53 protein-coding genes and 5 pseudogenes are annotated in these 52,580 nt (G+C 73.2%); 37 read left to right on the top strand and 21 right to left on the bottom strand.

Annotated elements, in window-relative coordinates; translation table 11 throughout:
* The first annotated feature begins 238 nt into the window (after positions 1-238).
* The 4 genes from BJF80_RS20215 to BJF80_RS10850 all read left to right on the top strand — a co-directional run bounded on the left by BJF80_RS20215 (position 239) and on the right by BJF80_RS10850 (position 3,038).
* A complete protein-coding gene (locus tag BJF80_RS20215; protein ID WP_075868076.1) occupies positions 239-448 on the top strand; it encodes a hypothetical protein in 210 nt (69 codons plus the stop codon).
* Positions 436-1,320 carry a sensor histidine kinase gene (locus tag BJF80_RS10865; protein WP_237767551.1) on the top strand — a complete coding sequence of 295 codons (885 nt, stop codon included), beginning with the start codon at positions 436-438 and terminating at the stop codon, positions 1,318-1,320. Before BJF80_RS20215 ends, BJF80_RS10865 begins: the two co-directional genes overlap by 13 nt.
* The gene (locus tag BJF80_RS10860) at positions 1,317-1,964 is read left to right on the top strand and encodes a response regulator (protein WP_075813526.1); all 648 of its coding nucleotides are present in this window, start codon (positions 1,317-1,319) and stop codon (positions 1,962-1,964) included. The genes BJF80_RS10865 and BJF80_RS10860 overlap by 4 nt, the downstream gene beginning before the upstream one ends.
* Positions 1,965-2,429: 465 nt before the next feature.
* Positions 2,430-3,038: a GNAT family protein gene (locus tag BJF80_RS10850; protein ID WP_075813524.1), complete on the top strand. Its 609-nt coding sequence runs from the start codon at positions 2,430-2,432 to the stop codon at positions 3,036-3,038.
* 37 nt (positions 3,039-3,075) lie between these two features.
* On the opposite strand, the gene relB is transcribed toward BJF80_RS10850, so the two are convergent.
* Positions 3,076-3,630 (bottom strand): type II toxin-antitoxin system RelB family anti-toxin, encoded by a 555-nt coding sequence (gene relB, locus BJF80_RS10845; RefSeq protein WP_075813522.1) that lies wholly within the window; start codon positions 3,628-3,630, stop codon positions 3,076-3,078.
* Positions 3,631-3,706: 76 nt separating this feature from the next.
* Here relB and BJF80_RS10840 point away from each other — a divergent pair, with 76 nt between their 5' ends.
* Positions 3,707-5,350 carry an FAD-dependent oxidoreductase gene (locus BJF80_RS10840; protein WP_075813520.1) on the top strand — a complete coding sequence of 548 codons (1,644 nt, stop codon included), beginning with the start codon at positions 3,707-3,709 and terminating at the stop codon, positions 5,348-5,350.
* Here BJF80_RS10840 and BJF80_RS10835 read toward each other — a convergent pair.
* Positions 5,328-6,344 carry a zinc-dependent alcohol dehydrogenase family protein gene (locus tag BJF80_RS10835; RefSeq protein ID WP_075813518.1) on the bottom strand — a complete coding sequence of 339 codons (1,017 nt, stop codon included), beginning with the start codon at positions 6,342-6,344 and terminating at the stop codon, positions 5,328-5,330. The genes BJF80_RS10840 and BJF80_RS10835 overlap by 23 nt on opposite strands.
* An 85-nt stretch (positions 6,345-6,429) precedes the next feature.
* Entirely contained in the window at positions 6,430-6,750 is a 321-nt protein-coding gene (locus BJF80_RS10830) for a sigma factor (RefSeq protein WP_075813516.1), read from the bottom strand.
* A 128-nt stretch (positions 6,751-6,878) separates the two neighbouring features.
* On the opposite strand from BJF80_RS10830, the gene BJF80_RS10825 reads away from it, so the two are divergent.
* Entirely contained in the window at positions 6,879-7,133 is a 255-nt protein-coding gene (locus BJF80_RS10825) for a type II toxin-antitoxin system VapB family antitoxin (protein WP_075813598.1), read from the top strand.
* Positions 7,130-7,522 (top strand): type II toxin-antitoxin system VapC family toxin, encoded by a 393-nt coding sequence (locus BJF80_RS10820; RefSeq protein ID WP_075813514.1) that lies wholly within the window; start codon positions 7,130-7,132, stop codon positions 7,520-7,522. The genes BJF80_RS10825 and BJF80_RS10820 overlap by 4 nt, the downstream gene beginning before the upstream one ends.
* 30 nt (positions 7,523-7,552) lie before the next feature.
* Here BJF80_RS10820 and BJF80_RS19355 read toward each other — a convergent pair whose 3' ends face one another.
* Entirely contained in the window at positions 7,553-7,753 is a 201-nt protein-coding gene (locus tag BJF80_RS19355) for a hypothetical protein (protein ID WP_075813512.1), read from the bottom strand.
* 230 nt (positions 7,754-7,983) lie between these two features.
* On the opposite strand from BJF80_RS19355, the gene BJF80_RS19350 reads away from it, so the two are divergent.
* From BJF80_RS19350 to BJF80_RS10800, 5 genes are all read left to right on the top strand, one after another.
* A complete protein-coding gene (locus tag BJF80_RS19350; RefSeq protein ID WP_202817195.1) occupies positions 7,984-8,343 on the top strand; it encodes a hypothetical protein in 360 nt (119 codons plus the stop codon).
* A complete protein-coding gene (locus BJF80_RS10810) occupies positions 8,286-9,179 on the top strand; it encodes an MFS transporter (protein WP_202817194.1) in 894 nt (297 codons plus the stop codon). The genes BJF80_RS19350 and BJF80_RS10810 overlap by 58 nt, the downstream gene beginning before the upstream one ends.
* 12 nt (positions 9,180-9,191) lie before the next feature.
* Positions 9,192-10,229, top strand: coding sequence for an alcohol dehydrogenase catalytic domain-containing protein (locus tag BJF80_RS10805; RefSeq protein ID WP_075813510.1), 1,038 nt, complete (start codon positions 9,192-9,194; stop codon positions 10,227-10,229).
* A gap of 131 nt (positions 10,230-10,360) precedes the next feature.
* Positions 10,361-10,504, top strand: a complete 144-nt coding sequence (locus tag BJF80_RS21195; protein WP_321166387.1) for a hypothetical protein — start codon at positions 10,361-10,363, stop codon at positions 10,502-10,504.
* Entirely contained in the window at positions 10,501-11,355 is an 855-nt protein-coding gene (locus tag BJF80_RS10800) for a GTP pyrophosphokinase (RefSeq protein WP_321166386.1), read from the top strand. Before BJF80_RS21195 ends, BJF80_RS10800 begins: the two co-directional genes overlap by 4 nt.
* 157 nt (positions 11,356-11,512) lie before the next feature.
* Here BJF80_RS10800 and BJF80_RS10795 read toward each other — a convergent pair whose 3' ends face one another.
* The 4 genes from BJF80_RS10795 to BJF80_RS10780 all read right to left on the bottom strand — a co-directional run bounded on the left by BJF80_RS10795 (position 11,513) and on the right by BJF80_RS10780 (position 15,582).
* Positions 11,513-12,034, bottom strand: a complete 522-nt coding sequence (locus tag BJF80_RS10795) for a hypothetical protein (protein ID WP_075813508.1) — start codon at positions 12,032-12,034, stop codon at positions 11,513-11,515.
* Between the two features lie 94 nt (positions 12,035-12,128).
* Complete coding sequence (locus BJF80_RS10790; RefSeq protein WP_075813506.1) at positions 12,129-12,989, bottom strand: SDR family oxidoreductase; 861 nt, start codon at positions 12,987-12,989, stop codon at positions 12,129-12,131.
* Positions 12,990-13,019: 30 nt separating this feature from the next.
* Positions 13,020-15,131: a catalase gene (locus tag BJF80_RS10785; protein WP_321166385.1), complete on the bottom strand. Its 2,112-nt coding sequence runs from the start codon at positions 15,129-15,131 to the stop codon at positions 13,020-13,022.
* Between the two features lie 205 nt (positions 15,132-15,336).
* Positions 15,337-15,582 (bottom strand): antitoxin, encoded by a 246-nt coding sequence (locus tag BJF80_RS10780; protein ID WP_075813502.1) that lies wholly within the window; start codon positions 15,580-15,582, stop codon positions 15,337-15,339.
* Between the two features lie 153 nt (positions 15,583-15,735).
* Between BJF80_RS10780 and BJF80_RS10775 the strand changes: the two genes are divergently transcribed.
* On the top strand, positions 15,736-16,707 hold the full coding sequence (locus BJF80_RS10775) for a TIGR03557 family F420-dependent LLM class oxidoreductase (RefSeq protein ID WP_075813500.1): 972 nt from the start codon (positions 15,736-15,738) through the stop codon (positions 16,705-16,707).
* 301 nt (positions 16,708-17,008) lie between these two features.
* On the opposite strand, the gene BJF80_RS10770 is transcribed toward BJF80_RS10775, so the two are convergent.
* The 3 genes from BJF80_RS10770 to BJF80_RS10760 are packed head-to-tail and all read right to left on the bottom strand — an operon-like array spanning position 17,009 to position 21,513.
* Positions 17,009-18,181, bottom strand: a complete 1,173-nt coding sequence (locus BJF80_RS10770; protein WP_075813498.1) for an FAD-binding oxidoreductase — start codon at positions 18,179-18,181, stop codon at positions 17,009-17,011.
* Positions 18,178-19,464: an aromatic ring-hydroxylating oxygenase subunit alpha gene (locus BJF80_RS10765; RefSeq protein WP_075813496.1), complete on the bottom strand. Its 1,287-nt coding sequence runs from the start codon at positions 19,462-19,464 to the stop codon at positions 18,178-18,180. Before BJF80_RS10765 ends, BJF80_RS10770 begins: the two co-directional genes overlap by 4 nt.
* A 24-nt stretch (positions 19,465-19,488) precedes the next feature.
* Positions 19,489-21,513 carry an oxidoreductase gene (locus BJF80_RS10760; protein WP_237767550.1) on the bottom strand — a complete coding sequence of 675 codons (2,025 nt, stop codon included), beginning with the start codon at positions 21,511-21,513 and terminating at the stop codon, positions 19,489-19,491.
* Positions 21,514-21,720: 207 nt separating this feature from the next.
* Between BJF80_RS10760 and BJF80_RS10755 the strand changes: the two genes are divergently transcribed.
* Entirely contained in the window at positions 21,721-22,620 is a 900-nt protein-coding gene (locus BJF80_RS10755; protein ID WP_075813494.1) for a LysR family transcriptional regulator, read from the top strand.
* 18 nt (positions 22,621-22,638) lie between these two features.
* Here the strand turns inward: BJF80_RS10755 and BJF80_RS10750 are convergent, their stop codons facing one another.
* The 3 genes from BJF80_RS10750 to BJF80_RS20210 all read right to left on the bottom strand — a co-directional run bounded on the left by BJF80_RS10750 (position 22,639) and on the right by BJF80_RS20210 (position 23,913).
* On the bottom strand, positions 22,639-22,932 hold the full coding sequence (locus tag BJF80_RS10750; RefSeq protein WP_158068522.1) for an antitoxin: 294 nt from the start codon (positions 22,930-22,932) through the stop codon (positions 22,639-22,641).
* Positions 22,933-23,044: 112 nt separating this feature from the next.
* Positions 23,045-23,767, bottom strand: a complete 723-nt coding sequence (locus BJF80_RS10745) for a LysR substrate-binding domain-containing protein (RefSeq protein WP_237767549.1) — start codon at positions 23,765-23,767, stop codon at positions 23,045-23,047.
* The gene (locus BJF80_RS20210; protein WP_237767548.1) at positions 23,734-23,913 is read right to left on the bottom strand and encodes a LysR family transcriptional regulator; all 180 of its coding nucleotides are present in this window, start codon (positions 23,911-23,913) and stop codon (positions 23,734-23,736) included. The genes BJF80_RS10745 and BJF80_RS20210 overlap by 34 nt, the downstream gene beginning before the upstream one ends.
* Positions 23,914-23,981: 68 nt before the next feature.
* Here BJF80_RS20210 and BJF80_RS10740 point away from each other — a divergent pair, with 68 nt between their 5' ends.
* The 5 genes and pseudogenes from BJF80_RS10740 to BJF80_RS10720 all read left to right on the top strand — a co-directional run bounded on the left by BJF80_RS10740 (position 23,982) and on the right by BJF80_RS10720 (position 29,972).
* A complete protein-coding gene (locus BJF80_RS10740) occupies positions 23,982-24,899 on the top strand; it encodes an EamA family transporter (RefSeq protein ID WP_083673609.1) in 918 nt (305 codons plus the stop codon).
* 122 nt (positions 24,900-25,021) lie between these two features.
* The gene (locus tag BJF80_RS10735) at positions 25,022-25,483 is read left to right on the top strand and encodes an SRPBCC family protein (RefSeq protein ID WP_075813490.1); all 462 of its coding nucleotides are present in this window, start codon (positions 25,022-25,024) and stop codon (positions 25,481-25,483) included.
* A gap of 264 nt (positions 25,484-25,747) precedes the next feature.
* Positions 25,748-26,215, top strand: a complete 468-nt coding sequence (locus BJF80_RS10730) for an SRPBCC family protein (protein WP_075813488.1) — start codon at positions 25,748-25,750, stop codon at positions 26,213-26,215.
* 175 nt (positions 26,216-26,390) lie between these two features.
* A pseudogene (locus tag BJF80_RS10725) lies at positions 26,391-27,898 on the top strand (SulP family inorganic anion transporter).
* A gap of 77 nt (positions 27,899-27,975) precedes the next feature.
* Positions 27,976-29,972: pseudogene (locus tag BJF80_RS10720) on the top strand (BCCT family transporter).
* On the opposite strand, the gene BJF80_RS10715 reads toward BJF80_RS10720, so the two are convergent.
* The gene (locus BJF80_RS10715) at positions 29,964-31,121 is read right to left on the bottom strand and encodes a hypothetical protein (RefSeq protein WP_075813486.1); all 1,158 of its coding nucleotides are present in this window, start codon (positions 31,119-31,121) and stop codon (positions 29,964-29,966) included. The pseudogene BJF80_RS10720 and the gene BJF80_RS10715 sit on opposite strands and share 9 nt — an antisense overlap.
* A 54-nt stretch (positions 31,122-31,175) precedes the next feature.
* Between BJF80_RS10715 and glsA the strand changes: the two genes are divergently transcribed.
* The 8 genes and pseudogenes from glsA to BJF80_RS10680 all read left to right on the top strand — a co-directional run bounded on the left by glsA (position 31,176) and on the right by BJF80_RS10680 (position 39,575).
* A complete protein-coding gene (glsA, locus tag BJF80_RS10710) occupies positions 31,176-32,972 on the top strand; it encodes a glutaminase A (RefSeq protein WP_075813484.1) in 1,797 nt (598 codons plus the stop codon).
* A 403-nt stretch (positions 32,973-33,375) separates the two neighbouring features.
* Positions 33,376-34,308, top strand: coding sequence for a DUF559 domain-containing protein (locus BJF80_RS10705; protein WP_143554079.1), 933 nt, complete (start codon positions 33,376-33,378; stop codon positions 34,306-34,308).
* Positions 34,309-34,539: 231 nt separating this feature from the next.
* Positions 34,540-35,211: a PAQR family membrane homeostasis protein TrhA gene (gene trhA / locus BJF80_RS10700; protein WP_075813479.1), complete on the top strand. Its 672-nt coding sequence runs from the start codon at positions 34,540-34,542 to the stop codon at positions 35,209-35,211.
* A gap of 94 nt (positions 35,212-35,305) precedes the next feature.
* Positions 35,306-35,851 carry a dienelactone hydrolase family protein gene (locus tag BJF80_RS10695; protein WP_075813596.1) on the top strand — a complete coding sequence of 182 codons (546 nt, stop codon included), beginning with the start codon at positions 35,306-35,308 and terminating at the stop codon, positions 35,849-35,851.
* A gap of 4 nt (positions 35,852-35,855) precedes the next feature.
* Positions 35,856-36,440, top strand: a complete 585-nt coding sequence (locus tag BJF80_RS10690) for a 2Fe-2S iron-sulfur cluster-binding protein (RefSeq protein WP_075813477.1) — start codon at positions 35,856-35,858, stop codon at positions 36,438-36,440.
* A complete protein-coding gene (locus BJF80_RS10685) occupies positions 36,437-37,438 on the top strand; it encodes an FAD binding domain-containing protein (RefSeq protein WP_075813475.1) in 1,002 nt (333 codons plus the stop codon). Before BJF80_RS10690 ends, BJF80_RS10685 begins: the two co-directional genes overlap by 4 nt.
* Positions 37,435-38,540 (top strand): annotated as a pseudogene (locus BJF80_RS20200) (xanthine dehydrogenase family protein molybdopterin-binding subunit); the annotation flags it as partial. The gene BJF80_RS10685 and the pseudogene BJF80_RS20200, both read left to right, overlap by 4 nt.
* Positions 38,523-39,575: a xanthine dehydrogenase family protein molybdopterin-binding subunit gene (locus BJF80_RS10680; protein ID WP_414899293.1), complete on the top strand. Its 1,053-nt coding sequence runs from the start codon at positions 38,523-38,525 to the stop codon at positions 39,573-39,575. The pseudogene BJF80_RS20200 and the gene BJF80_RS10680, both read left to right, overlap by 18 nt.
* A gap of 420 nt (positions 39,576-39,995) precedes the next feature.
* Here BJF80_RS10680 and BJF80_RS10670 read toward each other — a convergent pair whose 3' ends face one another.
* Positions 39,996-40,652, bottom strand: coding sequence for a DUF2461 domain-containing protein (locus tag BJF80_RS10670; protein ID WP_075813473.1), 657 nt, complete (start codon positions 40,650-40,652; stop codon positions 39,996-39,998).
* A gap of 74 nt (positions 40,653-40,726) precedes the next feature.
* Here BJF80_RS10670 and BJF80_RS10665 point away from each other — a divergent pair, with 74 nt between their 5' ends.
* The 4 genes from BJF80_RS10665 (at position 40,727) to BJF80_RS10650 (ending at position 43,380) form a co-directional block, all read left to right on the top strand.
* A complete protein-coding gene (locus tag BJF80_RS10665) occupies positions 40,727-41,419 on the top strand; it encodes a hypothetical protein (protein ID WP_075813471.1) in 693 nt (230 codons plus the stop codon).
* Positions 41,416-41,862: a helix-turn-helix domain-containing protein gene (locus BJF80_RS10660; protein ID WP_075813469.1), complete on the top strand. Its 447-nt coding sequence runs from the start codon at positions 41,416-41,418 to the stop codon at positions 41,860-41,862. Before BJF80_RS10665 ends, BJF80_RS10660 begins: the two co-directional genes overlap by 4 nt.
* A 62-nt stretch (positions 41,863-41,924) precedes the next feature.
* Entirely contained in the window at positions 41,925-42,650 is a 726-nt protein-coding gene (locus BJF80_RS10655; protein WP_075813467.1) for a class I SAM-dependent DNA methyltransferase, read from the top strand.
* A gap of 112 nt (positions 42,651-42,762) precedes the next feature.
* The gene (locus tag BJF80_RS10650; RefSeq protein ID WP_075813465.1) at positions 42,763-43,380 is read left to right on the top strand and encodes a nucleoside/nucleotide kinase family protein; all 618 of its coding nucleotides are present in this window, start codon (positions 42,763-42,765) and stop codon (positions 43,378-43,380) included.
* Positions 43,381-43,525: 145 nt separating this feature from the next.
* On the opposite strand, the gene BJF80_RS10645 is transcribed toward BJF80_RS10650, so the two are convergent.
* The 3 genes and pseudogenes from BJF80_RS10645 to BJF80_RS21610 all read right to left on the bottom strand — a co-directional run.
* Complete coding sequence (locus BJF80_RS10645) at positions 43,526-43,792, bottom strand: YdeI/OmpD-associated family protein (protein WP_075813463.1); 267 nt, start codon at positions 43,790-43,792, stop codon at positions 43,526-43,528.
* Positions 43,793-43,851: 59 nt separating this feature from the next.
* Complete coding sequence (locus tag BJF80_RS20195; RefSeq protein ID WP_237767544.1) at positions 43,852-44,580, bottom strand: aminotransferase-like domain-containing protein; 729 nt, start codon at positions 44,578-44,580, stop codon at positions 43,852-43,854.
* Between the two features lie 538 nt (positions 44,581-45,118).
* A pseudogene (locus tag BJF80_RS21610) lies at positions 45,119-45,385 on the bottom strand (GntR family transcriptional regulator); the annotation flags it as partial.
* A gap of 82 nt (positions 45,386-45,467) precedes the next feature.
* Here BJF80_RS21610 and BJF80_RS10635 point away from each other — a divergent pair.
* Positions 45,468-46,127 carry a pyridoxamine 5'-phosphate oxidase family protein gene (locus BJF80_RS10635; protein ID WP_075813461.1) on the top strand — a complete coding sequence of 220 codons (660 nt, stop codon included), beginning with the start codon at positions 45,468-45,470 and terminating at the stop codon, positions 46,125-46,127.
* Here BJF80_RS10635 and BJF80_RS10630 read toward each other — a convergent pair.
* Positions 46,108-46,686 (bottom strand): TetR/AcrR family transcriptional regulator, encoded by a 579-nt coding sequence (locus BJF80_RS10630; RefSeq protein ID WP_075813459.1) that lies wholly within the window; start codon positions 46,684-46,686, stop codon positions 46,108-46,110. The two genes, BJF80_RS10635 and BJF80_RS10630, sit on opposite strands and share 20 nt — an antisense overlap.
* 90 nt (positions 46,687-46,776) lie before the next feature.
* Between BJF80_RS10630 and BJF80_RS10625 the strand changes: the two genes are divergently transcribed.
* On the top strand, positions 46,777-47,253 hold the full coding sequence (locus tag BJF80_RS10625; RefSeq protein ID WP_075813594.1) for a hypothetical protein: 477 nt from the start codon (positions 46,777-46,779) through the stop codon (positions 47,251-47,253).
* A 158-nt stretch (positions 47,254-47,411) separates the two neighbouring features.
* Here BJF80_RS10625 and BJF80_RS10620 read toward each other — a convergent pair whose 3' ends face one another.
* Positions 47,412-49,454 (bottom strand): NADPH-dependent 2,4-dienoyl-CoA reductase, encoded by a 2,043-nt coding sequence (locus tag BJF80_RS10620; protein WP_075813457.1) that lies wholly within the window; start codon positions 49,452-49,454, stop codon positions 47,412-47,414.
* Positions 49,455-49,551: 97 nt separating this feature from the next.
* On the opposite strand from BJF80_RS10620, the pseudogene BJF80_RS10615 reads away from it, so the two are divergent.
* The 4 genes and pseudogenes from BJF80_RS10615 to BJF80_RS10605 all read left to right on the top strand — a co-directional run bounded on the left by BJF80_RS10615 (position 49,552) and on the right by BJF80_RS10605 (position 52,467).
* Positions 49,552-50,110: pseudogene (locus BJF80_RS10615) on the top strand (AMIN-like domain-containing (lipo)protein).
* 107 nt (positions 50,111-50,217) lie between these two features.
* Positions 50,218-51,102 (top strand): alpha-amylase family glycosyl hydrolase, encoded by an 885-nt coding sequence (locus BJF80_RS10610; protein WP_321166382.1) that lies wholly within the window; start codon positions 50,218-50,220, stop codon positions 51,100-51,102.
* A gap of 11 nt (positions 51,103-51,113) precedes the next feature.
* A complete protein-coding gene (locus BJF80_RS21190) occupies positions 51,114-51,461 on the top strand; it encodes a hypothetical protein (RefSeq protein WP_321166381.1) in 348 nt (115 codons plus the stop codon).
* A gap of 34 nt (positions 51,462-51,495) precedes the next feature.
* Positions 51,496-52,467, top strand: coding sequence for a lactonase family protein (locus tag BJF80_RS10605; RefSeq protein WP_237767543.1), 972 nt, complete (start codon positions 51,496-51,498; stop codon positions 52,465-52,467).
* Positions 52,468-52,580: the final 113 nt, after the last annotated feature.

Raw genomic sequence — 52,580 nt, 5'->3', positions numbered from 1 at the left:
CCGCTGCCGGGCAACCATCGTCCCCGACACCGAACCCGAGATCGGAGCTGATCACCTACCCGCCCTCACCACCTGAACCCAAACGAGGGATCACAGCGCTACACCACTCCACTGGGCTTGACCGGCGGCCGGGTCGTCGCGCGACAGGTGCACCGCGGCACGCCGGTCCCTACGCTGGGGCGATGAACGCGCTGTGGCGCTCCTTCTGGCGGGAGCCAGGCCACCTGACCCTCCACCCGTGGGGCGCCATGACGGGTGGCTGGTCGCCGGGTTCGGGGTCGCCGCGCTCGTCGAGGGGATCGCGCGTCCGGGCCTCGCGGGGCAGCCGCTTGTGACCGTGCTCGCCGTGGCGCTCATGCCCGTCCTCCTGTGGCGGCGCAGCCGTCCCCTCGTCGCCTGCGTCGTCGGCTTCGGCGCGGCCGGGTCGCTGTCCTCGTGCAGCTGCTGACCCGGAGCGACGACCTCGGCCTCGGATCCATGATGGTCATCCTCGTCCTGCTCTACTCCCTGGCGCGGTGGGGCTCGGGTCGGGAGATCGCCCTCGGGATCCTCGTCGTCGCGACGGTCGCGACACTGGGCATGTATGCCGCGGCGGCGAACGTGGCCGAGGTGGTCGGGGGCAGCGTGCTCCTGCTGCTCGTCGTCGCCCTCGCGGCGGTGTTCCGCTACCGCGCCGACGTGTGGCGCCGCCGTCAGCAGGAGATCCGCAACGACGAGCGCCTGACCCTGGCCCGGGAGCTGCACGACACGGTGGCGCACCACGTCTCGGCCATCGCGGTGCAGGCCCAGGCGGGAGGTGTCGTCGCCGGCACCCAGCCGGAGCGGGCGGCGGGGATCCTCGCCGCCATCGAGACCGAGGCGACGCGCACCCTGGCGGAGATGCGCTCCGTGGTGCGGGTGCTCCGTGAGGACGGCTGGGACACCCTCGCCGTGCAGCCAGGCATCACCGACCTCTCCGGCCTGGCCCGGCCGGACGGCATACCGGTCGTCGAGGTGGCGCTCACCGGCCCCCTGGTGCGGCTGCCGCGTCCGGTGGACGCCGCGACCTACCGCCTGGCGCAGGAGGCCCTGACCAACGCGCTGCGGCACGCGCGGGGCGCGACCCGGGTGGTGATCGACGTCCGCCGGGTCGACGACGCGGTCGTCCTGCGGGTCGTCGACGACGGGGTGGCCGGGGCGGTGCCGCGGCCGGCTGCGGGCTTCGGTCTCACCGGTATGCGGGAGCGCGCCGAGCTGCTCGGCGGCTCCCTCTCCGCAGGGCCGGGTCTGGCGGGCGGCTGGGTGGTCGAGGCCGTGCTGCCCACGGGAGGTCCGATGTGAGCATCCGTGTCGTCGTGGCCGACGACCAGGACCTGGTGCGGACCGGCCTGGTGTTGATCCTGGGGGCCCAGCCCGGTCTGGAGGTCGTGGGAGAGGCCGCGGACGGACCCGGCGCGCTCGAGCTGGCGGCCCGGCTGCGGCCCGACGTCCTGCTCGTGGACATCCGGATGCCCGGGCTCGACGGCGTCGAGGTGACCCGCCGCCTGGCCGGGCCGGGCGTGCCCGACCCCATGGCGGTCGTCGTCATCACGACCTTCGACCTCGACGAGTACGTCCTCGGGGCCCTCCGAGCCGGTGCCCGGGGGTTCCTGCTCAAGGACGCCGGGCCGGAACTGCTCGTCCAGGCCATCCACGCCGCGGCCCGCGGTGACGCTCTCATCGCCCCCAACGTCACCCGGCGGCTGCTGGCGACCTTCGCCGACCGGGCTCCCACGGCTCCGGCGCAACCGCTGGACCCGCTGACCGAGCGGGAGGAGCAGGTGCTGGTCCTGGTCGCCCGCGGGCGCACGAACGCCGAGATCGCGGCCGAGCTCTTCATCGGGCTCAGCACCGCCAAGACCCACGTCGCCTCCCTGCTGTCCAAGCTCGGGGTCCGCAACCGGGTCGAGATCGCCATGTGGGCCCACCACACCGGGCGCGTCTGACACGGCCGGCGCGGCTCACCCCTCGACGAGCCCAGCCAGACGGTCGAGTCCTCGGCCGCGGTCCGGCAGTCGCGCTCGAACTCCTCGTCGGTGAGCTCGACCTGGCGCATGGTGAAGACCACCTCGCTGCCGTGGGGGTGGGCGGGGACCCGCAGCGGGTTCGTGACGATGGTGCCGGAGGGGAGCAGGACGTCGTGGTCGGCGACCCCGAGGTGGTTGCGTAGGACGAGCGCACGCGGGCCTCGCCCATGGGTGACTCCACAACGAGGTCGTCGCTGTCCCGGCTGATCTGCGCGGTTGTCAGCCCCTGTGACCACAGGGGCAGGTTGTCCGGCTCGGCGACGACGTCGTAGACCCGGTCGCGGTCCGCGGCGATGACACGGCTTCTCATCCTCCGAGCCTTGTACGAGCCGGGACGCACCGCGTAGGACGCGAGGTGTCCGGCATACCCCCTAGGTTGTGGGCATGAGCACCGACACGGGCGACGTCGCCCAGCTCCAGGTCCGCGCGCTGACGCCCGAGACGTGGCCGGCCTTCGACGACCTCGTGCTGCGGCACAACGGCATCTTCGGGGGGTGCTGGTGCACCTACTTCCAACCCTCCTGCGAAGACCGGCTGCCGGGCGCCGAGGGCAGCAGGGCGATGAAGCGGGAGTATGTCGAGTCGGGCCTCGCGCACGCCGCTCTCGTGATGGACGAAGACGAGGCGGTGGCATGGGCAGAGTTCGGGACGCCGGAGGAGCTGCCCAACATTCACCACCGCAAGCAGTACGACAAGGAGAAGGACCGCGACCCGGACTACCGGATCACCTGCGTCTTCGTCGACCGGCGGTACCGGCGGCGAGGCCTGACGGAGGTGGCGATCCGCGGTGCGCTCGACCTCATCGCGCAGGCCGGCGGGGGCGTGGTCGAGGCCTACCCGCACGACCTGACGCACCAGACGAAGAAGATGTCCTCCTCGTTCCTCTACAACGGCACCCGCCGGCTCTACGAGCGACTGGGCTTCACCTACGTGCGCCCCAAGGGCCTGAAGAACTGCGTGATGTCGATCGAGGTGTCCGCGCCGACGACCTGACGGTCCGCAGTCCGTGCCCCGAGTGCGGTCTGCCGCGTCACTGGTGCACGTGCGCCCGCTGCCCCTCCCGGTCGAAGATCATGATGAGCTCGGCGGGCCCGCCCACGGCCCGGATGGCGTGCGGGGTCATGGTGGAGAACTCGGCGGCCTCCCCCGTGCCGACCTCGATCTCGCGCTCCCCGAGCAGCAGGTGGACCCGTCCCTCGATGACCGCGAACCAGTCGTGCCCGGGGTGGACCCTCTGCTCGGGAGCGCGTGGCGAGGGCTCGAGGCGCATCTTAATGGCCACGGTGCGACCGTCGGGCCGGCTGAGCGGCCACGTGGTGTGCCCGCCCGAGCTGTGCGGTGCCGGCCGGATGACCACGTCCTCGTCGCCCGGTCGCTCGAAGAGGGCGTCGAGGCTCACCCCGAGGGCCTGGGCCAGCGGCACGAGGACGTCCAACCCGAGCGTGCGCTTGCCGGTCTCGATGCGGCTGATGGTCGAGGGGCTGAGGTGGGTCCGCTCGGCGAGCTCCTCCAGCGAGTAGCCCAGGGTGCTGCGCAGGCTGCGCAACCGGGTGCGCGCCAACGTCTCGACATCGGTGGTGCTCATCCGGACAGTCTGCCGGCGTATTGCGAATCCTGCAAACTCTGTCCCGTATACCGCATGCGGTCGGTAGGGTAGAGCCATGAAGACGCCCCAGCATCCTCACCAGCACGAGTCCCGTGCGCACGGCCACGACCACTCCGGGCCCACGATGGAGCGCCGTTGCGACGTCGCTGTCATCGGCGGCTCGGCGGCCGGCCTCGCCGCCGCGCTGCAGCTCGCCCGGCAGCGGCGCACCGTGGTCGCCGTCGACGACGGGACCCCGCGCAACGCCCCGGCCGCCCACATGCACGGCTACCTCGGTCGGGAGGCCGCGGCGCCCTCCGAGCTGCTGGCGGTCGGTCGCGAGGAGGTCCGCGGCTACGGGGGCGAGATCCTCACCGGTCGCGTGCTCGCCGTCCGACCAGGGGAGGACGGTCGCTTCCGCGTCGAGCTCAGCGGCGGGCATACCCTCCTCGCGCGCCGCGTCCTCGCCGCCACCGGCATCGTTGACGAGCTCCCCGACATCGAGGGGCTCGCGCGGCGCTGGGGGCAGGACGTCATCCACTGCCCGTTCTGCCACGGCTACGAGGTCCGCGACCAGCGCCTGGTCCAGATCGTCACACACCCGATGGGGCTGCACCCGACCGCGCTGCTCCGCCACCTGACCGACCGGCTCACGGTCGTCCTGCACGACGTGGCGGGCGTCGACGAGGCTGCTCTCACCGCGCTCGAGGTCGCCGGTGTGCCCGTCGTGCGCACCGGCGTGCGGCGCGTGGTCACCGGGTCGGACGGCGCCGTGACCGGCGTGGAGCTGGTCGACGGGGCGCTGCTGGAGGCCGACGCGGTCCTCGTCGGCACCCGCTTCCACGCCCGCGTCGAGGCGCTGGCGCCGCTCGGGATCGAGGCGAGCGCGCACCCGAGCGGTCTGGGTGAGGTGCTGCAGGTGGACCCGATGACCGGGGAGACCACGGTGCCCGGGGTGTACGGCGCGGGCAATCTCACCGACCCGTCCTTGCAGGTGCTGCCGTCGGCCGCCCACGGGAGCCGGGTCGGCGCCATGATCGCCTTCAGCCTCGCCGACGAGGACCTGCGCTCGGGGCAGCGCACCGCGGGCGAGGAGGGTGACTGGGACGCGCGCTACGGCACCGGGGAGCGGATGTGGAGCGGCAACCCCAACGGCACCCTCGTCGCCGAGGTCGAGGGTATGCCGCCCGGCCGGGCTCTCGACGTCGGTGCCGGTGAGGGTGGCGACTCGTGGTGGCTGGCCGAGCAGGGGTGGGACGTCACGGCTGCCGACATCTCCGGTGCGGCGCTGGAGCACGTCGGGGCGGAGGCGGAGCGCCGTGGGCTCGCGGTGAGCCTGCTGCACCGGGACGTCAACGCTCCTGACGCCGTCGGTGGCGCCACCTACGACCTCGTCTCGCTCCAGTACGGCTCGTTCCTGCGGACCCCGGAGCAACGAGGCCTGCGCACCCTGCTGGGTGCCGTCGCCCCGGGCGGGACGCTCCTCGTGGTCGGCCACGACCTGTCCCCGATGCGCGAGCCCGTGGACCCCGCCGAGCAGACCCGCATGTTCGACCCCGAGGCGTATGTCGGTGTCGAGGAGGTCGCCGCAGCGCTCGCGACGCAGGACGGGTGGACCGTGCAGGTGCACGAGACCCGTCCCCGCCCGTCCGGCGCCGTGTCGACCCACCACGTCGACGACGTGGTCCTGCGGGCGGTCAGGGCCGCAGCAACGCCTTGATCGCCCTCCGCTCGTCCATCGCGGCATACCCCTCGGCGGCCTGCTCCAGGGGCAGCTCCAGGTCGAAGACCCGGCCCGGGTCGATCTCCCGGTCCAGCACCAGACGCAGCAGGTCGGGGAGGTAGGCGCGCACCGGTGCGATGCCGCCGCGCAGCCCCACGTTGCGGTAGAACATGTGCTCCTGCGGGATGTCGGTCACGTGCGGGACGCCGACCCAGCCGACCATCCCGCCCGGCCGCGCGGACTGCAGCGCCTGGACGACCGAGTCCTGGGTGCCGACGCACTCGAGCACGGCGTCAGCGCCGATCCCGTCGGTCAGCTCGCGGACGGCGGCCACCCCCTCGTCGCCGCGCTCGGCGACGACGTCGGTGGCCCCGAACTCCCTGGCCAGCCGCTGCCGGTCCTCGTACCTGCTCATGGCGATGATCCGCTCGGCGCCCATGACGCGCGCCGCGAGCACGCCGCACAGGCCCACCGCGCCGTCACCCACGACGACCACGCTCCCGCCCTCGCGCACCCCAGCGCAGACCGCGGCGTGCCAGCCGGTCCCCATGACGTCGGAGAGGGCCAGCAGGCTCGGGACCAGGTCGTCGTCGGGCCGACCGGGGGTGGCCAGGAGCGTCCCGTCGGCGTTCGGGATGCGGATGCGCTCGGCCTGGCACCCGGCATACCCGCCGCCGTTCTGACAGTTGGCGTGCTGGCCGACCCGGCAGACCGGGCAGGTGTTGTCGCTGTGCAGGAAGCCCCCCACCACGAAGTCCCCCGCCTGCACGGTCGACACCTGCGACCCGGTCTCCTCGACGACTCCGACGAACTCGTGGCCGATGGGCCGGGGCTCGGCCACCTGCGAGATCCCGCGATAGGGCCACAGGTCGGACCCGCAGACGCAGGCGGCGACCGTGCGGATGACGGCGTCGGTGGGCTCGGTCACGGTGGGGTCCTCCCGGTCCTCCACCCGGATGTCCCCCGGTCCGTGGATGACTGCTCCGCGCATGCTTCCTCCTGTGCTGCTGGTCCGTGCTGCTCGTCCCGGGCGGCCCGGCGGGTGCCGGCCGACGTGGTGGACCCTACCCCGGACGTCAGCGGTGGCGCCGTCCCACGGGCCACCTGACGGGCCCGCCGCAGCACTGACCCCTGGCCCAGCCGGGCTGCGGCGGCTCCGCGAGATCCGCGCGCTCACGCCGGTGCCGTGCCGTCTCGGAACGGACGTGGCCCAGCCACCGGCGCCAGGCGACGGTGACCAGCCACGCCTGCGGGTCGGACGGCATACCCTCCGGCCAGCGGTCGACCGCCTCGATGAGGGCCTTCTGCACGGCGTCCTCGGCCGATGCGAAGTCCGCCCCACGCCGGACGAGGACACCCAGGACCCGCGGCCCGAGCCGCCGCAACAGATCCTCCACGAGAGTCCGGCTAGGCGTCGGTCTCGGGGTGGCGGCTGAGGAAGGGACGCACCTGACATCGGCGACGACCCCATCACCGTTGTCTACCTTCTCGGCCAAGGGTGGACGACGGAGGTAGAATGGTAGACATGAGCCTGAACATCAAAAATCCGCGCGTCCACGATCTCGCGCGGCAGGCGGCGGCCCGCACCGGACGTTCCCAGACCAGTGTCATCGAGCTCGCCCTCCGACAGCTCCTCGACGGGCTGCCGACGGATGACGCCGCGAGCGGTAGGACCCGCGTCGACGCAATACTTGCCGACCTGGACGTCCACCTGGGTCGGCACGACCTGACGGTCCTCGACCACGACGACCTCTACGACGACGCCGGTCTGCCGACGTGATCGTCGACACGTCCGCGATCGTGGCGATCCTGCGGGACGAGCCCGAGCGGCCCGCGATCCTCGCAGCGCTCGCCGGGGCGACGGTGGTGCGCATGTCCGCCGGGATGCGGTTGGAGCTGGCCATCGTCATCCGACGTCTCGAGGACCCGGTCGTGGAGCGGCGGGTCGAGGATCTCCTGGAAGCGCTGCGCATGAGTGTCGAGCCCTTCACCGTGGCCCACGGCGCCATTGCGCAGCGGGCCTTCGCCGACTTCGGCCGGGGAAGTGGGCACCCGGCCCGACTCAACTTCGGTGACTGCTTCGCGTATGCCCTCGCCCGCGAAAGCGGCGAGCCGTTGCTCTTCAAGGGTGATGACTTCACGCATACCGACGTCGCGCCAGCGCTCTGACGTCCACCGGAAAGCCCCGGGGTGCGGCCCTCACAGCTCTGAGGCCAGGTGCACGACGCCCCTGCCGAAGCGGTGCACGTCGACCAGGCGCAGGTCGAGCCGCAGGTCCGCGGGCAGCCATGGGGTGCCAGACCCGATGACGACCTCGGGGCGGCTGCGCCACTGCTCGCCGTACTGCCGCTCCTCCGGGCTCGCCTCCGGTCCGGTGTCGTAGGTCTCCCAGACCTTCATCACCTCGTAGAGGCGGCGGCCGTAGAGCTCGGCGGTGACCTGCTCGTCCCGTTCGTTGAGGTAGGCGTGGAGCTCCGCGTCCGGCGCGCCTCAGTCGAGGTCGACCTGCGCGTCGGCGACGTAGCCGTCCAGCGACCCGATCCCGGCATACACGAGGCGTCGCATGGGCCCATCCTCGCCCCGGGACCACCCCGGCGCCAGCGAGCTCTCGGGAGCTCTATGGTCAACGCATGACGACCTCCCCCCGGCGGGCCGTCGCCACGATCGTGGTGGCGATGCTCCTCGGGAGCTCGGTGTGGTTCAGCGCCAACAGCGCCGCCGACGGGCTGCGCGTGGAGTGGGGCCTGGACGCCGGCGGGGTCGGGCGGCTGACGCTGGCCGTGCAGCTGGGGTTCGCGGTCGGCACGATCGCCATGGCCATGACCAGCCTGGCCGACCGCTTCCGGGCCAGCCGGGTCTTCGCGGTCTCGGCGGTCGTGGCTGCCGCGGCGAACGCCGCTTCGCGCTGCTCGCCTCCGGCCTCGCCGAGGGGATGCTCTGGCGTTTCCTCACCGGGGCCGCGCTGGCCGGGGTCTACCCGCTCGGGATGAAGATGGTCGTCTCCTGGGCGCCGGAGCGCGCCGGCGCCACGCTCGGGTGGCTCGTCGGGATGCTCACCCTCGGCACCGCCCTCCCGCACGGCATCCGCGCCGTCGGCGTCGGTCTCGACTGGTCCCAGGTCATGCTCACCTCCTCGGGGCTCGCCCTGGTCGCGGCGGCGGTCGTGCTCCGGCTCGGCGACGGCCCGCACCTGCCCACCGCCTCCCCGGACGGGCTGCGCTGGGGCGCGGTGCTGAGCGCGTTCACCGTGCCCGACTACCGCTTCGCGGCGCTGGGCTACTTCGGCCACATGTGGGAGCTGTATGCCCTCTGGACCGTGGTCCCGCTGCTGGTCGCGGACGCGCTGTCACCGGCCTCGTCGGGGGTGTCGGCATGGTCCTTCGCCGTCATCGGCGTGGGCGCGGTCGGCTGCGTCGTCGGCGGGCGGCTGTCGGCCGCCTGGGGCAGCGGGCGGGTCGCCACGGGGGCGCTCGCGGCCTCGGGCGCGGTGTGCGCGGCATACCCCGTGCTCGCGGGCGGCCCCACCTGGCTCGTCCTGGTCGCCCTCCTGCTGTGGGGCGTCGCGGTCATCACCGACTCGCCACAGTTCTCCGCGCTCAGCGCCCGCGCCTGCCCGCCGCACCTCGTGCGCAGCGCCCTCGCGATCCAGAACAGCGCGGGCTTCGCGATCAGCGCGGTCTCCATCGTGCTCGTCTCCGCCGCCTATGCCGCCCTCGGCCCGGCGGTCGCCTGGCTGCTGCTCCCCGGCCCGGTGCTCGGGCTGCTGGCGATGGCTCGCGAGCGCCGCCGCGGGCGGCCGATGCGGGCGCTGTCACCCGAGGTGTGACACGCTCGGGCCGTGAGAGCCGTGGTCGTCGACGCCGTGCAGAGCAGGCCCGAGGTCCGGGAGATCCCAGACCCGCGCCCGTCGCCGGGCGGCGTCGTCGTCGAGGTGCGGGCGACCGGGTTGTGCCGCAGCGACTGGCACGCCTGGGCGGGGCACGACGACCTGGCCTATCCGCACGTCCCTGGGCACGAGCTGGCCGGGGTGGTCGTGGAGGTCGGCCCGGACGTCCGTCGCTGGCGCTCCGGTGATCGCGTCACCGTCCCTTTCGTGTGCGGCTGCGGCGGGTGCGAGTGGTGCCGTCGCGGTGAGGCGCAGGTGTGTCCTCACCAGCAGCAGCCCGGCTTCACCCATCATGGGTCGTTCGCCGAGCAGGTCGCACTGCATGCGGCCGACACCAACCTGGTGGCGGTCCCGGAGACCATCGACCTCCGGACGGCGGCGAGCCTGGGGTGCCGCTTCGCGACGGCATACCGGGCCGTGGTCGACCGCGCGAAGGTGAGCGAGGGCGAATGGGTGACGGTGGTCGGCGCGGGAGGGGTCGGCCTGAGCGTGGTGATGATCGCCCGCGCCGTGGGGGCGCGGGTCGTCGCCGTGGACCGCCACCACGGGGCGCTCGACGTCGCCCGAGACCTCGGTGCCGAGCACACCGTGCTCGCGGACGGCACCGACGTGCCGGACCAGGTGCACGCCCTGACCGGGGGCGGTAGCCAGGTGTCGGTGGACGCTGTGGGCAGCGCGCAGACCTGCGGCGACGCGTTGCTGAGCCTGCGCCGCCGCGGGCGTCACGTGCAGGTCGGGCTCCTCCCTGCCGCGCAGGGCCATCCGCAGGTGCCGCTGGAGCGACTCATCGGGTGGGAGCTGGACCTGCTCGGCAGCCACGGCATGCCTGCGGTCGACTACCCAGGCATGCTCGGTCTCATCGAGAGCGGAGCGCTGGCCCCGCAGCGGCTGATCGAGCGCACCATCGGGCTGGCCGAGGCTGCACAGCTGCTCCCCGGCTTCGACCGGGCCAGCCTGGCCGGTATGACGATCATCGACCCCAGACGCTGAATCGTCCTGGGGTCCGAGCTCCCCGGCATGAGCAGATGCGAGCCCCTCGCGCATGGCTCGTGGCCCGTGCCTGAGACGGTTCGACTCATCGTGTGCCAGCCCGCCCGCCGACGATGCGGCAGGCTGGGGGCATGGCGAGCAACCAGTCGACGCGGATCCGGCGGGCGGTGGCGCGGTATGCCGCGGGCCACGACGCCCTCAGGGCCGCCACCGATGCCTACGTCGCGTCGTCACCCGGCTCCTGGACGACGCCGGCATCAACTACCTCGCGGTGACCGGGCGCACCAAGAGCGTGGAGTCCTTCGCCGGCAAGGCGGCCCGGCGCAGCCGCGGCGGTCGGCTGGCCCACCCCAAGCCGCTGACCGACATCACCGACCAGATCGGGGTGCGGGTGGTGACCTACGTCCAGGCCGACGTCGAGGCCGTCGCGCAGCTCCTCGCGGCGCAGCTGGACGTCCGCGACGACCGCGACATGGGCCAGGAGACCGCGGCCGAGGGGCGCTTCGGCTATTCCAGCCGGCACCTGCTCGTCGCGCTGGACGAGGAGCGGGCGCGGGAGGCAGGCACACCCCCGCAGCAGCCGGCGTCGGTCCAGATCCGCACCGTGCTGCAGCACGCCTGGGCCGAGTTCGAGCACGACATCCGCTACAAGGGGTCGGTGCCGGAGGAGCACGCGCACGACTTCGACCGCCGTTTCACCCTGGCCGCCGGGCTGCTGGAGCTGGCCGACCAGCAGTTCACCGCGATCCGCGACCGGCACCGGGAGGAGCTGACGTCACCGGCCGACGCCGCCGACGACGACCCGCGGATCAGCCCGACCGATCTCGCGGCCTTCCTCGCCGGGCAGTTCGCCGACGCCGGGTGGTCGCGCACCGACCACTACGCCTGGATCAGCGGGCTGCTGCTGGAGCTGGGGATCACCTCGCTGTCCGAGCTGCGCGAGGTCATCCGCGACGTGGACGTCGAGCAGATCGAGGCACGGATGGGCTACCGCTACCCGCCCGGCGCGGTCCGCCGGCTGGACGACTCGCTGCTGCAGGTCTACGGCGGGCGCTACGTCGGGCTGCACGGCAACGCGCACCGGCAGGATCTGCTCACCGCACGCCTCGACCGGCTCACCGGCTGAGCGCTGCCAGACTGGCAGCAGGCGCGCCATCGTCCGGTCCGCAGCCCGTGCGACGCCGGAGGCGTCGGGCTCAGCCGTCGTCGCCGGGATGACGCTGATCGACCCACGCCGCTGACCTCGTCGACCCCTGGCGGCCATGCTGGACGACGGGGCGTGGTCAGCCGTCCTGCGGCCGTTCGTCCAGCCGGGCGACCATGATGTCGAGCCCCTGCCGAGCCGACTGCTCGGCCTGCCGGACCCGCTCGTGCATCTGGCGAGCCGCCTCGAGCGCCAGGACGGCGCGCCGTTCCGCCTCCCGACAGGCCGCCACGCCCTGCTCCTGCTCCTGGCGGTCGGCGGACCGGTCGTCGTGGTAGCGCTGGACCTCCGCCGCCGCCAGGTCGACGGTCCGGTCGACGAGGAAGCGGTAGGACGCGCGCACCTTCTTCTCCGTGGTCTTGCGCGCGAGGCCGTCGACCTCCTCCTGCACCCCCTGCCGCATGAAGGGCAACGGGTCCGAGATGTAGGCCGCCTCCTGCACCGCCTGCTCGGCGGCGGCCAGCCGTTCCCGGGCGTCGGTCAGACCACGCTCGGCCTCGCGCACCGCGGCGGTGGCTGCCTCCAGGTGCGGTCCGAGGCGCGAGTCGAGGGTGTAGGTCAGCTGCTCGCGCTCTCCTGGGTCGAGCCCGTCCGCCGCCATCGCTGCGCCTCCTTCGTGTCCCGGTCGCCCCACCTTCTCATCCAGGGGCGGTCGGGATCGAGGCCCGTCGCGCCGGCGACCGCGGCCGCCGGGCTCAGAAGACCGGCTTGCCGCCCGTCACCCCGAGCACGGTGCCGGAGACGTAGCTCGCCTCGTCGGAGGCCAGGAAGACGTAGGCCGCCGCGACCTCGACCGGATGGCCGGCCCGACCGAGCGGGGTGTCCGACCCGAAGCCCTCGACCTTGTGCGCGGCCATCGTCGAGGGGATGAGCGGGGTCCAGATCGGGCCTGGTGCCACGGCGTTCACCCGTACGCCGCGCTGCCCCAGCTCGGCGGCCAGGTTGACCACGAGGTTGTTGAGCGCAGCCTTGGTGGCGGCGTAGTCGAGCAGGTGGTCGGACGGCGAGTAGGCCTGGATCGAGGTCGTGACGATGACCGACCCACCCGGGCTCAGCTCGTCGGCCAGCGCCCGCACCAGCCAGAACGGCGAGAAGACGTTGGTCGCGAAGGTCCGCTCGACCTGCTCGGGAGGGAACTCCTCGAGCAGGTCGTGGGTCATCTGGTAGGCCGCGTTGGCGACCAGCACGTCCAGCCCGCCGAGGGCCTCGACGGCGTCCCGGGCGACCTGCTCGTTGGTCTCCCGGTCCCGCAGGTCGACGGCGAACAGGTGGCAGGTGCCCCCGGTCTCCTCGACCAGCTGCCGGGTGCGCTCGGCGTCCGCCTGCTCCTGCGGCAGGTGCGCCACGGCGACGGCGGCGCCCTCCTTGGCGAAGGTGAGGGCGACGGCACGCCCGATCCCGGAGTCTCCGCCGGTGATGAGCGCACGTCGCCCCGGGAGGCGGTCCCGACCCGTCCAGGACTGCTCGCCGTGGTCGGGCTGCGGGTCGAGGTCGGCGACGGTGCCGGGCCAGTCCTGGTGCTGGCCGGGGAGCGAGGACAGGTCTGCTCGGGTCATGGTTCTCCTCCGTACGTGATGGTGGTCGGCTCAGACGTCGCGGGCCCAGTGGCGCAGCGCGCCGCAGGCCTCGAGGAAGTCCTGGGGGGTGGCGGTCCCCAGGTCGTGGCACGCCTCGTCGAGGCTGCCGTCGATGCCCCCGGCCCGCAGCAGCGCCTGCGAGCCGGGCAGGTGGCCGATGACCTTGTAGTGGCTGAAGGCGTCCGAGACGAAGTCACGGGTGGCGGGGTGCCCGGCGAGCTCCTCGGCGGCACCGTCCGCGCCGAGCAGCGCCACGGCATCGAAGAGGACGGAGGGCGCCCCGTCGATCTTGTGGTCCACCGGTCGGCGCTCGCCGTCGGCGAGGGTGACCCCGCCGACCTTGAGGCCGATCGTCTCGACGAGGGCACCGCCCTGCTCGAAGGTCTCGCGCAGGCCGTCCAGCACCTGGGCGTCCACGCCGTCGGTGACGAGGACCCCGAGCTTGCGCCCGGCGAAGCTCTGCGGTGCCCGCGACATCATGCTCAGCGCCGGCGAGTCGGGCAGGTCGTGGTTCGGCTGCACGTGCGGCGGCGTCGCCTCCGGCAGGTCCATCCCCAGGCCGTCGGCGACCGCGGCGGCGAGTCCCTCGTCGACGTTGCGCAGGTTGGCCACCACGCGGGTCCGGATCTGCGGGATCTCGCACTTGGAGAGCTCGAAGACGAAGGCCATCCGGATGTGCTGCTGCTCGGTCGCGCTCTGGCTGCGCCAGAACTGCCCCGCCTGGGAGTAGTGGTCGGCGAAGGACTCCGGGCGGACGCGACGGGTGTCGCCGCTCTCGTGCCGGGGCACGCTGCGGTAGCCCCGCTCGGCGTCGGCCCGCGGGCCGGCCGCCGCCCCGGTGAAGGAGTTCGGCTCGTAGGTGGCGCGGCCGGACTGCGCGCCGGTCTGCATGTGGCCGTCCCGCTGGAAGTGCGCCACCGGGCACCGGGGGGCGTTGATGGGCAGCTGGGTGAAGTTGGTGCTGCCCAGCCGCTTGAGCTGGGTGTCCAGGTAGGAGAAGTTGCGGCCCTGCAGCAGCGGGTCGTTGGTGAAGTCGATGCCGCGCACGATGTTCTGGGTGCAGAAGGCGACCTGCTCGGTCTCGCTGAAGACGTTGTCGACCACCCGCTCCAGGCGCATGGTCCCGATGACGCGCAGCGGCACCTGCTCCTCCGGGATGATCTTGGTCGAGTCGAGCACGTCGAACTCGAACTGGTCGGCGAACTCGTCGTCGAAGGTCTGCACGGCGAGGTCCCACTCCGGCAGGTCACCGTTGTTGATGGCCTGCCACAGGTCACGGCGGTGGAAGTCGGGGTCCGCCCCGTTGATCTTCACCGCCTCGTTCCACACCACGGACTGCAGGCCCTGCCGGGGCACCCAGTGGAACTTCACGTAGGTGCTGCGGCCGTCCGCGTCGACCATCCGGAAGGTATGCACGCCGAAGCCCTGCATGAAGCGGAAGGACCGCGGGATGGTGCGGTCCGACATCTGCCACAGCAGCATGTGCGTGGACTCGGGCATGAGGCTGGCGAAGTCCCAGAAGGTGTCGTGCGCGGACTGGGCCTGCGGCCAGCCGCGGTCCTGCTCCTCCTTGACGGCGTGGACCAGGTCGGGGAACTTCACCGCGTCCTGGACGAAGAAGACGGGGATGTTGTTGCCGACGAGGTCCCAGTTGCCCTCGTCGGTGTAGAACTTCGTGGCGAAGCCGCGCACGTCGCGCGCGAGGTCGAAGGATCCCAGGTTGCCGGCGACGGTCGAGAAGCGGACGAAGACCGGGGTCTGCTTGCCTGCCTCGCCGAAGAGCGAGGCGCACGTCAGGTCGGAGAGGTCCTCGGCCGCGGTGAAGGTGCCGTGCGCGCCGTACCCGCGAGCGTGGACCACCCGCTCCGGGATGCGCTCGTGGTCGAAGTGGAAGATCTTCTCGCGCAGCGCGAAGTCCTCGAGCAGGGTCGGGCCGCGGTCACCGGCCTTGAGGGAGTTCTGGTCGTCGGCGAGCGGCACCCCCTGCGCCGTGGTCAGGACCTCCTGGTCGGGTCCGGGCAGCTGGTGCAGCTCACCGCCCTGCCCCGGCTCGGTCCGGTCGGTGTAGAGCGGGTTGTCGGCGGCCTGTCCCGCGGTGCTGGGGCTCGGCGGGCGGGGCACCTCCGGCGCGGGGGGTAGGACGGAGCGGCCGGCTCGTGCCGGTGCGCTGCGGGGACGGTGGCGTCGTGCTCGCTGTGGGCCATGTCGGTCTCCTCGGTGGTCGGTAGGCACGCCCGACGGCCTGGTCGGTCGAGGGTGCGGGCCCTCGTCGACGCTAACCACGCTCGTGGGGTTCCGCGCGCTCATCCGCCACGAGCGGACGGGGCTAGGGGCGCGAGCCCTCTGGCCGGTCCTCGTCGCGCGGGCGCGGGCGACCCTCGTCTCCCAGGGCCGCCTGACCGGCCGTGTCGCAGACGGAGCGGATTTGGCTGGTGTACTTCCCCTTCGTCTGCCGGTCGGCGAAGTCGGCGGCCTTGTCGAGGAAGGACCGCGTCTTCTCCGGGTCCTTGCGGGCGAAGCGGCGGGCCGCGTCGGCGGCGGCGCCCAGGGCGGCGATCTTGCGCAACGGCATGTCTCGTCCTCTGCTGGCGGGGTATGGCGGTCCTGTCACCGGCTCAACTTCCCGGCGTCGCTGATGTCCCCGCGCGACGCCCACGCCGCGCACCCGGCCCAGCCGCCCGTGGGCACGCCGCGCGGCCGGGGGCGCGGCTCCTAGGCTGGAGCCATGCAGATCGGATTCAAGCTGTTCGCCGAGAACTTCTCCCCCACCGAGCTCGTGCGGCAGGCCGTGGAGGCCGAGCGCGCGGGCTTCGACTTCGTCGAGATCAGCGACCACTTCCACCCCTGGCTGCCCGAGCACGAGCACTCGCCCTTCGTCTGGTCGGTGCTCGGCGCGATCGCCGCGTCGACGGAGCGCATCGGGCTGGCGACCGGGGTGACGTGCCCGACCATCCGTTACCACCCGGCGATCATCGCGCAGGCCGCGGCGACCACCCAGATCCTGTCCGGGGGGCGTTTCACCCTCGGGGTGGGGTCGGGCGAGCGGCTCAACGAGCACGTCGTCGGCCAGGGCTGGCCCGAGGTGCGCGACCGGCACCAGATGCTGCGCGAGGCCCTCGAGATCATCCGCCTGCTCTGGCAGGGCGGCTACCACTCCTACCGCGGGGAGTTCCTCACCATCGAGGACGCCCGGGTCTTCGACCTGCCCGAGACGCTGCCGGACATCGTCGTGGCCATCGGCGGGCCGCAGGCGGCCCGGGTGGCCGCCCAGCAGGGCGACGGCATCTTCGCGACCGACCCGGACGCCTCGCTCATCGAGGCCTTCGAGGAGGCCGGCGGGTCCGGCCCGCGCTACAACGAGGTGCCGCTCGCCTGGGCACCGGACGAGCAGGCGGCGGCCGAGTCGGCGCACCGGATGTTCCGCTTCGGCCTGGGCAGCTGGCGGGTCAACAGCGAGCTCCCCAACCCGCCCCACTTCGACGCCGCCACGCAGTTCATCACCCCGGACTCGATGCGCGAGGTCTTCGCCTGCGGCCCCGACGTGGAGCGCCACCTGGAGGTCGTGCGGCAGTTCGCCGACGCGGGCTTCGACCACCTGGCGCTCATCAACGCGGGGCCGGACGTCGACGGCTTCATGCGGTTCTTCAGCGAGGAGCTGAGCCCGCGGCTGCAGGACCTCTCGGCCGAGGTGTCCTGACCGGACAGGTCGGTACACCTAGGGCGACGCCCGAGGGCGGGACGGCGGGCGGCGCGAGCGCACCGATCTGCAGCCCGTGACTGCCCGGACTGTCCCCGCCACGTGCGTCACGTGGGCACCACGCGCAGCACGCTGCAGGGATAAGTGCACACGCCCGGGAGATAACGCGCGCGTGTGGACAGATTGCCGCAGCCTGTGGCTCGTGAGGTCCGTGAGGCTGCAGCAGAGCGGCCCGGCGCCGTCCGCGGTGGCCCCACGCCGGCCGCGTCGCCCGGCGCCGGGCGCGGTCGCTCGGCGAGGCTCACCGGACCCGGCCGCTGAGTGGGAGACACCATGCCCCGGCATGCGCGACCGGGACCTCATGCCTCGATGACGCAGTCTCGAGCGGCGTGGAGCAGCACAGCAGCACCTTGTCGGCGGCGATCTCGCGGGGCCGGATGCCACCGCCGTGCCGCATGTCGACGCTGCCGGTGAGCAGCTGGCTCTTGCAGGTGCCGCACACCCCCTCCGCGCAGGACGAGGGCAGGCTCAACCCGGCCTGGGCGGCTGCGGCCAGGATCGTCTGGCCGGCGGCGCAGGGCACCTCCCGGCCGCTGCGCGTCAGGGTCACGGTATGCATCGCCGTCCCGGCGGCGTCCCCGTCGCCCACGCCCTCGTCGGACGCCGGGACGTCCGGCGCGGGTGCGTCGCCTGCCACCACGCCCCCGCTGGTGTCGAGGACGAAGGACTCCTGGTGGCACCGCTGTGGGTCGCACCCGAGCTCGGCCAGCAGCCCGCGCACGTCGTCCATGTAGGGCGCCGGCCCGCAGGTGAAGACCTCCCGGCCGGCGGCGTCGGGCACCAGCTCACGGAGCAACCCGGCGGTCAGTCGACCACGGGCACCACGCCATACCTCGACCTCGCTGTCGCCCTCGCAGACCACCGCCACCCGCAGCCAGGGCAGGGCCTCAGCGAGCTCCCCGAGCTCGCGGCGGAAGATGATGTCTGCCGGCGTCCGCGCGCTGTGCACGAAGACGACGTCGTGCGGTCCCTCGACCCGGGCGAGCGTCCGCAGCATCGACATCACCGGTGTGATGCCGCTGCCCGCCGACAGCAGCAGGTGCGCGGCCGCCGGGTGCTCGTCGGTGCTGAAGACCCCCATGGGGCCGCTGACCCGCAGCCGACCACCGGGCTCGAGCCGGTCGTGCAGCCACCCCGACACCGGCCCCTGCCGCTTCACCGTCAGCGTGAGGGTGCCGGTCTGCAGCGGGGAGGAGGCGATGGTGTAGCACCGGCTGCGCGGCTCGCCGTCCAGCTCCACGGTCACCGTGACGTACTGCCCCGGCCGGAACCGCAACGCAGCATCGTCCGGCACCGCCAGGGTGAGGCTGCGCACGTCGTGGGTCACCTGCTCCACCCCGACACAGACGAGCTCCCCGTCCACCTGGTCCCGGGAGGCCGGCGCCCGCGTCGCACGGACCAGCACCTCGGTCATCGGGCCAGCTCCTCGCGCAGGCGGGCGACGTACCACGCGACGAAGGATTCGACCTGCCGCTCGCTGGGGGAGTAGGGCCCTGGCACGTAGGCGGGGTCGCCCACCCCCTGCTGGGCCCGGGCGCAGAACTCGCCGTCCTCCTGGTTGGTGTGGTCCCACACCTCGGTGAGCCGCCCGAGGTCGTAATGCTCGCCCTCCACGGCGTCCTCGTGCACCAGCCAGGTGGTGCGCACCAGGGTCCGGTCGGGGGCCAGCGGCAGCACCGCGAAGGTGACGACGTGGTCGGAGAGGAAGTGGAACCACGCGTTGGGCTGGGTGTGCACCGAGGCCCGCCCCAGCCGCGCCGTGTCGAAGTCGGCCAGGAGGCGGCGGGAGGCGACGGCCCCGTCGACGGTGTAGGACTCCCCGGCGCCGTCCAGCGCCTCGCGCTGGACCCGGAAGGCGGTGGACCGCTCCTCCTCCAGGGCCTCGACCTCGGCGAAGGCCATGCCCCGCTCGCGGCAGGCGGTCTCCAGCGCGGCCTCGGCCGCGAGGTAGCGCTCGTGCGCGGGCATGAGGCGGGCCGGGATCTTGTCGCGGTCGTAACCCCAGGTCGGGAAGAAGGTGCAGGTCAGCTCGGGGTGCCCACCCTCGCAGTGGTAGCACTCCCGGTTGTTCTCCATCACCAGCTTCCAGTTGGCGTGCTCGATGAGGTCGTGCTGGGCCGCGACCTTGGTGCGCAGCGGCTGGTGCGGGTCGAGGTAGGGAGCGATGGTCGCCGCCATCTCCTCCCAGTCCTCGGGCGGGTCCTCGGCGAAGCTGACGAAGACCAGCCCGGACACGGTGCGCACGTGGACCCGCCGCAGCCTGAAGCAGGACGTGTCGAAGGTCGGGGCCTGGTCGCCGGCGTGCAGCAGAGTGCCGTCGGTGGCGTAGGTCCATCGGTGGTAGCCGCAGACGATGTTGGCGACCGACCCGGCACGCTCGGTGAGCACCCGGGAGCCCCGGTGCCGGCACACGTTGCGCAGCGCGCTCACCTCCTCGTCGTCGTCGCGCACGACGATGACCGAGTGCGGGCCGATGTCGACGGTGACGAAGTCGCCGGGCTCGGCGATCTCGGCCTCGGTCGCGACGAAGATCCAGCACCGTGCCCACACGGCCGCCAGATCGGCCTCGAAGACCTCCTGGCTGGTGTAGAAGGGCGCGTCCAGGCTGAAACCCGGCACCCGCCGGGCGACCAGCTCGGCGAGGTCGGTGGTCCCGGTCGTGGTCTGCGTGGGGGTGCTGGTGAGGGTGGTCGTCATCGGATCCTCTTTCGGGTATGCCGGTCAGATGGCCAGGCAGAGGCGGAGCGCGTCGTAGATCGCGGCGTGGATGTTGCGGCTGGCGACCGCGTCGCCGATCCGGAAGAGCTGGAAGCCTGAGGTCGGGCCGCTGGGGAGGGAGACCACCTCCGGGGGAAGGGCTGCCGGCGACGTCGGCGGCGCTCCCGGTGGGGCGGTCGCGCCCACCTCGACGAGCACGGGCGCCGGCTCGCGCGCTGGTGCGTGCTCGACGCCGATGAGCTGCGGCTGCACGGCGAGCAGCGCGTCGTGGTCCACCGCGCCGGCGTTGACGGACAGCGGCACGAGCTGGTGGTAGAGGTCGTCGAGCGGGAGGGTGCCGTGCTCCACGACCACCTGGTCGACCCGGCGCTCCGTCTCGGCACCGGAGTAGTCGTGGCGCAACCGGGCGACGAGCCCGCCCTCGGGGTGGCGCGTGACGCCGACCAGACGGGTCGCGAGGGTGACGGCGACGTCGTGCTCGTCGAAGGCCCGCAGGTAGGCAGGTGAGTTCATCCCCCCGACGAGAGGCGCGATCATCCGCTCGGGCGTGACGAACTCCACCCGGGCCCCGCGGCCCGCCAGCAGCTCGGCGGCGTCGACGCCCGGCTCGGCGCCGTTGTCGTCGTAGACGACCACGCTGCCGCCCTCCCGCACCTCGCCGGACATCACGTCCCAGGTGTCACGCACCAGCCCGGCGCCCTCGAGCAGGAAGTCGTGGTTCGGCATACCCCCGGTGGCCACGATGACGACGTCCGGCTCCTCGGCGAGCACCGTCTCGACCTCCGCGAAGACGCCGAGGCGCAGGTCGACACCGGTGTGCTTGAGCTCACTGACCCGCCAGTCGACGACCCCGACGAGGTCGCGCCGGCGGCCCGGGCGCGAGGCCAGCTTGACCTGGCCCCCCGGGAGGTCGTCGGCCTCCAGGACGACGACGTCGTGACCGCGCTCGCCGAGCACCCTGCCGGCCTCGAGCCCGGCGGGACCGGCGCCGACGACGACCACCTTGCGGCGCACCGGTGCGGGCGGGACGACGTGGCTGAGCGTGAGCTCGCGCCCGGCCGCCGGGTTGTGCAGGCACTTGGCGTCGCCCGAGGCGTAGATCGCGTCCAGGCAGTAGTTGGCGCCGACGCAGGGCCGCACCCGGTCCTCCTCACCGGCGGCGATCTTGGCGACGAGATAGGGATCGGCCATCTGCGGGCGCGTCATCCCCACCAGGTCGAGCAGCCCGTCGCGGATCGCGTGCCGGGCGGTCGCCGCGTCGGAGATCCGCGAGGCGTGCATCACGGGGATGTCGACCTCACGGCGGATCTCCCCGGCGAAGTCGAGGAAGGGCGCGGACGGGGTGCCCATCGAGGGGATGACCCGGGCGAGCGTCGCGTCGCTCTCGATGGTGCCCTTGATCACGCTGAGCAGGTCCACGCCGTCCTGCGTGAACGCGCGCAGCGCGGTGAGCGCCTCCTCGCGCTGCAGGCCGTCGGGCCGGTCCTCGTCCATGGACATGCGGATCGCGAGGACCGGCTCCGGCCCCAGCGCGGCACGCACGGCACGGATGACCCGCCGGGGGAAGGCCATCCGGTGCTCGAGGGAGCCGCCCCACTCGTCGTCCCGGTGGTTCGTCGCGGGGGAGAGGAAGGCGTCCAGCAGGTGGCCGTAGCTCTGCAGCTCGATGCCGTCGAGCCCGCCCTCGACGCAGCGCTGGGCGGCGCTGACGTAGTCCTCGACGATGCGGTCGAGGTCCCACGCCTCGGCGACCTTGGGGAAGGCCCGGTGCGCCGGCTCGCGCAGTGGCGAGGGGAAGACCGTCGGCAGCCAGTCGCCGGTGTAGTTGCTGGTCCGCCGCCCCAGGTGGGTCACCTGGCACATGACGGCGGCACCCTCCTCGTGCACGGCGTCGGTGAGGCGGCGCATCCAGGGCACGATCTCGTCGCGGTGCAGCTCGAGGTTGCCGAAGGCGGGCGGGCTGTCGCGGGCGATGACCGCCGAGCCACCGATCATGGTGAGACCGACACCGCCTCGGGCCTTCTCCACGTGGTAGGCGAGGTAGCGCTCGCGCGGCAGCCCACCCTCGGCGTAGGCCGCTCGTGGCTGGTGCTCACGACCCGGTTCCGCAGCCGGAGCCCCTTGATCGTGAAGGGGTCCAGGAGCGGGTCGAGGGTGCGCATACCGCGAGTCTGCGGTGCGGGTCCACGCGCGCACCAGCGCCGGAAAATGCACGGTGTCGTGCACACTGGCTGCATGATCGACCGGCGCCTGCAGGTGCTGCGGATGGTGGCCCAGCGCGGCACGGTGACGGGTGCCGCCGAGGCCCTGAGCTATACCCCCTCGGCGGTCTCCCAGCAGCTGCGGACCCTGGGCCGGGAGCTGGGGGTCGACCTGCTGGTGCACGACGGGCGCGGCGTGCGGCTCAGCCCCGCGGCGCAGGTGCTCCTGGACCGCACCGACGACCTGGTATGCCGGTGGGAGCAGATCCGCGCCGAGGTCGCCAGGGTGGCGCAGACCGGGGGCGGGGTGCTGCGCCTGGCCGGCTTCTCGACCGCCGCCTCGGCGCTCCTGCCCGAGGTGGCGGCGCGCGTCCACGCCGAGCTCGGCGCCGAGGTCCAGATCGTCGAGGCCGACCCCGAGGAGTGTTTCGAGCTGCTCCTCAGCGGGCGGGCCGACGTCGCCGTCGTCGTGGCGCTCTCGACCCTCCCGCCCAGCACGGACAGCCGCTTCGAGCAGCGCCCGCTGCTGGAGGACCCGATCGACCTCCTGGTGCGTGCGGGCGATCCGCTGGCGAACCGTGGGTCGGTGCCCCTGCGGGATCTCGCGGGGGAGCGCTGGATCATGGACCGGCCGGGGCGGCCCTACCACGAGCTGCTCCAGACCGCCTGCACCGGTGCCGGCTTCACCCCGACGGTCGCGCACTACGCCGCGGAGTGGGACACCGGCGCGGCGCTCGTGGGGGCAGGCCTGGGCATCGCGCTCGTGCCGCGCCTGGCCCAGATCCCCACCGCCTACCCGGTGGTCAGGGTGCCACTGCACGGTGATCCGGCTCCGGCGCGCTACCTGCGGACCGGCATCCGTCGTGGCAGCGCCGACCACCCGGGCATCGCGACCGCGCTCGGGGCGCTCCGGGAGGCGGCCGCCGCCCGCTGACCGCGCCCGGTCAGCGGCTCAGGCGGAGGGCGGCGGGGGCGGCGGCGTGCGGCTGGTCGAGCCGGTGTCCCGCCCGTCCTCGACCGGGCGGTCCTGCGGGTCGCTCGCCGGGTCGCGACCGTCCCGACCGAGCGCCGCCTGGCTCGCCTTGTCGCTGGCCGAGCGGATCTGCGAGGAGTACTTCCCCTTGGTCTGCCGGTCGGCGAAGTCGGCGGCCTTGTCCAGGTAGGACTGCGTCTTGTCCGGGTTCTTGCGCGCGAAGCGGCGGGCCGCATCCAGGGCGGCGCCGAGCGCGGCGGTCTTGCGGGGCATGCTCATCCTCTCGTCGGACTGCTCTCGAGGTGTGTCAACGCCCCGCCGGGTCAGGAGTTTCCCGCCGCTGCTGCTCAGGCCGGCTCGGGCAGCGCCGCGGCGACGGGGCGGGTCAGGCGGTCCGCGCGTAGGTCTCGCGGATCACGGCCACCAGCTCGTCGAGCCAGGCCGGCGGGTCCTGCCGCCACCAGATGAGGTGGACCGCCACGGTCGGCGCGTCTCGGACCCGGCGGAAGACCACCCCGGTGCGGGAGTACTGCGCCGCCGTCGCCTGTGAGGTCAGCCCGATCGCCCGGCCCGCCGCGATCGCGGTGAGCCACTCGTCGGTGCCCCGGACCTCGCGGTAGGACCCGGGAGCCTGCTGCGGGGTCCAGAGGTCGGGGGTCGTCGTGCCGGTGGCGACGTCGAGGGCCACGGTCTGACCCGCGTAGTCGGCCATCCGCAGGCTGCGGCGGCGCGCGAGCTCGTGCTCGACGGGCAGCGCCGCCATCCGGTCCTCGTGGCCGAGCAGCGCGCTCGCCAGCTGCGAGACGCCGGGGTCGCGGCGCACGACGGCGACCTCGGCGATCCCCTCGGTGAGGCCGGCGAAGCGCGTCGTGCTGTTGACGAAGGTCAGCTCCGAGCCCGGGTGGCGGCGGGCCCACTCCCGCTGCACGGTCGCGGTGTGCACGCCGAGCGCGGCCCAGGCGAACCCGACCCGGACCTCGCCACCCTCGTCCTGGGCCGCCCGCACCAACCCGGCGGCCTCGTCCTGCAACCGGCGGGCGTGCGCCACGACGCGACGCCCGGCGACGGTGAGGGTCACGACCCGGCCGCCACGCTGCAGCAGCCGCACGCCGAGCGCCTGCTCGAGCGCCCCCACGTGGCGCGAGACCGACGCTGCGTGGTCCGCAGCGCGATCGCGGCGTCGGTGAAGGTGCCCTCGTCGACGACGGCGAGGAACGAGCGCAGGTCGCGCAACGACAGGTCGGCCAGAGGCATACGACAAGTGTATGCAGATCAGGTCTCGTGCATTTCTCGTATGAGTCCGTGCGCTGGAGACTGCGGGGATGTCGGTGACCCAGCCCCCCGCTCCCGCCGCCGTTCGCCCGCCCGCGTCGCGCACCAGCCCGCGCGACGTGCTGCTCATGCTCACCGCCGCGGGCAGCACGCAGGTCGGTGCCGCCTGGGGCAGCCACGCGTTCTCGGCGATCGGGCCCGCCGGGGTGGTCGCGGTGCGCCAGCTCGTGGCCTCCGCGGTGCTGCTGCCGCTCACCCGACCGCAGGTCCGGCGGCTGACGCGGGCCCAGTGGTTGCGCGTCGTCTGGCTGGCGGCGATGTTCGCCGGGATGAACCTCGGGCTCTACGCCGCGGTCGAGCGGATCGGCCTCGGTCTCGCGGTGACCCTGGAGTTCCTCGGCCCGCTGGCGGTGGCGCTGCTCGGCTCCCGGTCGGCACGCGACCTCGCGCTCGCGGTCGCGGCCGGGATCGGTGTCTACGTCCTCGTGCTGCCCGGCCCGAGCAGCGACTACCTCGGCGTCGCCTTCGGTCTGGCTGCCGCGGCCTGCTGGGGGGGCTACATCCTCGCCAACCGCGCGGTCGGCGCGGCGCTGCCGGGGGTGCAGGGGACCGCGCTCGCGACCGCGGTCTCGGCGACGGCATACCTCCCGGTCCTGGTCTGGCTCAGCCTCACCGACCGCTTCACCACCGCGGCCTTCGGGTATGCCGTCGTCGCCGGCGTCCTGTCGACGGTCGTGCCCTACACCCTCGACCTGCTGGTGCTGCGGCGGGTGCCGGCCGGGGTCTTCGGCATCGCGATGAGCGCCCACCCGGTGCTCGCCGCGCTCGTCGGGGTCGTCCTGCTCGGCCAGCTGCTCGCGCTGCACGAGTGGGTCGGCATGGCGGTCATCGTCGTCGCCAACGCGGTGACCATGGCTGGTCGGGGGGCGCGGCCCGACCCGAGACCCCGTCCGGCTGCCCGTCGCTGACCCGTGGGGCATGCTGGTGCCTCACCTTGCGACACATCGGTGCCCCGGGGCACGCATGGGTCGCGAGGTCAGGCACCAGGCTGGGCACAAGCGTGCTCAGCGGGGACGGAGGAGGCGGATCGATGCGACCCCTGACCGACGAGGTCACCCTGCACATGGACGCCCCGCCCGAAGAGGTGTGGGCGCTGGTCAGCGATGTCACCCGGATCGGGGAGTTCAGCCCCGAGACGGTGGCGGGGCGGTGGACCGGCGGCTTCACCGGGCCCGAGGTCGGCGCGACCTTCGCCGGCAAGGTCGTGCGCAACGGGGTGGGCCCGACCTACTGGGCCGCCTGCCGGGTCACCCGCTGCGAGCCGGAGCGGCTCTTCGAGTTCTCCGTGGGCACCAAGACGGTCGCCGTCAACAACTGGGGCTACCGGCTGGAGCCGAGCGGTGGGGGCACCGACGTGACCGAGTACTACCGGCTCGAGCCGATGCTGCCGCTGCGGATCTACTGGGCGCTGCTCGGGAGGCTGCGCGGCCGCACCAACGTCCGCGGCATGCGCACCACCCTGGAGCGGATGAAGGCGGTCGTCGAGGCCTGACCCGATCGCGGTGCACGCTCGTTCAGCCGAGCAGCTCACGCAGCGCGGCGGCGAACTCCGCCGGCCGGCCCGCGGGCTGCCCGTAGACCTCGCCCATGAAGCCGCTGGCTGCTGCAAAGAGGAGTCGTCGATCGGGCCGTCCACCATGACCAGGGTGACGAGCTCGGCCATCGCCGCCCCGTGACCGTCGCGGTGCCGGGTGTGACACGCCTTCGCGGACTCATCGCTCGACGCGCACCGGCCCGGGACGGTTGACTGGTGTCCATGAGCAGCGAGCAACCGCAGACCGAGCAGCGCGTCGTCACCGCCAGCCGCGAGGTCGAGGCACCGGCGGAGGTGATCTTCGAGCTCATCGCCGACCCGCGCCGCCAGCCGGAGTGGGACGGCAACGACAACCTCGACGAGGTGGTCGGCGGCGAGCGGATCCGGGCCGTGGGCGAGGTCTTCTCCATGCGGCTGACCAACGGCAAGGTGCGTGACAACCACGTCGTGGCCTTCGAGGAGGGCCGCCGGGTCGCGTGGCGTCCGGCGAGCGAGGGCCAGGACCCGGCCGGGCACGAGTGGGGCTGGCAGGTCGAGCCGCTGGGGGATGGTCGCTGCCGCGTCACCCATGTCTACGACTGGAGCGAGCTGACCGACGAGTCCCGCATGGACAAGGCACGGAGCACGACCACCGACCACCTGCAGGCCTCGCTGGACCGGCTCGCGGAGGTGGCGGTCGCCCGCGGCTGAGGCCGACGGAGCAGCCCCGGGGCCGGAGCCGGGAGGACGGCGCACGACGGCGGGCGGGGGAGTCGCGGCGCGACGGTAGACTGGTGGCGCCGCCGGCGGTGGGCGCCCGCCCGGACCGGACCAGCGGCATACCTCCCTGACACCACCGACGATCCTGCGAGGACTCGCCCTGTCCATGCTGCCTGCCCCCGCGCCCTCCACCACCAGCACCTCCGACCCGCACTCGGTGCGCGCCGCGCTGCGCTCGCCCGCCCGGCTGCGCACGAGGTGCTCGCCGGCCTCGTCGTCGCCCTGGCCCTCATCCCCGAGGCGATCTCGTTCTCCGTCATCGCCGGGGTGGACCCGCGCGTCGGGCTCTTCGCGTCCTTCACGATGGCGGTGACGATCGCGATCGTCGGCGGCCGCCGGGCGATGATCTCCGCGGCCACCGGCGCGATCGCGCTGGTCATCGCACCGGTCGTCCGCGAGCACGGCCTCGACTACCTCATCGCGACCGTGCTGCTCGCCGGCGTGCTGCAGATCGTGCTCTCCCTGTCGGGCGTCGCCCGGCTCATGCGTTTCATCCCCCGGATGGTCATGGTCGGCTTCGTCAACGCGCTGGCCATCCTCATCTTCACCGCGCAGATCCCGCACCTGGTCAGCGTTCCCTGGCTGGTCTACCCCATGGTGGCCGCCGGCATCCTCGTCATGGTGGCGCTGCCCCGCGTCACGACGGCCGTGCCCGCCCCGCTGGTCGCGATCGTGGCGCTCACCACGCTCGCGCTCACCGCACGGATGGGGCTGCCGGACGTCGGCGACGAGGGGCAGCTGCCGGACAGCCTGCCCTCCTTCGTCGTCCCGGACGTCCCGCTCACCTGGGAGACGCTGCAGATCATCGCTCCGTATGCCCTCGCCATGGCGCTCGTCGGCCTCATGGAGTCGCTCATGACCGCCAAGCTCGTCGACGACATCACCGACACCGGGTCGGACAAGACCCGCGAGGGCTGGGGGCAGGGTGTCGCCAACGTCGTCACCGGCCTCTTCGGCGGCATGGGCGGCTGCGCGATGATCGGCCAGACGATGGTCAACGTCAAGGCCTCGGGCGCGCGCACCCGGATCTCGACCTTCCTCGCGGGTGTCTTCCTGCTGATCCTCGTCGTGGTCCTCGGCGACCTCGTCGCATCCATCCCCATGGCCGCCCTCGTCGCGGTGATGATCATGGTCTCGGTCGCGACCTTCGACTGGCACAGCATCGCGCCGTCGACGCTGCGCCGGATGCCCAAGAGCGAGAACATCGTCATGATCGCGACCGTCGCCACCACCGTCGCGACCCACAACCTGGCGATCGGCGTGGTCGTCGGCGTGCTTACGGCCATGGTGGTCTTCGCCCGTCGGGTGGCGCACTTCACGCAGGTGGTCAGCGTGCCGAACGACGACCCCGAGGTGGCGACCTACAAGGTCGTCGGCGAGCTCTTCTTCGCCTCCAGCAACGACCTGGTGCACCAGTTCGACTACGCCGGCGACCCGCGGAGCGTCGTCATCGACATGACCGACTCCCACATCTGGGACGCCTCGACCGTCGCGGCCCTGGACGCGATCGAGCGGAAGTATGCCGCGCACGGCACCACCGTCGACATCCGCGGCCTCAACGACTCCAGCCTCACCCGGCACCGGCAGCTCGCGGGGCACCTCGGCAGCATGTGATCACCGGCGCGGTCGACAGGTCCGCCCGGCTCCGCGAGACTGAGGGGCGTCCGAGGTCCCTCAGGAGGTAGCCGCCGATGTCGTCGCCCACCCAGTCCCCGCCGGAGTCGCCGGCCGAGCCGACCGGCCCCGGGGGTGGGTGGTCGGCGATCCTCAAACCGGTCTTCATCCCGGCCTCGGTCGTCATCTTCGGCCTCATCATCGCCACCATCGTCTTCGCCCGCTCCGCCGGCGACGCCCTGGAGAGCGCCACCACCTCGCTCAACACCGCCATCACCGACGGGGTGGGCTGGTGGTACGTCATCGCCGTCAACCTCTTCCTCGGCTTCGTCATCTACTGCGCGGTCTCCCGGGTGGGCCGGATCCGGCTCGGCCGTGACCACGAGCGGCCCGAGTTCGGGGTCGTCTCCTGGTTCCTCATGCTCTTCAGCGCGGGTATGGGGATCGGTCTGGTCTTCTTCGGTGTCGCCGAGCCGCTCTGGCACTACATCGCCCCGCCGGAGCCTTCGGCAACGCGCCGGAGTCGATGGGTGCCGCGCAGGAGTCGGTCGGGCTGATGATGCTGCAGTGGGGGCTGCACCCGTGGGCGATCTACGCGGTGGTGGGTCTCGGGCTGGCCTACATGTCCTTCCGCCGTGGTCGCCCGCTCGCGGTGCGCTGGCTGCTCGAGCCGCTCATCGGGCGCGAGCGGGTCGAGGGCTGGATGGGGCATACCATCGACACCGTCGCGATCGTGGGCACCCTCTTCGGGGTCGCGACCTCCTTCGGCTTCGGCGTCAGCCAGATCCTCGGTGGGCTGGAGTTCCTCGGCTGGGCCGAGCGCTCGACCTGGCTCATCATCGGCCTCATCGGCGGCATCACCGCGGTCGCCGTGTGGTCGGTCGTGTCCGGCGTGCACAAGGGCCTGAAGTGGCTGTCCAACATCAACATGTCGGTCGCGGCCCTCATGGCGCTGATCGTCTTCGTCCTCGGCCCGACGATTTTCCTGCTCAAGGCCATCCCGGAGAACGCGGGACAGTACCTCAGCCTGCTGCCGCAGACGGCTCTGCACGTCGGCCCGTTCTCCGGCGACGGCTGGGAGGGTGCGTGGACCATCGCCTACTGGGGCTGGTGGACCAGCTGGGCGCCCTTCGTCGGCATGTTCATCGCCCGCATCTCCCGGGGCCGCACCATTCGCGAGTTCGTCCTCGGCGTCCTGCTCGCCCCGACGGCGGCGAGCCTGGTGTGGTTCACGATCTTCGGTGACGCGGCCATCCTCTTCCAGCAGGAGTCCGGCTCGCTGGCGACCGGCGACGGCGAGGGCGGCCTGACGCTCAACAGCGACACCGCGCTGTTCCAGTTCTTCGAGTCGATGCCCGGTGCTCTCACCACCGTGCTGTCCGTCGTGGCGATGTGCGTCGTCATCCTCTTCTTCGTCACCTCCTCCGACTCCGGCTCGCTGGTCATCGACATGCTCGCCTCGGGCGGCAGCACCGAGACCCCCGTCACCACCCGGGTCTACTGGGCCGTGCTGGAGGGCGTCGCCGCGGCAGCGCTGCTCGTCGTGGGCGGTGACGTCGCCCTGACGGCGCTGCAGACGTTGTCGATCTCGACCGCCGCACCCTTCTCGATCATCCTCGTCCTGGCGTGCGTCTCGCTGCTGCGGGCGTTCCGCCACGAGGTCGCCTCGATGCCGCACTACATGCAGGTCATGCCGAGCGGCACCCACGAGGAGCCCGACCTGGTCGAGGGCGGGCCGCCGCCGGCCACCCGGGGTCGCCGCCGCACCGTCCGCGAGGAGCTGGGGTCGGTGTCGTCCACCCTGGCCGGCTTCGAGCCGGACAGCACGCCGCACACCAACGGTGATGGTCGTGTCGTCTCCTACCGTCCGCTGAGCAGCAGCGAGGTCCGCATCGACGAACGCACCGGGCAGACCGAGGTGGAGCGGGTCGACGACCCGCTGGCCGGGGAGGTCTTCGACACCCCGGAGTTCACCTCGTCGCAGGAGTACCTCGACCAGGGCGGGTCGGCCCCGTCGCCGCAGGCCGAAGAGGCGCAGGAGTCCGAGCCCACAGGTCGGGGCGCCTCAGGCTGAGCTGGCGACCTCGCCCGGGTCGACCCAGGCGGTGAAGATCGGGAGGCGGTCCCACGGGCTGCCGTCGTGGAGCGCCACCGCCACGACGGCGTGCGGCCGGTCCAGGCGGACGTGGATCCGGCGGACCACCACCTCCTGCTCCTGCGGCATCCCGGCCGCGCGGACCGCCATACCCGTCACCGCAGCCGCCTCGAAGCCGGTCGCGGTGTAGGCCGCGACCGCGCTCTGGCGGACCTCGCAGTCGGCCGGGCGCTCGGCGGGGAGCACGAACGCCTCGAGCGCCGCGGCCGCCGCCCCGAAGCCGGGGGCCGTGGTCAGGTCGTGGTCGCTCACGAGACGCCACGGAGGCACCCAGCCGGTCCACTCCTCGATCACGTCCCGGAAGGAGGGGCGCGTCTCGCGGTGCTCGGTGACCGTCCAGGCGTGCCCGTCCCGGGTGACCTCGAGACCGGCCGGGGCGCGCCGTGTGGTCATCTGCGCAGCCGCCTCGTGCGCGGCGGCGAGCACCTGCCCCCGAGGCACCTGCGGGTCGGCGATCACGCTGACGACCGCCAGCCCCGAGGTGGACCGTGGCGCGACCACCCCGACCGGACCCGCCGCCTGCGTGTCGAGGACGACGTGCCGGGCGGTGCTGCCCACCGTGCCCAGCCCGCCGTCCTCGAGCTCGGTGAGCGGGGTGCTCCAGGAGATCCGGGTCGCGAGCGCGGAGGCGAGGACCAGCCGCGTCAGCTCGGTGAGCTGCACCGGGAAGCGCTCGATGAGGCCGTCGGTCCGCTCGCTCGCCCATCGGTCGGCGCCCTCCTGGTCGGGCAGCGGCCCGTCCTCGACCCGGTCGGGCACCGACCACGCGGCGAAGTCCTCGGTGAGCCGCTCCGCGTCGGCCCAGCGCGCGACCGCCGCGGCGACCGCCGGGTGCGGGTCGTCCAGCAGCGCGGTGAGCGCCTCCACCGCCTCGTCGGCGGGCAGGCCGAGCGCTTCCTCGAGCGCAGCCGCGTCATCGGCCCGGGCCGGGCCGCTCCCGGCCACGAGGGCCAGGAGCAGCCAGGCGCCGAGCCCCGAGCACACGCCCGGCCCGGTGAGCACCTGCGCGTCGACCGCGACGGCATACCGGCGGACGGCGTCGACGACCCGGCTCGGATCTGCTCCCATCCCCCCCATCCTGGCACCCGTAGGCTCACGGTGTCGGACGTCAGGAGGAGGCACATGCGCAACCCGGTGCAGGACTATCTCGAGCAGATCGTGGCCCAGTGCGGCGACGCCGGGGGTGAGGTCGCGGGCTACATCCCCGAGCTCGCCGCGGCCGACCCCGATCGCTTCTCGCTGTGCCTCGCCACCGTCGACGGCCAGGTCTACGAGGTCGGCGAGAGCGACCACCGCTACAGCATCCAGTCGATGTCCAAGCCGTTCACGTATGCCCTCGGCCTGCACGACCAGGGGATCGAGGCCGTCGCGCGCAAGGTCGACGTCGAGCCCTCCGGCGACGCCTTCAACGAGATCAGCGTCTCCCCGGACACCGGGCGGCCGAAGAACCCGATGATCAACGCCGGGGCGATCACCGCCTCCTCGCTCGTCGCGGGCGACTCCGGGGACGAGCGGTTCGCGCGGGCGGTCGAGTGGTACGGCCGCTTCGCCGGGCGGGAGCTGGAGCTGGACTCCTCCATCTACTCCTCGGAGCTGGGCACCGCCCACCGCAACCGGGCGATCGCGCACATGCTGCGCGAGTTCGGGATCCTCGAGGGGGATCCCGAAGAGGTGCTCGACCAGTACGTCCGGCAGTGCTCGGTCGCCGTCGACACCCGGGACCTCGCGCTCATGGCGGCCACCCTCGCCAACGGGGGCCGGCAGCCGCGCACCGGGGAGCAGGTGCTGGACCCCGCGCTCGTGGAGCACGTGCTCTCGGTGATGACGACGTGCGGCATGTATGACGCCGCCGGAGACTGGGTGACGGCCGTCGGGATGCCGGCGAAGAGCGGGGTGAGCGGCGGGATCATCGGCGTGCTGCCGGGCCAGGTGGGGATCGCGGTCTTCTCGCCGCGGCTGGACCCGCACGGCAACAGCGCCCGCGGCGTCGCGCTCTTCGAACGGATGTCGACCGACATGGAGATGCACCTCATGCACGTCAGCCGGGGCTCGCGCAACGCCGTGCGGAGCAGCTACTCGCTGGCCAGCGCCCGCTCCAACACCCGCTGGCAGGGTGCCGACGAGGAGGTGCTGGACCGGGTCGCGGACCGGGCGGTCGTCTACGAGCTGCACGGCGACCTGCTCTTCGCCGGCGCGGAGAAGATCGTGCGGACCGTCGTGGAGGACGCCCCCGAGCTCGCGGTCTTCGACTTCACGCACGTCAACGACATCGCCGACGTGAGCCGGCTGACTCTGCTCGCGCTGCGCGACCGGCTGCGTGAGGAGGGCAGCGAGGTGATCGCGGTCGACCCGAGCGGGGTGATCCCCGACCCGGCGGAGGGCACCGACGAGGCCTCGCCCCGGTTCACCGACCTGCCGTCGGCGATCGAGTGGTGCGAGCAGATGCTCATCCGCACCTACTGCGGCCCGCGCGAGGAGCTCGACCCGGTGGAGGACCACCCGCTCATGCGCGACCTCGACGAGACGGGGCGGGCCGCGCTGGACGCGGCGATGACCCGGCAGGTCGTGCCGGCGGGGGAGGTCGTGCTCGCGGGGGGCACCGACTTCGCCGGGATCCACGTCATCGTGCGTGGTCAGGCGGTGGCCCAGGACAGGGGGCCGGACGGCGAGGTGACGACGCTGGTCCAGCTGGGGCCGGGCACGTCCTTCGGCGAGCTGGCCCTCGGCACCCGGGACCGGCAGGAGACGACGATCCGGGCCGAGACGGAGCTGGAGCTGCTCGTGCTCTCGGCGGCGGACCTGGAACGGATCACCGCCGAGGACCCGGCGGCGGCGCTGCAGATCTGGCGGGCGATCGCCCGCGACGGCTACCGCGTCGCCGACCGGGCGCTGCGCCGCAGCGCCGTGCGGGTGGGCTGAGGGCCCGGAACCCGGTGAGGGCCCGACCGGCCATCGCATCGATCTGTTGTCCACAGGATGTGCACATCCTGTGGAGAACTACACCGGTGTAACTCGCCGGTCGCGGGAGGCCGGACGCAGCGCGGCGCCCGGACCGGCATACCTTCCGGTGTGCCGTCGGGGAGCACGTCAGTGGTGACGCCCAACGATGCCTCGCCGCCCGGTCACGGGCCGACCCACCGCGAGTCTCAGCACCCAGGGCACCACGATGCGGGGATATGTCCGGTTGCCGGGGCTATGACCCCAGCATCTGAACATCTCTCCGCAGGCGGGGGACGGTGGGGCGAGAGTGCCTGGGGTGGCGAGCTGCGCGGGCCTGTGGACAGCCGCCGAGAAGGGCGTCCGGTTCGGGCATGCTGGGCCGATGCGGGGGGACATGGTGAATCTGCTGGACGGTCTGGGGCACGTCGCTGCCACGGCCGATCTGGCGGCGTTGGGGGTGGGGCCGCGCGAGACGCGGGCGATGGTCGCGGACGGGAGCCTGGTGCGACTGCGTCGGGCCACCTTCGTCGCTGGACCGGTATGGCGGGCAGCCGCGCCGTGGGCGCGTCACGAGCTGCGGGCGAGGGCGGTGCTGCGGGGGCTCGGCCCCGGCGCTGGGGTGGCGTTCGGCCTCCACAGCTCGCTGACCGTGCAGGGGGTGGGCGTCCACGGGGTCGATGACCGCGCTCACTTCTGCCGCACCGATGGTGGCCGCTCTTCGCAGGATGCCGTGATGGTCATGCACCGTCGGGTGCCCCGGGAGTTCCTCGTGGATCTCGAGTGGGGGCCCGCGGTGACGCTGGCCCTGGCGCCGTTGCAGGTGGCGGCCCGCTTCGGGGTCGAAGCAGGCTTGGTCAGCGCCGATGCGGTGCTGCGCGATCGGCGGGTCACCGTTGCGCAGCTGGAGGAGGCGTTGCCGGTCCTCGGCGGGGGTCGGGGCTATCTCTCCGCCGCGCGAACCGTGGCGCTGGCCTCGCCGTTGAGCGAGTCGGCCGGCGAGTCCCGTTGCCGCTGGGTGGTGCTGACCCTGGGCCTGCCGTTGCCCGAGCAGCAGGCGGAGATCGTCGACGGTAATGGGCGTTTCGTGGCTCGGGTCGACTTCCTCTACCGGGCCGAGAAGGTGGTCTTGGAGTTCGACGGGATGCAGAAGTACGACGACCCCGCAGCGCTCCGCCGCGAGAAGCTCCGGGAGGACCGCCTGCGGGAGCTGGGCTACGAGGTCGTCCGGCTGACCTGGGCCGACCTGGACGACCCTGCCGCCGTGGCCCGCAAGGTCAAGGGCGCCTTCGCGCGGGCCCGTGCCCGTCGCCGCTGAGGGTCGCCCCTCGCCACCCCTTGCGGCCGGGCGGCATACCTCGGATCTCACCCGTCTCGTGGGCACCACGCTGCGGAGGTATGCCCGTCCGCGGGGGTTATAGACCCCGCGGATGTGCACATCTCGGCAGGACGTGACGCGTGTGACCGCGGGGGCTCGTGGGTGAGCCCCACCAGGCTGGTGTCGCGTCTACCCTGGTGGGGCAGGGCATACCTCCACCGGAAGCGAGCGATGGACACAGCGCAGCGCAGCCGTGACGGCAGCGTCCACGTCACCGACGAGCGGATCAACACGATCTCCCACCTCGTCGGCTCCTGCTTCGCGCTGCTCGGGGGCGGGCTGCTCGTCGCGCAGGCCGGCGCCGAGGGCGACCCCTGGAAGGTCGTCGGGCTGTCGATCTATGCCGCGTCGCTGCTCACGCTGCTCGTGGCGAGCACGCTGCACCACGGGCTCGACCTCAGCCCGCGCACCAACGAGGTGCTGCGCACGCTGGACTACACCTCGGTCTTCTTCCTCATCGCCGGGACGGTCACGCCGCTGGTCCTCGGGCTGGACCGCACCGTCTTCGGCTGGACCGTCCTCGGCGCGGTCTGGCTGATCGCGGCGCTCGGCATCGCGGCCCGGTCGGTCTGGCGCGACCTGCCCAAGTGGGTCACGAACACGCTCTACATCGTGCTCGGCTGGATGCCCGTCGTGCTGGTCCTCGGCGGCCTCAGCCTCCCCCTGGGTGCGCTCGTGCTCATGGCGGCCGGCGGTGTCGTCTACAGCGTCGGCTTCGTCATCTTCATCCTCGAGCGGCCCAACCCGGTCCCGGGCGTCCTCGGCTTCCACGAGATCTGGCACGTCCTGGTCGTCATCGCCGCGGCGCTGCACTTCCTGCTCATGTACCTCTACGTCCTGTGACGCCCCGGCTCCGCACGGTCCGGCAGCACCGGGACGAGCGCGCCCACGTCCTCGTCCTGCACGGCGGCCAGCAGCACAGCACCGAGCCGACGAGCTGGCGCCAGCTCTCGGTCCTGCGGAGCCGCCTCTTCGCCTCCGCCATGGCCAGGGCCGCGCCCGGCACCGGATCGGCGTCTCCTTCCTCCGGTATGCCCGCCGCGGCTGGAACGACGGCGCGCCGCTGCGGGACGCGGTCTGGGCGCTGGAGCGGGTCAGGGACGAGCACCCGGGCAGACCGGTGGGGCTGCTCGGCTACTCGATGGGTGGTCGGGCGGCGCTGCGCCTGGCCGGCGAGGTCGACGCCCTCGTCACGGCGGCCGCCTGGGTGGAGGAGTCCGACCTGCCGCTGCTGCGCCCACCGGCCGGCGGGCGCGCGCTGCTCCTGCACGGCACGGAGGACCAGCTCACCTCGCCCGAGGGCTCGCTGCGCGCCGCCGAGCGGCTGCGTGAGCTGGGCGCGGAGGTCACCCTTCGTGCCGATCTCGCCGACACCCACGGCATGATGCGGCACCGGGCGAACTGGCACCGGCTGGCCACCGCTCACCTCGTCGACGCCCTCACGACATCGGCATGCGCGCCCGGAGGTCGCGAGGCAGACTGAGGGGATGGAGCACGACACCGGCGGAGTCAGCACCCTCTCCACCAAGATCGTCGTCAACGGCACGCCCCAGGAGCTCACCCACGACGTCCGCACCACGCTGCTGGACGCGCTGCGCGACCACCTGGGCGTCACCTCGGCCAAGAAGGGCTGCGACCACGGCCAGTGCGGCGCCTGCACCGTCCTCGTCGACGGGCGACGCGTGGTCTCCTGCCTGTCGCTCACCGCGTCCCTGGACGGCACCGAGGTGGTCACCGCTGAGGGACTGGGGAGCCCGGAGGACCTCAGCGACCTGCAGCAGGCCTTCGTCGACCGCGACGGGCTGCAGTGCGGCTACTGCACGCCCGGGCAGGTCTGCTCGGCGCAGGCGATGCTCGCCGAGGCCGCGGCCGGTATGCCCAGCCACGTCACCGACCCCTCGACGCTGGCCGACCCGGACGCCGCCGTCGAGCTCAGCGACGCCGAGATCCGCGAGCGGATGAGCGGCAATTTGTGCCGCTGCGGCGCCTACGTCAACATCGTCGCCGCCATCCGCGACACCGCCGCGCAGCGCGCCGCCGCGACCGGGCACTCCGAGGAGGAGGCGTCGTGAGGCCGTTCACCTACGAGCGGGCGACGAGCGTCGCCGACGCGCTGCGCCGCACGGCCGGCGCCACCGACGACGGGGCGAGCGCGGCATACCTGGCGGGCGGCACCAACCTCATCGACCATCTGCGCCTGGGGATCCGCGAGACGGACCGGCTCATCGACGTCAGCCACCTCGACCTCACCGAGGTGACCGAGCTGGAGGGTGGCGGGCTGCGGGTCGGGGCGCTGGCGCGCAACGCCGACGTCGCCGCGCACCCGCTCGTGCGTCGACGCTTCCCCGTCGTCAGCGCCGCGATGCTCGCGGGGGCCTCAGGCCAGCTGCGCAACATGGCGACCATGGGCGGCAACCTGCTGCAGCGCACCCGGTGCGTCTACTTCCAGGACCCGAGCACCCCGTGCAACAAGCGGGAGCCGGGCTCGGGCTGCTCGGCGATCGAGGGGCTGGGCACCTACAACGCCCTCATCGGCGCCTCCGACGCCTGCGTCGCGGTGCACCCCTCCGACCTGTGCGTCGCGCTCGCCGCGCTGGACATCACCGTCGTCGTCGAGGGACCGCTCGGCGAGCGCCGGATCGACTTCGCCGACCTGCACCGCCTCCCCGGCGACCACCCCGAGCAGGACACCACGCTGGACCGCAGCGAGCTGATCACCGCGATCGAGATCGCCGGTCCCGGCTTCGCCGCGCACTCCCGCTACCGCAAGCTGCGCGAGCGCGCGTCCTACGCCTTCGCCACCGTCTCCGTCGCCGCCGCGCTCGACGTCCAGGACGGCCGGGTCGCGGACGTGCGGCTCGGGCTCGGCGGGGTCGCCCACAAGCCGCACCGCGCCCGTCGCGCCGAGGACGCCCTGCGCGGCGGCCCGGCCACCCACGAGGCCTACGCCGCGGCGATCGCCGCCGAGCTGGAGCAGGCCCGCCCCGGTCCCGACAACGCCTACAAGGTGCTCCAGCTGCAGCGCGCCGTCCCGGCAGTGCTGGACGCGCTGACCGAGGAGGACGCATGAGCGATGCCGCGACCGAGCAGGGCCGGGACCGCGCGCGGGTCGACGCCCCGCTCAAGGTCGCAGGTCTGGCGCCCTACGCCTACGAGCACGAGGTCGGCGAGGCGCTCTTCCTCGCTCCCGTGCTGTCCACGATCGCCGCCGGCGAGATCACCGGCATCGACACCGAGGCGGCGCGCGCGGTGCGCGGCGTGCGGCTCGTCCTCACCCACGACAACGCCCCGCGCCTCGCCCTGCCGACGCTGCCCACCCTCACCGTCCTGCGCAAGCCGCGGGTGCGCTACCGCGGCGAGATCGTCGCCGCGGTGGTGGCCGACAGCCTGGAGACTGCGAGGTATGCCGCCTCCCTCGTCCAGGTCGACTACGCCCCCGGCGAGCCGGACGTCCGGGTCGACGAGCACGGTCGGGACGTCCGGTCGCTGCGGCGGGTCATGGGGATCTACCCAGGTCAGCACACCGTCGGCGACGTCGACGCCGCCCTGGCTGGGGCGGCATACCGGGTCGCGGGCGACTATGCGACCCCCACCAACCACCACAACCCGATCGAGCCGCACAGCGTCGTCGCGCTCTGGCACGAGGAGCACGATCGGTGGGCGAGGCTGCAGCCGCGCACGACGCGGCTCACCGTGTGGGACAGCAACCAGGGCGTCGTCGCGCCGCAGGGCGTGCTCGCGGGCGCTTCGGGCTGCTGCCGACCCAGGTCGAGGTGGTCTCGCCCTACGTCGGCGGCTCGTTCGGCACGAAGGGTATGCCCCACCCCCACCTCATGGTCACGGTCATGGCGGCGCGGATGCTGCCCGGGCAGGCGGTCAAGCTCGCGCTGACCCGACCGCAGATGTTCGCGGGCACCGGCTACCGTCCCGAGACCCGGCAGCGGGTGGCGCTCGCGGCCGACGAGCAGGGGAGGCTGCAGGCCATCGAGCACGACGTCTTCGCCCCCGTCTCCCGGGTCATCCCGTGGATCGACCCGACCGCAGGCCCGAGCCTGACGATGTATGACTCCGCCACCCGCCGCATCGGCTACCGCGCGCAGCACCTCGACATCGCGCCGGGCACCTTCATGCGCGCGCCGGGGGAGTACACCGGGATGTTCGCGCTGGAGACGGCGATGGACGAGCTCGCCCGGGAGGCCGGCATCGACCCGGTCGAGCTGCGGCTGCGCAACGAGCCGGAGGTCGACCCGGAGTCGGGCAAGCCGTGGAGCAGCCGCCACGTGAGCACCTGCCTGACCGAGGGTGCCCGGGTCTTCGGCTTCGAGCAGCAGCGGGAGCCGGGCGGTCGGCGCGAGGGCGAGTGGCTGCTCGGGCAGGGCCTGGCGTGCGCGGCCTTCCCGCAGATGGGCATGGGCCCGAGCCTGGCGCGGATCACGTATACCGGCGGGCGCTACGTCGTCAGCATGCAGGCCAGCGACATCGGCACCGGCGCGTGGACCGTGCTGGCGCAGATCGCCGCACAGGCGCTGGACGTGCCGCAGGACCAGGTCGAGGCGCGGATCGGCACGACCGACGCGCCCTACGCGATCATCGCCGGCGGCAGCACGGGCACCTTCGGGTGGGGCTCGGCGGTGGTCGAGGCGGCGCAGGCCTTCCGGGAGGAGCACGGCAGCGCGCCCGCCGAGGGTGCCACGGCCCGCGCGCGCACCCGCATGCCCAAGGGGGTGCGCGGCGTGACCCGGATGGCCTTCGGCGTGCACTTCGCCGAGGTGGCGGTGAGCGAGGTGTCCGGTGAGGTCCGGGTGCGGCGCCTCTACGGCCACTTCGACGGCGGCCGGATCATGAACCCGCGCACCGCGCGCAGCCAGCTCGTCGGCGGCATGACGATGGGCCTGTCCGGTGCCCTCTTCGAGCAGTCCTACCGCGACCCGCGCTTCGGCCACGTCGTCAACGCCGACCTCGCGGGCTACCACGTGGCGGCGCACGCCGACGTCGTGGACATCGAGGTCGGCTGGGTCGGCGAGCCCGACCCCTGGATGGGCGCGACCGGCGCCAAGGGCATCGGCGAGGTCGGGATCGTCGGGGTCCCGGCCGCCATCGGCAACGCGATCTTCGACGCGACGGGGGTGCGGCTGCGGGAGCTGCCGTTCACCCCGGGGCGGGTGCTCGAGGCGTGGGAGTCGGCGACGTCGACCTCCACGCGATGACCGGACGCCGTCCACCACGTCGGGCGGTGGTGGCGTCGCACGACGCCTGCTCGTCCTGACGCTGGCCACCGCCCTCCTCGGGACCACGGCGGCCTGCGACGCCGGGCCGCAGGGGAGCCCGAAACAGGTGGCCACCGACCTGGCCGCAGGGCTGGAGAGCGGTGACCTCTCCGCGGTGTCGCTCGTCGACAGCACCCCCGCGGACGCGACAGCCCAGCTGGAGCGCGCGCACGCGGCCCCGGCACGGCGGGCGTCCTCGGCGCGCAGCGTGGAGACGGCCACCTGCTCCAGCGAGGTGACCTCGACGAGTCCGACCCCGGTGCGCAGCCGTGTGCCGACCTTGACCCGGGGACGGTCCCACCGGGAAGGCCAGGTCGACGTCGCCAGCCCTGATCCCCGCCAGCTCGGCGGGGCGGATCATCATCGGCCGGCGGCTGCTGGTCGACCGGCGTCGGTCGCGGCCAGCCAGTCGACCAGCGGACGCACCTGCTCCCAGCGCTCACGGACCTCGTCGACGAGCCGGGGCGTGGTGACGATGTCGCCGTCCTCGACCCACCGCATACTGGCGAGGTCCTTGTGCCGCAGCAGCTCGATCCGCTCGTGCTCCCGGTCCCACCCGCGAGGCGCCGTCCTGACCCGCTCGCCGCTGATCTCCCAGTCCCCGCCGCGCAGGTCGGCCACGATCTGCTCGAGCTGCTGGCCGGTCCCGGGCGAGTCGACCGCGGCTCGGTAGGCCCGCAGCCGGGGGGAGTCCATGTGGTAGCAGCCGCCGCCGAGCAGCAGCCCGTCGGCGGACACCTGGACGTACCACCCGGTGGCCTCGGCCGTCTGCACGTAGGCACCCTGGTGCGTCTTGTAGGGGCTCTTGTCCTTCGAGAAGCGCACGTCGCGGTGCGGGCGGAAGAGCTTGGCCTCGCCGAACTCCGGCGCGAGCGCCTCGGTCAGCGCCACCAGCGGCGCCCGGACGTCCCGCTCGTAGTCCTGCTTGTGCGCGGCCCAGAACTCCTTGGTGTTGTCCTCCTCGAGCCGGGCGTAGAAGTCTGTCGCGGCGTGCGGGATGCCGGTGAAGGAGGACATGTCTCCAGTGTGCCCGCACGAGCGGCGCGGCGGCAGGCTGACAGCCAGTTATCTGTTCCGATAACATCATCAACATGGACGTCGACCTGGACGCAGTCCTCGCCTCTGCAGCTCGACTGCAGCAGATGGTCCCTGAGGCCGTCCTCGTCGGGGGGACCGCAGCTGCCCTGCACGCTGGGCACCGTCTCTCCCTGAACCACGACCACGTCCTCAGCGATCTGTCGGAGCGGTATGCCCAGGTGGTGGAGGCGGTGGAGGCGAGCGAGGGATGGGTCACCAGTGTTCGCGCCAGCACGCCGCCGCTGACGTTGCTGGATTCGTTGGACGGGATCGAAGCGGGGTTGCGTCAGTTGCGTCGCACCCGCCCGCTCGAGGTCGAGGAAGTCCCGGTCGGCGGTAGCGCCGGCACGGCGGTCCGCGTGCCGCCCCTTCCGGAGATGCTGCGGATCAAGGCATACCTCGTGGTGCAGCGCAACGCGGTGCGCGACTACCTGGACACCGTGGCGCTCGCCGACCGACTGGGGCTCGACGAGGCCACCAGCGTGCTGGTCGGCATCGACGACTACTACGCCGACCGCTCGGGCGAGGCAGACTCAGTGCTGACAGCGCTGGTGGAGCGACTGGCCGCCCCGCGGCCGCGCGACGCTCGGGTGATCGAGCAGCTCGGCAGCTACAAGGGGCTGGACCCGCGGTGGCACGACTGGCTCGCTGTCGAGAGCGTGTGTCAGGAGTTGTCCGACGGGCTTCTCCGGGCGGTGGAGCCGTGACGACCCGTCCCCCCCGCAATGTCGAGGTCGACCTTGGGCAACCGGTCGACACCTGGCCCTACGAGGCGGTCGTCGCACTGCTGGAGCGGGGAAGCGTCCGTGACTGGGCCAGGATCACGGCGCGCATCCGCCAGGACCCGTGGGGGCCGGTGGCGCGTCAGGTGGAGGACTACCTCGGCTACGCCGGTGCCTCGGGAGTGACCGCGTTGCTGGGTCGCGCGATCGACACTGCCCGCTCGGAGGCAGCGGCCGCGGAACGCGCTGAGGTCGGCGACGAGGTCACGCGCCTGATCCGGGCGAGCGGTTTGACGGCGGGGGACTTCGCCCGCCGGATCGGCACGTCCCCCTCCCGGCTGTCGACCTATCGTTCAGGCTCGGTCGTGCCGTCGGCCGCGCTGCTGATGCGTATGCGGCGGGCTGCCGACGTCGCGGCCTCCCGCTAGCGGCCCGCTCAGGTGCCGTAAACCCCTCGCGCGCTGGTCCCTCCCGCGCCAGGCTGGGCGCCATGACGACGAGCGACCTGTGGGACGAGGCGACGGCCGCGAGCTACGACGAGGCCTCCGCCGCGATGTTCGCGCCGGACGTGCTCGACCCCACGGTCGACCGGCTCGCCGAGCTGGCCGGTGAGGGTCGCGCGCTGGAGCTGGCCATCGGGACCGGGCGCGTGGGCATACCCCTGGCGGAGCGGGGGGTGGGGGTCGTGGGGATCGAGCTGTCCGAGCCGATGGCCGAGCAGCTGCGTCGCAAGGCGCCCGACCTCCCGGTGACGATCGGCGACATGGCGACCACGCAGGTCGAGGGCACCTTCGCGCTGGTCTACCTCGTCTTCAACACCATCGGCAACCTCACCACGCAGGACGAGCAGGTGGCGTGCTTCGCCAACGCCGCGCGGCACCTCGGGCCCGGCGGCCGCTTCGTCGTCGAGGTCGGGGTGCCGGCGCTGCGGCGGCTTCCGCCCGGCCAGGTCGCGATCCCCTTCGACGTCTCCGCCGAGCACGTCGGGCTCGACACCTACGACCCGGTGACGCAGCAGGCGATGTCGCACCACTACTCGCGCGAGGCGAACGGGTCCTACAGCTACTGGCCGCACCTCTTCCGCTACGTCTGGCCCAGCGAGCTCGACCTCATGGCCCGCCTGGCGGGGCTGCGACTGGAGAGCCGGACCGCGGACTGGCGCGGCGCGCCGTTCACCGCGGAGAGCGAGAGCCACGTCTCGGTCTGGCGCGCCTGATCCGGGCGGGTCCACGAGGGAGAGCACCGGTCGTCTGCGACGCTGAGGGTATGCCGCTCGCCCCGCACCTGCTCGACCTCGCCGATGCCCTGGTCCCGCCGCGAGGCGCGCGCTGCTCGGTGTCGCCGGGCTGCCCGGCTCGGGCAAGACGACCTTCGCGCTGGACCTGGTCGCCGCTCTCGCGGAGCGGCACGGGTCCGGCCACGTAGGGCACGTGCCGATGGACGGCTTCCACCTCGCCGACGCCCAGCTGGAGCGGCTCGGGCTGCTGGACGTGAAGGGAGCCCCGGAGACCTTCGACGCCGAGGGGTATGCCGCGCTCCTGGCCCGGCTGCGCGACGACACGGCCGACCCGGTCTACGGCCCCGGCTTCGAGCGCACCCTCGAGCAGCCGGTGGCCGCGGCCCTCGTGGTGCTGCCCGCGGTGCGGCTCGTCGTCACCGAGGGCAACTACCTGCTGGACCGGCACCCGCGCTGGCGGACCTCGCGAGCCCGGCTCGACGCGGTCTGGTGGGTCGAGGTCGACGAGCAGCTGCGGCAGACCCGGCTGGTCGAGCGGCACGTCGAGTTCGGCAAGACGCCCGAGGAGGCCCGCGCCTGGGTCGAGCGGGTCGACGAGGCCAACGCCCGCGCGATCCGGGACCGGTCGGACGCCCCGGACCTGGTGGTGCAGGCGGGCCCGGACGGGACGTTGGTCGGGACCGAGGGGTGTGTCGGCGCTGCTGGCTAGGCTCGGGACGTCACCGGATCACGAGGAGTCCGCATGAACACCACGAGTCCGCTGCGGGGGGTCGCCACGCTGAGCTACTTCGCCGACGACGTCGCCCAGGCCCGCGACTGGTATGCCGAGCGCGACCTAGCGCGGCTGGGCCTGGTCAGGACCCGGTCCTCTCCCGATGGCTGCAGCCGGGCCAGCAGCACGGGCGCCGCATCCCCTCCTGCAGCTCCTCCCGGGTGCGGCGGATCCGCCGGGCGCGCGTCCGGTCCTGCTTGGCGTCCTCGACCCAGCAGATGAACTCGTTGCGGGCCAGCGGCGTGATGTCGAGCCACGCCGCGAGCGCGTCGTCGTGGTCGGTCAGCTCCGCGCGCAGGTCGTCGGGCAGGTCGTGCACCGCGCCGCCGGGCACCGTCGTGGTCGCCATGGTCCCGACTGTAGGGACTGCGCAGCGCAAGCGCGACACCCCGAGGGGACGGATTCCGCTCAGCGGGGCACCGCCGCGGCGACGGCCCGGGCGACGTCCGTCGCGCGCGACTCCGGCATCCGGGCATACCCGATGACGAGCCCGGCTCGCGGCGTGGCGAGGTAGTAGTCGCTCAGCGCCTCCACCCGTATGCCGCGCTCGAGCAGCCGGGACGCCGTCGCGCGGTCGTCCGCGGCCGGGTCGGCCAGCAGGAGCACCAGGTGCAGCCCTGCCTCGACGCCGCTCACCCGCAGGTCGGGCAGGCGGGCCGAGAGCGCGGCCACGAGCGCGTCCCGCCGGGCGTGGTAGAGCCGTGCGGCCCGAGCCAGGTGACGGCCGAGCGCTCCGGTGTCGATGAGGTGGGCGAGCGCCCGGGCCGCGACCGGTGAGGCTCCCAGCGACAGGCTGTCCTGCGCCTCGCGCACCGCCGGCAGCACCGGGCGCGGCGGCACGAGCCACGCCAGCCCGAGGTCGGGGGTGAGGATCTTGCTGGCCGTCCCCACGTAGGCGGTGCACGCCTCCGCGCCCCGGATCGAGCGCAGCGCGGGCAGCGGCGGCACGCCGTAGCGGAACTCCCCGTCGTAGTCATCCTCGACGACCAGCTGGCCCCACGCGCGGGCCCGCTCCACGAGCTCGACCCGCCGCGCGACCGGCATCCGTGCGCCCAGCGGGTAGTGGTGGGCCGGCGTGACGTAGACGGCAGCGTCGCTGTCGTGCAGGAGCGCCGGGTCGAGCCCGTCGTCGTCCACCGGGACGGGGCGGACTCGGGCGCCTCCTGGACGAACGCGGCCCGCGCCGGCGGTAGCCGGGGTCCTCCAGTGCCACCGTCCGGTCGGCGAGCCCGGCCGCGGCGCTGAGGATCCGGAAGGCCGCGCTGGCGCCCGGGACGACGACCACCTCGTCCGGGCTGACCACCAGCCCGCGCATCCGGCGCAGGTGGTCTGCCAGGGCGGCCTCGAGCTCGGGGTGCCGGGCTCGGCTGAGCGCCTCGGCACCCGGTGTGCCGGGTACGCCCTGCCGCCACGCCGCGCGCCAGTCCCGGTCCGAGATCAGGGCGGGCTCAGTGTGCCCCGGCCGGAGGTCGTGCGTGCCCGCAGCCGACCGCACAGGCCTGCTGTCCGCCTGCATCTGCGACCGGACACCCCGTCCGTCCGCGTCTCCCTCCGACCGAACACCCCGTGCGTCCGCCGTCTTCCCGGACCCGCGCGGACGCACGGGGTGTCCGGTCGGGTCCGGCAGGTGTGCCGCGCGGGCCGCGGCGTCGGCGCCGGGCAGGACCACCGTGCCGCTGCCCCGGCGAGCCTCGACGTAGCCCGCGGCCGCCAGCTCGTCGTAGGCATGGACGACGACGCCGCGGCCGACCCCGACCTGCGTGGCCAGCGCGCGGGTCGAGGGAAGCGCGTCCCCCGGCGCGAGCTCACCGCGGGCGATCGCGGTGACCACGGCGCCGCTCAGCCGGTGCGGCAGCGACCCGTCTCCGGCCGGGACCGAGATGGGCCCGGGCCACCGGACGGAGGGACGTCGGGCGGTGGTCCTGGTGACGGGCAGGGGCATACCACTGAGTCTAGAAGTGGTCCGCCGATTCGTGCGTGGAGTGGATCTGGCGCAGGACCACCTGTCGGGGGAGGGTGGAGCCATGACGGACCTGTCGACCCCGACCCGCAAGCCTGAGCGCTACATCGACGACCGCGCCCGCCTGGACGAGCTGCTCAACGAGGTGCCTGTCGGCGTGCTGGCCACCGTGGTCGACGGTCTGCCGTGGACGGTGCCCCTGCTCATCGCCCGGGACGGCGACCGGGTGCTCCTGCACGGCTCCACCGGCGCCGGTGCGCTGCGGCACCTGCGGGCCGGCGCGCCCGTCACGCTCACGGTCATGTCGATGGACGGGCTGGTCGTGGCCGAGAGCGCCTTCGACTCCTCGGCGAACTACCGCAGCGCCGTGCTGCGCGGGACGCCGGTCGAGCTCACCGGGGAGGACGCCCGGGCCGGGCTGGACCGGCTGACCGAGCGGCTGCTGCCCGGGCGCACGCGTGAGGTGCGCAGCAGCACGCGGCGTGAGCTCGCCGCCACGACGTGCCTGGCCCTGCCGATCGAGCAGGGGGCGTGGCTGTTCAAGGCGCGGACCGGCGGCACCGACCCGGCGACCGACCCCGCCGTCTGGTCCGGGGTGCTCCCGCTGCGCGTCGTCGCGGGTATGCCCGAACCCACCCCCGGCGTCACCGCGCCGGTGCCGCCGTCGGTGCAGGCGGTGCTCGACGCGCACCCCGCCACCCCGGTCAGCGCACCACCGCGCTGACCGCCTGCTCCACGGTGGGGAGCACGTCGTCGACGGTGAAGATCGTGCCCGGCGTGATGAGCTGGACGCAGATGCCGTCCAGGACGCTGAGCACGAGCCGCATCGCCCGGTCCCGCTCCACGAGCAGCGCCCCCTCCTCCTCCAGCCGGACGAGCCAGCTCTCGATCCGGTCGCGGGACAGCGCGGCCATCCGCTCCAGGGTGCGGGTGCCGTGGTCGGTCGCGCCCGGCCCGACCGCCACGGCATACGACGCGAACCACATCGCGGTGTGCTCCGGTCGTAGGAACTCTGACGGGAAGTACTGCATCAGGCACTCGGTGAGCCGGCGGCGCGGGGCCACGCGACGGTCCGCGATGCGCAGGTCGGGGAGCATCCGGTCCAGCGCCGGCTCGAGCAGCACGTCGAAGAGGTCGGCCTGGGTGGGGAAGTAGTGCCGCAGGGTGCTGGCGCCGATCCCGGCCTCCCGCGCCACGGTGCGCACGCTGATCGACTCGAGACCCGACCGGTCGACCAGGCGTCGGGCGGCGTCGACGATCTGCTGGCGGCGCTCCTCGCTCATCCGGCCTCCTGGGTAGCACGGCGTACTGGCACGGTGTGCTAATCTTACGTTAGTACACCGTGCTAGACAACGCCGAGAGGGGACGTGACCATGATCGAGGGTCTTCAGGAGTGGACCGCCGGGCTTCCTGCCGTGCTGCAATGGCTGGGGGTGATGGCGGCCGGGGCGATCCCCTTCGTAGAGAGCTACCTCGGGTCCGTCATCGGTGTCGTGGCCGGGCTCAACCCGGTCGTGGCTGTGCTGGCCGCGGTCGTCGGCAACATCGTCACGATGACGCTGGTGGTGCTCTCCGCCGACTCGCTCCGACGTCGCCGCGGCACCGAGGCGCCCGAGCAGATGTCGCTCCGCAAGCAGCGCCTCCGCAGACTCTTCGACCGCTTCGGGGTCCCGGGCGTGAGCCTGCTGGGTCAGACCGTCCTGCCCAGCCAGATCACCTCGGGCGCGCTCGTGGCCTTCGGTGCCAACACCCGCGGGGTCATCGTCTGGCAGGTGGTCTCGATCATCCTCTGGGGCGTGCTCTTCGGCGTCCTGGCGACCCTCGGCGTCGACCTGCTCGCGACCGCCTGAGCGCTCTGCCCCGCGGCACCGGAGCCGGTGCTGCGGACCGGCTGCCGGGTCAGGACCTACTAGCCGGGTGCCCAGGGCGTGGAGGTCGACCTCGACGACGGGTCGACGCTCGCGGCCGACCTGCTCGAGGCCCACCGCGTCAGGCCACGCCCGGCGCCTCAGAGCCGGGCGGCCAGCTCGGTGGCCTGCGCGATCGCGCGCTTGGCGTCCAGTTCGGCCGCGACGTCGGCCCCGCCGACCACGTGGACCGGCACCCCGAGCGCGGCGAGCGGCTCGACCAGGTCGGTCACCGACTCCTGGCCGGCGCACAGCACGACCGTGTCGACCGCCAGGACGTACGGGCGCCGCTCGCCCTTGTCGCCGCCCTCGACGGGCAGCGTGAGGTGCAGGCCGTCGTCGTCGATCCGGACGTACTCCGCCCCGCCGACGAAGCCGACACCCGCGTCCCGCAGCTCGGTCCGGTGCACCCAGCCCGAGGTCTTGCCCAGCCCCGTGCCGTGCCGGGACGTCTTGCGCTGCACGAGGTGCACCTCCCGCGGCACCGGCGGGTGCTCCTTGTCGCCCAGCCCGGCGCGCTCCTCCCACGGGTCGGCGACGCCCCACCGCTCGCGCCACTCGTCCACGGTCTCGTCGGGCTCGTGCAGCAGCGCCCGGCTGACGTCGAAGCCGATGCCCCCGGCGCCGATCACCGCGACCCGGCGGCCGGCGCGGTCCGGCTCCCGGATCGCCTCGGGATAGGTGAGCACGCTGGGGTGGTCGATGCCCTCGATGTCGGGCACCCGCGGCGCCACACCGGTCGCCACCACGACCTCGTCGAAGCCCTCCAGGTCCGACGCGACGACGCGCATACCGAGGTGGACGCGCACACCACGGACCCCGAGCATGTGCTCGTAGTAGGCGATCGCCTGGCGGAACTCCTCCTTGCCCGGGATCTGCGCGGCCAGCCGGAACTGCCCGCCCACCCGCTCGGCGGCCTCGAACAGCTCGACTGTATGCCCGCGACCCGCCAGCTCGACCGCGCAGGCGAGCCCTGCCGGCCCGGCGCCCACGACGGCGACCCGCCTGGCAGACCGGGTAGGGCTGAGCACGAGCTCGGTCTCGTGCGCGGAGCGCGGGTTGAGGATGCAGGTGGCGCGCTTGTTGTCGAAGGTGTGGTCCAGGCACGCCTGGTTGCAGGCGATGCACGGGATGATCTCGGCCTCCCGGCCCTGCTCGGTCTTGCGGACCCAGTCGGCGTCGGCGAGCAACGGGCGCGCCATCGACACCAGGTCCGCCTCCCCGGCCGCGAGGATCTCCTCGGCGACCTCCGGGCGGTTGATCCGGTTGGAGGCGATGACGGGCACGTCGACCTCCTGCCGCAGCCGGGCGGTGACCCAGGTGAAGGCGGCGCGGGGCACCGAGGTGACGATCGTGGGGATGCGCGACTCGTGCCAGCCGATCCCGGTGTTGAGCAGGGTGACCCCGGCCTCGACCAGCCCGTGCGCGAGGTCGACCGTCTCGGCCCAGCTCTGGCCGTCGGGCACCAGGTCCAGCAGGCTCATGCGGTACTGCACGACGAAGTCGTCGCCGACCAGCTCCCGGGTGCGGCGCACGATCTCCAGCGGGAAGCGCATCCGGGCGGCCGCCGAGCCGCCCCACTCGTCGGTGCGGTCGTTGGTGCGTGCCGTGAGCATCTGGTTGACGAGATAACCCTCGGAGCCCATGATCTCGACGCCGTCGTAGCCGGCGCGCTGGGCCAGCCGGGCCGAGCGCGCGAAGTCGTCGACGGTGCGGCCGACCTCCCGGGTCGACAGCGCCGAGGGCCGGAACGGCGTGATCGGCGACTTCTCCCGGGACGCCCCCTGGGCGAACGGGTGGTAGGCGTAGCGCCCGGCGTGCAGCAGCTGCAGCAGGATCGCGCCGTCGTGCTCGTGCACCGCGTCGGTGACCGTGCGGTGCCGCCGCGCCTGCGCCGCGCGGACCATGCTCGAGCCGAAGGGGAGCAGCCAGCCGCGCCAGCTCGGGGCATACCCACCGGTCACCATGAGCCCGACCCCGCCCTCGGCGCGGGCACCCAGGTAGGCCGCGAGCTTGTCGATGTCGCGCGCGCGGTCCTCGAGCTTGGTGTGCATCGAGCCCATGACCACGCGGTTGCGCAGCGTGAGGTGGCCGAGGTCCAGCGGGCGCAGCAGGTGCGGGTATGCGCTCGCGCCGGGAGTCATTACCCCACAGTAACCGCCGGTGCATCGGTATCTGGCGGCAACCTTCCGCCTCCTCGATGCGACATGGGCATACCACTGTCACGACGAGGAGGTCGTCATGAGAACCACACCACGCGCCCTGCTGGCCAGCGCCCTGCTGGCGGGCCTGGCGCTCGCACCGGTCACGCTCGCGGCACCCGCCGCCACCGCCGCGCCCTACTGCGGCATCACCTGGGGCTCGCTGCCCAAGGTCACCGGCTACGACACCGAGCCGGCGCCGCTGACGGACGTCCGGGCCGGGCGGCACTCCTGCTTCGACCGGGTCGTCCTCGACGTCTCCGGCGACGCGGGGGAGTACTCGGTGCGCTACGTCAGCACCTACCGTGCCCCCGGGAGCGGGCAGGCGCTGTCGCTGCGCGGCGGGGCCAAGATCGAGGTCGTGGTCGGCAACCCGACCTACGACGCGACGGCGACCCGGTCTACGACCCGCGCGCCCGGCCGAGCTGGTCGGCACCGACGGCTACCGCACGCTGCGCCAGGCGCGCCTCGGCGGGAGCTACGAGGGCCAGACCTCGATCGGGCTCGGGGTGCGGGCGCGGCTGCCCATGCGGGCCTTCGTGCTCGACGGCCCCGGGTCGGGTCAGCGGCTGGTCATCGACGTCGCCCACCGCTGGTGAGCACGCCACTGCCCGCCGGTTCGTCGGCTGTCGGCCTGCTCGTGCCGGCTGGCGGCTGACGGACCGGCTGGCGGTGCGGGGAGGAGGACCTGCGAGAGGATGGGCCCATGGCCCACACCCCAGCCCCCGGCGCCCAGCGGCTGCTCGACCACGCGATCTGGTGGCACGTCTACCCGCTCGGTGCGGTCGGCGCTCCCGCCGTGCTGGAGGGCGGGGTCGACGCGCCGGTCGAGCACCGGCTCCCACGGCTCGTGGCCTGGCTGGATCACGTCGTCGAGCTCGGCTGCTCGGGAGTGCTGCTCGGGCCGGTCTTCTCCGCGTCGAGCCACGGCTACGACACCCTCGACCACGACCGGGTCGACCCCCGGCTGGGCGACGAGGGCGACCTGGACCAGCTCATCGAGGAGGCCCGGGAGCGGGGCCTGTCGGTGCTGCTGGACGGGGTCTTCAACCACGTCGGAGCCGACCACCCGATGGTCCACGACCCGGACCGGGCGCACCTGCTCAAGCAGGGCGAGGACGGCCGGCCCGCGGCCTGGGAGGGGCACGAGGGGCTGGTCGAGCTGGACCACGGGAGTCCCGATGTCGAGCAGCTCGTGGTCGACGTCATGCTGCGCTGGCTGCGGCGCGGGATCGCCGGGTGGCGGCTCGACGTGGCGTATGCCGTGCCGGCCGACTTCTGGGCGCGGGTCACCGCCCGGGTGCGCGAGGAGTTCCCCGACGCGCTCTTCGTCGGCGAGGTCATCCACGGCGACTACGCCCAGGTCGTCGCCGACAGCGACCTGGACACCGTGACGCAGTACGAGCTGTGGAAGGCGGTCTGGAGCTCGATCCACGACACCAACTGCTGGGAGCTCGCGCACGCGCTGGGACGGCACGACGCCCTGCTCGACTCCTTCGTGCCGCAGACCTTCGTCGGCAACCACGACGTCACCCGCATCGCCACGCAGGTCGGCGAGGAGGCGCGGCGCTCGCGCTCGCGGTGCTCATGACGGTCGGGGGCATGCCGTCGATCTACTACGGCGACGAGCAGGCATACCAGGGGCTCAAGGAGGAGCGGCTCGGCGGCGACGACGCCATCCGCCCCGAGCTCCCGGACACTCCCGCCGACCTCGACCCGGCCGGGGAGTGGATGCGATCGCTGCACCGCGGGCTCATCGGGCTGCGGCGCCAGCACGCCTGGCTCGCGCGCGCCCGCACCGAGGTGGAGACGCAGAGCAACGAGGCGATCACCTACGTCTCCTCGGGGCAGGACCAGTGGCTTCGGGTGGAGCTCTCGCTCGCGCCGCAGGCGCAGGTGGTCGTGACCGGCGCCGACGGAGAGCTCTTCCGCTGGGCGGCGGGCGACTGACCACGCTGTCCGCGCGACGGCATACCGTGGAGGTATGACCGAACTCGTCCTCGTGGCCAACGCCGGCGACAGCACGGTGAGCACCTTCCGGGTCGACCCTGACGGGCCGGCGCTGCAGCGGATCGCGGTGAGCGAGGTGGGGCAGGGGTGCGGCACCTTCGTGATCGACGCCGAGCGCGACCTCGTCTATGCCGCCGCCAAGGGCGACCCGCCCGGCATCGACGTCTTCGCGCTGGAGCGCAGCAGCGGCCGGCTCGAGCACCTGTCGCGGACCGACGTCGAGAGCTCGATGACCTATCTCGCGCTGGCCTACGGCGGGACCCTGCTCGTCGGGGCGTCCTACGGCGGGGGGAGCGCGCAGGTCTTCGGCGTCGACGGCGACGGGCACGTGGAGGAGCCCACCGCCGCCGTGAGCTGGCCCAACGCGCACTGCGTCGCGGTCGCCGGCGACGGCCGGCACGTCTACGTCGTGTCCCTCGGGGGCGACGTGGTCGCGCAGTACGCCCTGTCGCCCGCGGGCGTGCTGTCGCCGCTCGCGCCGCCGACGGCCGCCGCGGCGGAGGGGTCCGGGCCGCGGCACCTCGTGCTCGACGCGGACGAGTCGCACGCCTACGTCATGACCGAGTTCTCCGGGGAGGTCCTGACCTACGCCCGGGACGGCAGCGGCGACCTGGTGCTGACGGGCCAGGTGCCGGCCTATGCCCAGGACCGGGGGCTGAGCCGCAGCGAGCTCGGTGCCGACCCGATCGAGGGACACCTCGTCTGGGGCGCCGACCTGCACCTGGCCCGGGAGGGGCGGGTCCTGCTCGCCAGCGAGCGGTGCGAGTCGACGCTCGCGAGCCTGCCGGTGGCCGACGACGGGTCGGTGGGCGAGCCGGTGTCGATCATCGACACGGTGACCCAGCCGCGCGGCTTCACCGTGCTCGCCGGGGGCGAGCTCGCCGTCGTCACCGGTGAGCAGGACACCGACGTGGCGCTGGTCTCGGTCGGCGCGACGGCGGCCTGACCGAGGTCGGCCGCTACGACACCGGCGCCGGCGCCAACTGGGCCCGCTCGATCACCGTCTGACTCCCACCGAGCGTCTTGAGTGGTTGGCCTGTGACCCACCTGGCGTCGTGA

Origin of the sequence: Serinicoccus sp. CUA-874, from assembly GCF_001942225.1 — a bacterium.
Lineage (GTDB): Bacteria > Actinomycetota > Actinomycetes > Actinomycetales > Dermatophilaceae > Ornithinicoccus > Ornithinicoccus marinus.
This window is presented reverse-complemented; position numbering and strand designations above follow the sequence as displayed.

Coding starts and splice junctions, on each gene's coding strand:
- BJF80_RS20210 (WP_237767548.1), bottom strand. CDS start 23,913: ATGCCTCTGGCCGACCTGTCGTTGCGCGACCTGCGCTCGTTCCTCGCC.
- relB (WP_075813522.1), bottom strand. CDS start 3,630: ATGAGCACCACCGATGTCGAGACGTTGGCGCGCACCCGGTTGCGCAGC.
- BJF80_RS10770 (WP_075813498.1), bottom strand. CDS start 18,181: ATGACCGAGGTGCTGGTCCGTGCGACGCGGGCGCCGGCCTCCCGGGAC.
- BJF80_RS10655 (WP_075813467.1), top strand. CDS start 41,925: ATGACGACGAGCGACCTGTGGGACGAGGCGACGGCCGCGAGCTACGAC.
- BJF80_RS10810 (WP_202817194.1), top strand. CDS start 8,286: ATGCTCTGGCGTTTCCTCACCGGGGCCGCGCTGGCCGGGGTCTACCCG.
- BJF80_RS10775 (WP_075813500.1), top strand. CDS start 15,736: ATGCAGATCGGATTCAAGCTGTTCGCCGAGAACTTCTCCCCCACCGAG.
- BJF80_RS21195 (WP_321166387.1), top strand. CDS start 10,361: ATGGCGAGCAACCAGTCGACGCGGATCCGGCGGGCGGTGGCGCGGTAT.
- BJF80_RS10850 (WP_075813524.1), top strand. CDS start 2,430: ATGAGCACCGACACGGGCGACGTCGCCCAGCTCCAGGTCCGCGCGCTG.
- BJF80_RS10735 (WP_075813490.1), top strand. CDS start 25,022: ATGCGACCCCTGACCGACGAGGTCACCCTGCACATGGACGCCCCGCCC.
- BJF80_RS10795 (WP_075813508.1), bottom strand. CDS start 12,034: ATGGCGGCGGACGGGCTCGACCCAGGAGAGCGCGAGCAGCTGACCTAC.
- BJF80_RS21190 (WP_321166381.1), top strand. CDS start 51,114: ATGCCGTCGATCTACTACGGCGACGAGCAGGCATACCAGGGGCTCAAG.
- BJF80_RS10690 (WP_075813477.1), top strand. CDS start 35,856: ATGGAGCACGACACCGGCGGAGTCAGCACCCTCTCCACCAAGATCGTC.
- BJF80_RS10840 (WP_075813520.1), top strand. CDS start 3,707: ATGAAGACGCCCCAGCATCCTCACCAGCACGAGTCCCGTGCGCACGGC.
- BJF80_RS10630 (WP_075813459.1), bottom strand. CDS start 46,686: ATGAGCGAGGAGCGCCGCCAGCAGATCGTCGACGCCGCCCGACGCCTG.
- BJF80_RS10825 (WP_075813598.1), top strand. CDS start 6,879: ATGAGCCTGAACATCAAAAATCCGCGCGTCCACGATCTCGCGCGGCAG.
- BJF80_RS10765 (WP_075813496.1), bottom strand. CDS start 19,464: ATGACGACCACCCTCACCAGCACCCCCACGCAGACCACGACCGGGACC.
- BJF80_RS10635 (WP_075813461.1), top strand. CDS start 45,468: ATGACGGACCTGTCGACCCCGACCCGCAAGCCTGAGCGCTACATCGAC.
- BJF80_RS10740 (WP_083673609.1), top strand. CDS start 23,982: ATGTCGGTGACCCAGCCCCCCGCTCCCGCCGCCGTTCGCCCGCCCGCG.
- BJF80_RS10715 (WP_075813486.1), bottom strand. CDS start 31,121: ATGGGAGCAGATCCGAGCCGGGTCGTCGACGCCGTCCGCCGGTATGCC.
- BJF80_RS10670 (WP_075813473.1), bottom strand. CDS start 40,652: ATGTCCTCCTTCACCGGCATCCCGCACGCCGCGACAGACTTCTACGCC.
- BJF80_RS10835 (WP_075813518.1), bottom strand. CDS start 6,344: ATGCGCGGAGCAGTCATCCACGGACCGGGGGACATCCGGGTGGAGGAC.
- BJF80_RS10730 (WP_075813488.1), top strand. CDS start 25,748: ATGAGCAGCGAGCAACCGCAGACCGAGCAGCGCGTCGTCACCGCCAGC.
- BJF80_RS10620 (WP_075813457.1), bottom strand. CDS start 49,454: ATGACTCCCGGCGCGAGCGCATACCCGCACCTGCTGCGCCCGCTGGAC.
- BJF80_RS19350 (WP_202817195.1), top strand. CDS start 7,984: ATGACGACCTCCCCCCGGCGGGCCGTCGCCACGATCGTGGTGGCGATG.
- trhA (WP_075813479.1), top strand. CDS start 34,540: ATGGACACAGCGCAGCGCAGCCGTGACGGCAGCGTCCACGTCACCGAC.
- BJF80_RS10750 (WP_158068522.1), bottom strand. CDS start 22,932: ATGCCCCGCAAGACCGCCGCGCTCGGCGCCGCCCTGGATGCGGCCCGC.
- BJF80_RS10665 (WP_075813471.1), top strand. CDS start 40,727: ATGGACGTCGACCTGGACGCAGTCCTCGCCTCTGCAGCTCGACTGCAG.
- BJF80_RS10625 (WP_075813594.1), top strand. CDS start 46,777: ATGATCGAGGGTCTTCAGGAGTGGACCGCCGGGCTTCCTGCCGTGCTG.
- BJF80_RS10645 (WP_075813463.1), bottom strand. CDS start 43,792: ATGGCGACCACGACGGTGCCCGGCGGCGCGGTGCACGACCTGCCCGAC.
- BJF80_RS19355 (WP_075813512.1), bottom strand. CDS start 7,753: ATGAAGGTCTGGGAGACCTACGACACCGGACCGGAGGCGAGCCCGGAG.
- glsA (WP_075813484.1), top strand. CDS start 31,176: ATGCGCAACCCGGTGCAGGACTATCTCGAGCAGATCGTGGCCCAGTGC.
- BJF80_RS10755 (WP_075813494.1), top strand. CDS start 21,721: ATGATCGACCGGCGCCTGCAGGTGCTGCGGATGGTGGCCCAGCGCGGC.
- BJF80_RS10780 (WP_075813502.1), bottom strand. CDS start 15,582: ATGCCGTTGCGCAAGATCGCCGCCCTGGGCGCCGCCGCCGACGCGGCC.
- BJF80_RS10705 (WP_143554079.1), top strand. CDS start 33,376: ATGCGGGGGGACATGGTGAATCTGCTGGACGGTCTGGGGCACGTCGCT.
- BJF80_RS10680 (WP_414899293.1), top strand. CDS start 38,523: ATGTTCGCGCTGGAGACGGCGATGGACGAGCTCGCCCGGGAGGCCGGC.
- BJF80_RS10610 (WP_321166382.1), top strand. CDS start 50,218: ATGGCCCACACCCCAGCCCCCGGCGCCCAGCGGCTGCTCGACCACGCG.
- BJF80_RS10790 (WP_075813506.1), bottom strand. CDS start 12,989: ATGACCCGAGCAGACCTGTCCTCGCTCCCCGGCCAGCACCAGGACTGG.
- BJF80_RS10605 (WP_237767543.1), top strand. CDS start 51,496: ATGACCGAACTCGTCCTCGTGGCCAACGCCGGCGACAGCACGGTGAGC.